The sequence below is a fragment of the Paenibacillus sp. FSL M7-0656 genome, from assembly GCF_038003225.1.
Taxonomy (GTDB): domain Bacteria; phylum Bacillota; class Bacilli; order Paenibacillales; family Paenibacillaceae; genus Paenibacillus; species Paenibacillus amylolyticus.
The window spans coordinates 1,787,815-1,845,485 of sequence record NZ_JBBOOT010000001.1; the positions used below are offsets into that span (position 1 = coordinate 1,787,815).

The 57,671-nt window shown below is 46.7% G+C and carries 43 protein-coding genes (2 of these 43 only partly in view); 11 read left to right on the forward strand and 32 right to left on the reverse strand.

Annotated features, from left to right (window positions below; translation table 11 throughout):
- The 6 genes from MHI01_RS07715 to MHI01_RS07740 form a co-directional block, all read right to left on the reverse strand.
- A protein-coding gene (locus tag MHI01_RS07715; RefSeq protein WP_127543821.1) for a response regulator transcription factor crosses the window boundary here: on the reverse strand, window positions 1-1,145 show its 5' portion. Its footprint begins 403 nt before the window's first position; 1,145 of the gene's 1,548 nt are visible here — the first part of the coding sequence; it begins with the start codon at window positions 1,143-1,145; its stop codon lies off the left edge, out of view.
- A gap of 271 nt (window positions 1,146-1,416) precedes the next feature.
- Entirely contained in the window at window positions 1,417-4,497 is a 3,081-nt protein-coding gene (locus MHI01_RS07720) for a X2-like carbohydrate binding domain-containing protein (RefSeq protein WP_445744898.1), read from the reverse strand.
- 404 nt (window positions 4,498-4,901) lie between these two features.
- Window positions 4,902-5,783 (reverse strand): SMP-30/gluconolactonase/LRE family protein, encoded by an 882-nt coding sequence (locus tag MHI01_RS07725; protein ID WP_340982859.1) that lies wholly within the window; start codon window positions 5,781-5,783, stop codon window positions 4,902-4,904.
- A 12-nt stretch (window positions 5,784-5,795) separates the two neighbouring features.
- Complete coding sequence (locus MHI01_RS07730) at window positions 5,796-6,461, reverse strand: SGNH/GDSL hydrolase family protein (protein ID WP_340982860.1); 666 nt, start codon at window positions 6,459-6,461, stop codon at window positions 5,796-5,798.
- Between the two features lie 81 nt (window positions 6,462-6,542).
- A complete protein-coding gene (locus MHI01_RS07735) occupies window positions 6,543-7,331 on the reverse strand; it encodes an alpha/beta hydrolase (RefSeq protein WP_340982861.1) in 789 nt (262 codons plus the stop codon).
- Between the two features lie 143 nt (window positions 7,332-7,474).
- Window positions 7,475-8,308, reverse strand: a complete 834-nt coding sequence (locus tag MHI01_RS07740; protein ID WP_340982862.1) for an AraC family transcriptional regulator — start codon at window positions 8,306-8,308, stop codon at window positions 7,475-7,477.
- A gap of 128 nt (window positions 8,309-8,436) precedes the next feature.
- Between MHI01_RS07740 and MHI01_RS07745 the strand changes: the two genes are divergently transcribed.
- The 3 genes from MHI01_RS07745 to MHI01_RS07755 all read left to right on the forward strand — a co-directional run bounded on the left by MHI01_RS07745 (window position 8,437) and on the right by MHI01_RS07755 (window position 12,580).
- Entirely contained in the window at window positions 8,437-10,464 is a 2,028-nt protein-coding gene (locus tag MHI01_RS07745) for a beta-galactosidase (RefSeq protein ID WP_340982863.1), read from the forward strand.
- 438 nt (window positions 10,465-10,902) lie between these two features.
- Complete coding sequence (locus MHI01_RS07750; RefSeq protein ID WP_340982864.1) at window positions 10,903-11,859, forward strand: helix-turn-helix transcriptional regulator; 957 nt, start codon at window positions 10,903-10,905, stop codon at window positions 11,857-11,859.
- A gap of 1 nt (window position 11,860) precedes the next feature.
- Complete coding sequence (locus tag MHI01_RS07755) at window positions 11,861-12,580, forward strand: AlkZ-related protein (protein WP_340982865.1); 720 nt, start codon at window positions 11,861-11,863, stop codon at window positions 12,578-12,580.
- Window positions 12,581-12,681: 101 nt separating this feature from the next.
- Here the strand turns inward: MHI01_RS07755 and MHI01_RS07760 are convergent, their stop codons facing one another.
- Window positions 12,682-14,196, reverse strand: a complete 1,515-nt coding sequence (locus MHI01_RS07760; protein ID WP_340982866.1) for a UxaA family hydrolase — start codon at window positions 14,194-14,196, stop codon at window positions 12,682-12,684.
- Window positions 14,193-15,710: a tagaturonate reductase gene (locus MHI01_RS07765; protein WP_340982867.1), complete on the reverse strand. Its 1,518-nt coding sequence runs from the start codon at window positions 15,708-15,710 to the stop codon at window positions 14,193-14,195. Before MHI01_RS07765 ends, MHI01_RS07760 begins: the two co-directional genes overlap by 4 nt.
- Before the next feature lie 141 nt (window positions 15,711-15,851).
- Here MHI01_RS07765 and MHI01_RS07770 point away from each other — a divergent pair, with 141 nt between their 5' ends.
- From MHI01_RS07770 to MHI01_RS07780, 3 genes are all read left to right on the forward strand, one after another.
- On the forward strand, window positions 15,852-16,778 hold the full coding sequence (locus MHI01_RS07770) for an AraC family transcriptional regulator (RefSeq protein ID WP_282321953.1): 927 nt from the start codon (window positions 15,852-15,854) through the stop codon (window positions 16,776-16,778).
- A gap of 142 nt (window positions 16,779-16,920) precedes the next feature.
- The gene (locus MHI01_RS07775) at window positions 16,921-18,909 is read left to right on the forward strand and encodes a translation factor GTPase family protein (RefSeq protein ID WP_339286416.1); all 1,989 of its coding nucleotides are present in this window, start codon (window positions 16,921-16,923) and stop codon (window positions 18,907-18,909) included.
- Window positions 18,910-18,923: 14 nt separating this feature from the next.
- Window positions 18,924-19,601 carry a tetratricopeptide repeat protein gene (locus tag MHI01_RS07780; protein WP_076326845.1) on the forward strand — a complete coding sequence of 226 codons (678 nt, stop codon included), beginning with the start codon at window positions 18,924-18,926 and terminating at the stop codon, window positions 19,599-19,601.
- Between the two features lie 113 nt (window positions 19,602-19,714).
- Here MHI01_RS07780 and MHI01_RS07785 read toward each other — a convergent pair whose 3' ends face one another.
- The 13 genes from MHI01_RS07785 to rpiA form a co-directional block, all read right to left on the reverse strand.
- Window positions 19,715-20,776 carry a phosphotransferase enzyme family protein gene (locus MHI01_RS07785; protein WP_340982868.1) on the reverse strand — a complete coding sequence of 354 codons (1,062 nt, stop codon included), beginning with the start codon at window positions 20,774-20,776 and terminating at the stop codon, window positions 19,715-19,717.
- A 92-nt stretch (window positions 20,777-20,868) separates the two neighbouring features.
- A complete protein-coding gene (locus MHI01_RS07790; protein ID WP_017689264.1) occupies window positions 20,869-21,495 on the reverse strand; it encodes a GDSL-type esterase/lipase family protein in 627 nt (208 codons plus the stop codon).
- Window positions 21,496-21,695: 200 nt separating this feature from the next.
- Window positions 21,696-24,863, reverse strand: coding sequence for an MMPL/RND family transporter (locus tag MHI01_RS07795; protein ID WP_340982869.1), 3,168 nt, complete (start codon window positions 24,861-24,863; stop codon window positions 21,696-21,698).
- Window positions 24,860-25,318 (reverse strand): MarR family winged helix-turn-helix transcriptional regulator, encoded by a 459-nt coding sequence (locus MHI01_RS07800; RefSeq protein ID WP_036609512.1) that lies wholly within the window; start codon window positions 25,316-25,318, stop codon window positions 24,860-24,862. The genes MHI01_RS07795 and MHI01_RS07800 overlap by 4 nt, the downstream gene beginning before the upstream one ends.
- Before the next feature lie 219 nt (window positions 25,319-25,537).
- Window positions 25,538-25,975: a GNAT family N-acetyltransferase gene (locus MHI01_RS07805; protein ID WP_036609514.1), complete on the reverse strand. Its 438-nt coding sequence runs from the start codon at window positions 25,973-25,975 to the stop codon at window positions 25,538-25,540.
- A gap of 55 nt (window positions 25,976-26,030) precedes the next feature.
- On the reverse strand, window positions 26,031-26,195 hold the full coding sequence (locus MHI01_RS07810) for a hypothetical protein (RefSeq protein WP_340982870.1): 165 nt from the start codon (window positions 26,193-26,195) through the stop codon (window positions 26,031-26,033).
- A gap of 89 nt (window positions 26,196-26,284) precedes the next feature.
- On the reverse strand, window positions 26,285-26,998 hold the full coding sequence (locus tag MHI01_RS07815; protein ID WP_339286412.1) for a class I SAM-dependent methyltransferase: 714 nt from the start codon (window positions 26,996-26,998) through the stop codon (window positions 26,285-26,287).
- 68 nt (window positions 26,999-27,066) lie between these two features.
- Window positions 27,067-28,020, reverse strand: a complete 954-nt coding sequence (locus MHI01_RS07820) for an alpha/beta hydrolase (protein ID WP_339286411.1) — start codon at window positions 28,018-28,020, stop codon at window positions 27,067-27,069.
- A 36-nt stretch (window positions 28,021-28,056) separates the two neighbouring features.
- Window positions 28,057-29,766: an ATP-binding protein gene (locus MHI01_RS07825; protein ID WP_340982871.1), complete on the reverse strand. Its 1,710-nt coding sequence runs from the start codon at window positions 29,764-29,766 to the stop codon at window positions 28,057-28,059.
- A 15-nt stretch (window positions 29,767-29,781) separates the two neighbouring features.
- Window positions 29,782-30,870, reverse strand: coding sequence for a cobalamin B12-binding domain-containing protein (locus MHI01_RS07830; RefSeq protein WP_340982872.1), 1,089 nt, complete (start codon window positions 30,868-30,870; stop codon window positions 29,782-29,784).
- Between the two features lie 286 nt (window positions 30,871-31,156).
- Window positions 31,157-31,618 carry a MarR family winged helix-turn-helix transcriptional regulator gene (locus MHI01_RS07835; protein WP_036670259.1) on the reverse strand — a complete coding sequence of 154 codons (462 nt, stop codon included), beginning with the start codon at window positions 31,616-31,618 and terminating at the stop codon, window positions 31,157-31,159.
- Between the two features lie 15 nt (window positions 31,619-31,633).
- Window positions 31,634-32,296: a GNAT family N-acetyltransferase gene (locus tag MHI01_RS07840; RefSeq protein WP_340982873.1), complete on the reverse strand. Its 663-nt coding sequence runs from the start codon at window positions 32,294-32,296 to the stop codon at window positions 31,634-31,636.
- A complete protein-coding gene (gene rpiA, locus MHI01_RS07845) occupies window positions 32,259-32,930 on the reverse strand; it encodes a ribose-5-phosphate isomerase RpiA (protein ID WP_047842431.1) in 672 nt (223 codons plus the stop codon). The genes MHI01_RS07840 and rpiA overlap by 38 nt, the downstream gene beginning before the upstream one ends.
- Window positions 32,931-33,440: 510 nt before the next feature.
- Between rpiA and MHI01_RS07850 the strand changes: the two genes are divergently transcribed.
- Both MHI01_RS07850 and MHI01_RS07855 read left to right on the forward strand, forming a co-directional pair.
- A complete protein-coding gene (locus MHI01_RS07850) occupies window positions 33,441-35,183 on the forward strand; it encodes a methyl-accepting chemotaxis protein (RefSeq protein ID WP_340984839.1) in 1,743 nt (580 codons plus the stop codon).
- Between the two features lie 79 nt (window positions 35,184-35,262).
- Complete coding sequence (locus MHI01_RS07855; protein ID WP_445744920.1) at window positions 35,263-38,937, forward strand: non-ribosomal peptide synthetase family protein; 3,675 nt, start codon at window positions 35,263-35,265, stop codon at window positions 38,935-38,937.
- Between the two features lie 134 nt (window positions 38,938-39,071).
- Here MHI01_RS07855 and MHI01_RS07860 read toward each other — a convergent pair whose 3' ends face one another.
- From MHI01_RS07860 to MHI01_RS07875, 4 genes are all read right to left on the reverse strand, one after another.
- Window positions 39,072-39,692 (reverse strand): TraX family protein, encoded by a 621-nt coding sequence (locus tag MHI01_RS07860; protein WP_340982875.1) that lies wholly within the window; start codon window positions 39,690-39,692, stop codon window positions 39,072-39,074.
- Between the two features lie 77 nt (window positions 39,693-39,769).
- Window positions 39,770-40,270, reverse strand: coding sequence for a GNAT family N-acetyltransferase (locus MHI01_RS07865; RefSeq protein WP_340982876.1), 501 nt, complete (start codon window positions 40,268-40,270; stop codon window positions 39,770-39,772).
- A gap of 5 nt (window positions 40,271-40,275) precedes the next feature.
- A complete protein-coding gene (locus MHI01_RS07870) occupies window positions 40,276-40,410 on the reverse strand; it encodes a hypothetical protein (RefSeq protein ID WP_340982877.1) in 135 nt (44 codons plus the stop codon).
- Between the two features lie 126 nt (window positions 40,411-40,536).
- Window positions 40,537-41,010, reverse strand: coding sequence for an RbsD/FucU family protein (locus MHI01_RS07875; RefSeq protein ID WP_036609525.1), 474 nt, complete (start codon window positions 41,008-41,010; stop codon window positions 40,537-40,539).
- 255 nt (window positions 41,011-41,265) lie between these two features.
- On the opposite strand from MHI01_RS07875, the gene MHI01_RS07880 reads away from it, so the two are divergent.
- On the forward strand, window positions 41,266-41,688 hold the full coding sequence (locus tag MHI01_RS07880; RefSeq protein ID WP_017689281.1) for a MarR family winged helix-turn-helix transcriptional regulator: 423 nt from the start codon (window positions 41,266-41,268) through the stop codon (window positions 41,686-41,688).
- A gap of 30 nt (window positions 41,689-41,718) precedes the next feature.
- The gene (locus MHI01_RS07885) at window positions 41,719-43,062 is read left to right on the forward strand and encodes an MFS transporter (RefSeq protein ID WP_340982878.1); all 1,344 of its coding nucleotides are present in this window, start codon (window positions 41,719-41,721) and stop codon (window positions 43,060-43,062) included.
- A gap of 160 nt (window positions 43,063-43,222) precedes the next feature.
- On the opposite strand, the gene MHI01_RS07890 is transcribed toward MHI01_RS07885, so the two are convergent.
- From MHI01_RS07890 to yicI, 4 genes are all read right to left on the reverse strand, one after another.
- Entirely contained in the window at window positions 43,223-44,524 is a 1,302-nt protein-coding gene (locus MHI01_RS07890) for an MFS transporter (protein ID WP_340982879.1), read from the reverse strand.
- 82 nt (window positions 44,525-44,606) lie between these two features.
- Window positions 44,607-47,558 carry a glycoside hydrolase family 3 C-terminal domain-containing protein gene (locus MHI01_RS07895; RefSeq protein ID WP_340982880.1) on the reverse strand — a complete coding sequence of 984 codons (2,952 nt, stop codon included), beginning with the start codon at window positions 47,556-47,558 and terminating at the stop codon, window positions 44,607-44,609.
- A gap of 19 nt (window positions 47,559-47,577) precedes the next feature.
- Window positions 47,578-48,588, reverse strand: coding sequence for a phosphotransferase family protein (locus MHI01_RS07900; protein WP_315371126.1), 1,011 nt, complete (start codon window positions 48,586-48,588; stop codon window positions 47,578-47,580).
- A gap of 75 nt (window positions 48,589-48,663) precedes the next feature.
- Window positions 48,664-50,982 (reverse strand): alpha-xylosidase, encoded by a 2,319-nt coding sequence (gene yicI, locus MHI01_RS07905; RefSeq protein ID WP_340982881.1) that lies wholly within the window; start codon window positions 50,980-50,982, stop codon window positions 48,664-48,666.
- Window positions 50,983-51,154: 172 nt separating this feature from the next.
- On the opposite strand from yicI, the gene MHI01_RS07910 reads away from it, so the two are divergent.
- On the forward strand, window positions 51,155-52,075 hold the full coding sequence (locus MHI01_RS07910; RefSeq protein WP_340982882.1) for an AraC family transcriptional regulator: 921 nt from the start codon (window positions 51,155-51,157) through the stop codon (window positions 52,073-52,075).
- Window positions 52,076-52,258: 183 nt separating this feature from the next.
- Here the strand turns inward: MHI01_RS07910 and MHI01_RS07915 are convergent, their stop codons facing one another.
- The 3 genes from MHI01_RS07915 to helD all read right to left on the reverse strand — a co-directional run.
- Window positions 52,259-53,179: a hypothetical protein gene (locus MHI01_RS07915; RefSeq protein ID WP_340982883.1), complete on the reverse strand. Its 921-nt coding sequence runs from the start codon at window positions 53,177-53,179 to the stop codon at window positions 52,259-52,261.
- Between the two features lie 385 nt (window positions 53,180-53,564).
- Window positions 53,565-55,424: an adenine deaminase gene (locus tag MHI01_RS07920; RefSeq protein WP_340982884.1), complete on the reverse strand. Its 1,860-nt coding sequence runs from the start codon at window positions 55,422-55,424 to the stop codon at window positions 53,565-53,567.
- Between the two features lie 310 nt (window positions 55,425-55,734).
- On the reverse strand, window positions 55,735-57,671 hold the 3' portion of the coding sequence (gene helD / locus MHI01_RS07925) for an RNA polymerase recycling motor HelD (protein ID WP_340982885.1). Its footprint extends 439 nt past the window's final position; 1,937 of the gene's 2,376 nt are visible here — the last part of the coding sequence; its start codon lies off the right edge, out of view; its stop codon occupies window positions 55,735-55,737.

A 57,671-nucleotide genomic window follows, 5' to 3' on the forward strand; every position in this document is an offset into this window, starting at 1 on the left:
CTCGAAGCGCCGTCCACATTTTTAAAATACGTATATTTGCTCTCTTCCAGCCCGGCAGACTGGACATCCATATCCGCGAGGGTAATGGTCACGTTAAATATCAAGTTACCGAGAAATGATTTGATTTCAAAAACATCGGCAATATAATCCCGTCCAAGTGTTTTTGCATGATCCTGTAAATACTCCCTTGCCGCTTCGACCCGGTTACGCTTCACATGCTGCAAAAACATATTCACATTAAACTGGTAACCTGCGGAATGCATTGGAGGCAGTTCACCATACACCAGAATTGGTCGATCCTTATAATAGAAACGATATTCAATCAGCTTAATCAGGCGTTCCCGGTAAACAACACCCATCTGTTCAAATGAAGTAAAGCTTTCACTAAGCACCCAACCAGGACTGTCTTCTCCTGTTGCATTTTCACTGGCCAACTGTCTGATCCGTTCAAGCATCCATTCATCTCTCGCAGGATCGACATTAAGAAGCATCACAGGTAATGTACCCTCTGCGGGAACCATTGCACATTCTACTTCAGGCAGATCACAGCGGAGCTTGGACTCAATCTGCTCCTGATCCATCTTCAGTGGATTCCCTCCAGCACCCACGGGTTTATACACAAGCAAGCGAAAGGATTCATACGGAAAGGTATCTCGAATGATCGGCATTTCGCTATCTTCATCCAGTGTAAATCCGGACAGCATCTTCTCCATCAGTTGCCCAAGTCTCCAGCCATCGTGCGACGGCTCGAACTGTAATTCCGGAATTTTACCCGCTGTGCGTTGAAGGACTTGCAATAATTCATTCGTATCCAGCTTGGGTTTCAGTATATAATCGGCTGCCCCGTGCTGAAGCGTTGAACGTACATACTCGAATTCACTGAAGCTGCTAAGTACAATAACTTCAATCTGCGGATTACTGGCTTTTAGTGTACGGACAAACGTTTCCCCATCCATGACAGGCATGACAATGTCGGTGATCACAATATCCGGTTTTAACAGGTTCACCTGCTGTAATCCTTCTTCACCGTTGGAAGCTTCACCCACAATGATAAATCCTTCCGCTTCCCAGTTCATATGGTGCTTTATGCCCTGTCTTACCAGAAACTCATCGTCAACAATCAGCACCTTGCACAACCGGTTCATGATCGCGACCCCCTTGTCTAATCTTTCCTCTATATCTGTACAGGCTATACCAACTATTATATATCGGTTATAAACACTTTCCAGTGTTAGCGGTTACATTAATTCTAAATTAATTGTACATCTTTTTATATCCTAAAACGATCCTTTAAGCAATGGTAACTATCTATAGTTTACACTATATTTCGACAAAATAAGAAGCCCCGACTCGCCATTTGATCATCTGGCGAATCAGGACCCTTATTTCAATCCTTTATTTCGTTAAATCACTCACTTATGGTTCAATTCCCCATTGGAGATTTCCCGCGATATAACCAGTGACTTTGGACCAGTCCGTATAGGAAGTCTGACTACCTGCAAAAGAATAATCATCCGTTTGCGTATAGTTGGTCCAATTGTTCTTGGAGATGCGCGTATGGATTTCTGTGCTTTGTCCTGCATTCAGAGTTCCAGCGGAAGCTGTGAATCCAATCTCAAGCACGTGGTCAGCACCTGTCCGAACCGGATTGAGTGCACTGAACGTGCCTGTTACATTCGCACTGCCAGCAGTCGCCCAGTCAGCGAAGAAGTTCTGAGGCTGTTCACCGTTTATCGTGTAATAGTATCTGATTTTCACATCAGACAGATTCAAGGCTGTAGTATCTGTGTTTGTCAGTTTGAATTTGGGACTAATCGAGCTGCCCGTCGCTGAAGTGTTACTGTTAAACATCTCAATGCGTATGGTTCCAACAGGTGCAGCTGTCGTGTCTTTAATGAGCAGATTCAAGGTCGCAGGAGCGCCTGCGCTGAATTGAAAGGTTAGCGTCGCTGCGCCATTTGGCAGTGAAGCCAGGTAGTTTTTACTTAATACGACCTCATTGCCTGTCAACGTGTAATCTGTACCTGAAACCAGCGTTGCATTCCCGTTGCGAATGGATGCTAGTGTATTCCCGTTAAGTGTTAACGTGACTGGAATATTAACCTGATTCCCTGCTTTGCGATCAAATTCGGCTGTAACCGGTGTAATCGCAGAGTTGGTCACTGGTGTACCCCCGCCGTCTCCTCCGCCATTGTTACCTCCAACACGGTCAGCATACAAAATTCCGCGGCCATTTGTTCCGAGATATACTCTTCCATACAGACGCGGATCACCCGTAATTGTGGTTACACGAGCATACTGATGCTGATCATCATTGATACGAACCCAATTGGCACCACCGTCATCGGAGCGGAAGAATCCACGTGTTCCATCGATCTGCGCAACCGTGTATAACGCAACAACGCTCTGCCCCGGGGCGGCTTTACCAAATCCGATACTGTCTGCTTCCTCTACATTGGCAAGCTTTGTGAATGTCGCTCCTGAATCCGTGGAATGCCATAATCCGTAAGGACCTTCTTCCTCACTACCACCTGCAAACCAGAGTTCGCCTTCAACACCTGGAACGGCATCCAGATCGGCATTTCCTTCCATTGGAAGTCCGGTCGCAGATGATGCCGTGAAAGTAGCACCACCATTCACACTCACATAGATTTTACCCGCTGCAAATCCATAAAATTTGTTTGGATTGACACGATCCGAAATCACTTTTGCCTGTGCAGGTATCCCCGTACTTGCCGTCCAGGAATTGCCGCCAGTCGAATACTGTACGCCTTTATCTGATGTGCTCCATACGAGTCGGTTACCATTCGCAGAGATGGCTACGGTCCCTCCTCCGGTTGTGCCGGCAGGTTCTGCATTGGCCTTATACCACGTAGTACCTCCGTCACTGGACAAACCAATGGATTTTGCATTGGGATCAGCAGCATAATCTGCTTTACCTACGCGAACCATCGTATTTGGACTTAACTCTGCAAAATCCAGACTTTCTGTGGAAGGATAGTTCGGGCTCGTAAAGATGGTAGCTGGAGCCTGGTCCAGATTGTTATGACGGAATCCGGAGACATCTCCCAATCCGCTTATCAAATGTGCACCACTTGGCGGGCTGACCAGATCCAGTACGGCAATCTCCTCAACCCCCTTCGCCATCACTGAAATATTGATTTTTTCATCATCATCCCAGTCTGTCAGGTTCTTCGTTCCATAGATCGTAGCACCTGTTCCATACATCATGCGATCGGAATCAAACGGATCAATCTCCAGATCACCGATCATCCAGCCCAGTTTTGGGGTTGTTTCGGGTGGGGCAGGATTGGTGCCAAATGTGAGCCATGGTGCTGCCGAAATATCCTGTGTATAACGTAACTTCCGATTCGGATATCCTTCAAATTCCCATATGCGTGTCCACGTCGCTCCGCCATCTGTACTGCGGAACAAGGTGGCATCCGGCCACCAGGAATTTAATGTCGCAACCATCAATGTACCGGGATTCTGTGCATCAACAGCCAATCCGCCATATCCAAAATAATTATCCGTGCTGCTGCTTGGAACAGGGCTGATGTTGGTCCAGACACCTGTCGACGTATTCAGTTTCCACACGTCACCTTTTGCCCCATCATAGGGTCCAACACCATCGCTGTACGTAATATAGAGGCTTCCGTCTGAATCAAACACACCATGATGCGGAATATAACCTGTAGGTTGACCAGCAACAGCTGACCAGGTCAGGCCGCCATTTGTGCTGCGATATACGCTTTGAGCTTTATCTGCAACACCCACATAGATTGTCTGGGTTGCTTGCCCTGCCGAACCTGTTGTTTTGTCAAATGTAATCCATGCCAGACCTACGATGTCACTGGTATATTCATTCGAAGGGTCTTGCACATAATTTCCCGGATTCGGGAAGCTTGTGACTTCGTTCCAGGTCACACCGTAATCGGTACTTTTCCATAGCCCATGACCACTTCGTGCACCGAAATACAGAATACTGTTATCATTTGGGTCCACGGTCAGGCGTTCTCCCATTGAACGTCCCGGCATGTTGCCGCCCACTTTGAACGGAAGTGTTGTGGTTTGCCATGTATCTCCCCGGTCCGTAGAGCGCAAGATGGAGCCATTATTTTGGTCCCACGAATTCGTATACGTCCCAACTGCCATATACACCCGATCGGGATCAACCGGGTCCGTAGCCAGTGCGTCCACACCATTCTTGTTCCAGTCATCCCAGCCGACAAAATCCGTTAAGGGTATCCACCTCTCGTCTGCCGCATTCCAGCGATAGGCTCCCCCGATATCTGTACGGGCATAGATCAGATCCTTTTCCGACTCGTTGAAAATAATGCCCGGTACAAACCCGCCTCCTGCACCCGTCACCACATTTTTCCACTCATAGGCTTCACTTGGTGCCGCCGCTGTTGTTCCAGCAAGTCCTCCCAGCGAGGCGGTTACTACAGCAACCGTCAGGCTCATCAATCGCAATTTCCCCATAAACGTTCTCATATCAACTTATCCTCCTCTTCTACTTCGTTACTGCATTTCGGTCTATCCCCGCTGTCTCATCGTGCTGATGATGGCGTGCCAGACGAATCAATGCATCCCTTGATACAAGAAGCCTCACCCCCTTCCAGTCATATTGTTAAGCGCTTACATAATTGTTCTTGATTCGCGGTTATCTGGATAATACTTTCAATAAATAACATTCGCTGGCAATCTCCAAACCCCTCTGTCGAAATTCCGATTTTTGTAAAATATTTTCAGTGTTCAAACTGGTTTATACAACAAAAAAAGATGCTGTTAGAACAGCACCTTTCGACATTTTATATAAGAGTAAAAAAATGGAATCGTTTCTTTCCTGGCAAACCAGGCAGAGGTTCACTAAGGTTCACAACATAATTGGCACCTGTTTATTGCTGGCTACCATAAGCGTGAGTCTCCTGCCCTTTAACGCCCGGTCTGATGACAAAAAGTGAGCCCGCATCCGGTGTCTCTTTCAGACGTTCTTCCTTAATCCCTATACGTGCTGTTGTAATGTATAACTCTTCGAGATCCGGTCCACCAAAACAGCATGATGTTACCTGATCTGCCGGCACCTCGATCTGTTGCAACAGTTCTGATGTATGCGGGTTCCAACGAGTGACTCTTCCTCCGCCCCAGTGCGCAACCCACAGCATGCCTTCACCATCAACCGTCATCCCATCCGGAAAACCGAATTCCTCCGGTATGTGAATGACACTTGTCCGATTTTGTATCGTACCTGCCGTCAAATCAAAATCAAATCGGTCAATAGAACGTGTCGGGGTATCAATGTAATACATGGTCTGCCGATCCAGACTCCAGCCTAGACCGTTGGATGTAGACACACCTTGCACCATTGTGCGAACGGGTTGCCCTTGCTCCAAACAATACAACGATCCGGCTTTGCTCTCATTATTCATGCTCATCGTGCCTGCCCAGAAGCGGCCCTTCGCATCACATTTTCCATCATTAAAACGATTGGTATCCTTATCTTGTTCAGGGTCTTCAATGGCCTGCAGCTCACCCGTAAGCAAGTGATACGTATGGAATCCACTGCGTAAAGCAACCACAACTTCGTCACCACGATAGGGAACAACAGCCCCGACATGTTCACCGACATCATAAGCCTGGTCCTGCCCTGTAGCCGGATCATACACATGCACCTTAAAGCTTTCAATATCTACCCACAATAATCGATTGTTCTCCGCATCCCAGCTTGGACCTTCCCCCAGTAATGCCGGGGTTTGTACTGCTACAGTTACGTCGCTCATGCCCTCACGTCCTTATTCAGATTTGACGCCGCCTGACCATTCGAATCCGATGGCATCCAAGAATGCTTTGGACAATACCATATGGCCCGTTGCATCCGGATGTACCCGGTCATAAGTCAGCACAGACGTATAGAAATGATCCCAAAATGGAGCAAATGCAGCCTGTGTATCCACATACACCGCATCATACTCATTCGCTACCCTGCGTACCGCTTCTCCGTAGATATCCATCGTTGCCCGCATCGGGTCTTCCGGATTAGCCTCAAGATAATAGGGTGTCATTAGTACCAGACCTTTCAGGTTGGGACGAACCGAAGCCACCAGTTCACGCAATGTGGATTCGTATTCTTCAAGAAACACATGTGATTCTGTTGACAATGGGTTGTCGAACTGACGCCATACATCATTAATGCCGATCATGATCGTCAGCCAGTCCGGTTTAAGGTCAAGCACATCACGATCCCAACGCTGTTTCAGATCACGAATCGTATTTCCACCATTACCCACATTCTGGACACGCAACATCAATTCCGGATAGATGGACCGCAAGAGGGCATAGACTTGCGCTACGTAACCATGGCCCAGACCTGAACTTCCTTCGCCTACAGGATGTTCCCGACCACAATCTGTAATTGAATCCCCGATAAACAGAAGCTTGTCATTTTTCTGCAATTTCATCGTCATTTTCTCCTTCGCTCCAAGGCGCTAATATAGGAATAATTGATTAATCAGACCGTTAAGTTGTTATCCAATCAGTGATTACCAGCCTTGATTCTTGAGCCATGTGAGACACAGATCTGACCATACCCGAACCGCGTGGTTGTCCTCAGCCAATCCAAGTCCATGTGACCCTTTCTCAAAAACGTGCAAGTCATAGGGGATACCATGCGCACCCAATGCAAGTGCGTAACGCAAGCTATTCTCTACAGGTACTGCCTGGTCATCGCTGGTATGCCAGATGAACGCTTCAGGAGCATCCGCTCTTACCTGCTGCTCCGCACTGAAAGCCTTGATCTGCTCGGCAGAGGCGTCCGACCCAAGCAAATTCTCACGGGAACCGGCATGTCCATAGGACTCCATCGTAATGACCGGATAACAGAGAATAACTCGGTCCGGGCGTGAACTCTGGCGTTCGATGAGGTCCTCATGATCCGGTTGTCCCTCGTCATACAGCGTTCCCAGTGTTGCTGTGAGATGTCCGCCTGCGGAGAAACCAAGTACTGCAATCTTGGCAGGGTTGATGCCATACTGCTCAGCATGAGCACGAACATAACGTATGGCACGCTGACCATCTGTTATCGGTGCAGGATGCTGGTGAGGCGCCACCCGATAATTCAGGACAAATGCACTTATACCTGCACGTTTCAACAATTCCGCTATTGGAGCACCTTCATGATCAGCCAAAAATCCATAGCCGCCCCCTGGACATACAATGACAGCGCTCTCGGAACCGGGCTGAATAAATGGAATCAAATGTGGCATCTCGTCTTCATGACCCTGGGCTGCATAAGGTGCAGCATGATCCCATAAGGGTATAGTTGTTGTCATCTTCAATCATCCTCTCCAAGTAGAACGGATACATGGGTCCGTTTAAACGTTTTCGAATCTCAGGAATCGATACCATCATAACGGTAATGACCCTAACGCATCAATACCTTCCTGGCATCACTTTTTGATCATTTGGGTACATGTTAGTACAAATTACGGAACTGTTCAGGAGTCACCCCCTCAATCCTGCGAAAAGTTGCTACAAAATGGCTAGCATCTCGAAACCCTACCCTAATCGCAGTCTCCCTAATCGTCAGGGCGGTATCCCCTGTCATGATTTCCTTGGCTTTGCGAATGCGCAGCAAAATGAAATAACTGTAGGCTGTCATGCCAAAGGACTGCTTGAACAAGGTGTTCAGATGTCTGGATGAGATCCCCGTGACGTCAGCCATATGTTCGAGACCAATCTCAGGATTCGCATAATGCTGTTCCATGAATGCAATGAGCGGAGCGAGTCTCTCCACGGCATGAGAGATCGAAGAGCGATTGCCGGTCATGCCATGTTTTTTGAGCAAAATCAGAAATCGATATATATCCGCTGACGCCTCGAGTCCCGACAAATCCTGATCACTTCTGATCGAATCCAGCACTTCCTGGCCGTAATCATTGAACGAACTGCTCTGCTCCCACTGATGCAATGCTGCTTCACCCAGACTAAGTGACTCCAAGATTGCCGGACACTGGGAACCGCCAAATGTAATATAGAATGTCTCCCACTCTCCTTGGGCGCGCACATATTCATGCGGTTCATTTGGCGGCAGCAAAATACCTGATGCTTCCCCCAGTACGACCGTGGACCCGGCAAACTTGAATTCTCCGGCTCCCTTTACTGTCTGAAGCCAATGGTAACAGGGATACCCCACAGGTCTGGACACCTTCTCCTGATTGCCGTTATAACCTAGGCTCTCAATATAAAGGGGCAACGGCTGATCACGTGACGTCATGAAATATCGTTGATGTCGGGGGGAGATAAACATGGGATGCCTCCTTGGGTATAAGTTGAAGTAAACTTCCGTATTCTTATATGAGTCATTACTTTTATTATATTTTAAAAGTCATATGTATCATATAGTATAGGATTATTCTTATACAAGAGGTGAACACATTGATTAGTAACAAACTGCCCAAAATGTTCTACGGGGGCGATTACAACCCGGAACAGTGGGATCACGAAACCCACCTTGAAGACCTGCGCATGTTCCAATTGGCAGGCATTGATATTGCCACAATCAACGTATTTTCATGGGCACTGATTCAGCCTGATGAAGTTACATACCGTTTTGAAGAACTCGACCAACTGATTAATCGTTTACATGAAAACGGTATCTATATATGCCTTGCAACAAGCACTGCTGCCCATCCGGCCTGGATGGCAAAGAAATATCCAGACGTGCTTCGTGTAGATGCCGATGGACGCAAACGCAAATTCGGTGGGCGCCATAATTCCTGTCCCAACAGCCCGACCTATCGCAAATACGCTGAGAAGATTGCGGATAAACTGGCCGAACGATACAAGGATCACCCCGCGGTTCTCGTATGGCACATCTCCAACGAATATGGCGGTGAGTGCTACTGTGACAACTGTGAGAAAGCGTTCCGCGTGTATCTGAAAGAACGCTATCAGACTCTGGAACAGGTCAACAAAGCATGGAACACGAATTTCTGGGGGCATACCTTCTACGATTGGGACGAGATTGTATTACCGAGCAACCTGAGCGAACATTGGGGTAACAACAATTCAACCTTCCAGGGAATCTCGCTGGACTACTCTCGCTTCAACTCCGACAGCATGCTGGATTGTTATCTATTGGAATATAATGCGATCAAACAACATATTCCGGACTCCGTCGTTACTACCAATCTGATGGGATTTTTCAAGCAATTGGACTATTTCAAATGGGCAAAATATTTGGATATCGTCTCCTGGGACAGTTATCCTGGTCTCGCAACACCCGTCAGCTTCACGGCAATGGCTCATGACCTTATGCGCGGACTGAAGGATGGTCAACCGTTCATGCTGATGGAGCAAACACCAAGTCAGCAGAACTGGCAGCCATATAACTCACTGAAACGTCCAGGTGTCATGCGTCTGTGGAGTTATCAATCTGTTGCGCACGGGGCCGATACCATCATGTTCTTCCAGCTTCGCCGCTCCATTGGTGCCTGTGAGAAGTATCACGGTGCAGTTATTGAGCATGCTGGGCATGAGAATACACGTGTATTCCGCGAAGTCGCTGAGCTGGGCAAGGAATTGCAGATCCTTGGAGATACCACGCTGGATGCATCTGTTGAATCCAAAGTAGCCATTGTGTTCGACTGGGATAACTGGTGGGCCATCGAAAAATCAAGCGGACCTACGGTTGCCCTGAACTATGTGGATCAGATCCATAAATACTACGCAGCCTTCTTCCGCCGCAACATACAAGTAGATATCATCAGTGTGGATACGGATATGAGCAAATACGACATTGTCCTTGCCCCTGTTCTTTACATGGTTAAACCAGGGTTTGCCGCCAAACTGGAGAAGTATGTTGAAGCAGGTGGAACATTCCTGACGACCTTCTTCAGTGGCATTGTCAACGAGAACGATCTCGTGACCACAGGTGGATATCCGGGAGAACTTCGTAAACTGCTCGGAATCTGGGTGGAAGAGATTGATGCCCTGCTGCCTGAGCAAAAGAACCGCATTGTCCTCAAAGAAACCTACGGTGATCTTCAAGGAGAGTATGGCTGCGGCATGCTGTGTGACCTGCTGCACAGTGAAGGAGCCGAAGTCATCGCGGAGTATGGAGACGACTTTTATAAAGGCATGCCTGTTGTGACACGTAATACCTTTGGCCAAGGTGAAGCCTGGTACGTTGCATCCGACCCGGATGAGCGCTTCCTGGATGGTTTGCTGGGACAGCTTGCAGCAACCAAGAACGTAGAATCCTTGCTTGAGACACCAGAAGGTGTTGAAGTAAGCGCACGAACCAAAGACGGCAAACCCTACCTGTTTGTCATGAACCATAACGCAACCACACAATCCTATGATCTGGGAACAGCTAAGGCACATGATCTGCTCACCAATCGTGGGCTTTCGGGAAGTGTTGAGATTGAAGCCCGTGGAGTGCAATTGCTCGAAATGAAATAAGCGATTTCGCTTAATTGAAATCATTCGGAATAATATAATGTGATAGAAATTCCCGCGATACAAAGTGTCACATATTCATTCCTTTTATACTTGTTATTGTCTTCAGCGAGGATATTGGTATAGATTTCAGACCTTTATCGTCTTCTGTAAGCCAAAAGCTGCTACTTCCCGTATCCGTCTACACCGGATACGGGTTTTTGGCATGATCTGTGGTCTTTTTGATAGAAGGAAATATCAGTATGCAAAGCGAATTGGACGAGAAACACATTTTAACAAAGCCTGCCGGAACATGCTTGTGAATCCTGATGCTGATCCATTATAAAATAATGAACAGTTGAAAGATTGGTGACACTCATGATGTCACTTATTCGTTGTTACAATAGAAATATAACTACGACATCACTTTCCGGCGGCGCAGATCGAAACGGAGTGGCTGACATGAACAGAACAAATCGGCTTGCTGCCATTGTAATGGCATTACAGCATGGTCACGAAACGGCACACTCATTAGGTGAGAAATTTGAGGTTTCCCGTCGCACGATTCTTCGGGATATTCAATCCCTCTCCGAGATGAATGTGCCCATTATTGCCATTTCCGGTCCGGGAGGCGGTTTCAGTCTTATGGAGGGTTACGTATTACCCCCATTACAGCTGGACCCGGTAGAAGCAGCGACGCTCTTATTCGCTCTTGAAGGTCTAAGTCGCTACGCCGACACACCCTTTCATGAGAAACGCTGGACCCTGATGAACAAAGTTAAGGCTATCATTCCGGATGATATTATGTCGCGAATTGATCCCATGCTCAAACAACTGCATCATCATATTCCAGACCGCAATTACATTCTTCCTCATCTGGACGCACTGCTGGCATGTATACCCGAACACGGGTGGCTTAGTGTGCTGTATCGCTCCGCATCACGTCAGCGTTGGTTGCATATCTGTCCCACACGGGTATATGCTTCCTCTGGCTTCTGGTACTGTGAAGCATATTCCCTCGAACATGTTGAACAACGTCTGTTCCGGGTTGACCGAATTATCGAAGTCAAAGCGATCGAACCACAGGATGCACAGATGCTTAATGAACAGGCAGAGCAACAGCAGAGTAAGCCGATCCCTCCAGAACAGCCGCCAATCCTGGTTAAGGTACAACTGAGTTATCGGGGAATGATTGAAGCTGAACAGGACGAGCATATTGGTGAAAAGATGACTGAAATTGCCCCGGATCTCTGGGAATTATCATTCCTTTGTCCACCAGGGGAATGGGACTGGGCCGTACGATTCTTTTACCGATTAGGACGTGAAGCTGAAGTGATTGAACCTCTCCAACTTCGCAGTGAGATTCGTCAGCATGCCGAGGAAGTGAGCCGGAGATACCTTGCTTCAACCAAGTCGTAGCTTGACTACACACAAAAAGGAGCCTACTGATATCATGACATATGAAGCCGTTATAACGTACGAAGAAGCAGTACAGCGTATCCAGTCTATAGGGCTGCTGCCTCTGGCACCACTATTTGCCGATTATCCTTCTCTGTCATCGCTAACCCCCAAAGAACATTGGCACAAGGATGATGAATTCGATCCTTGGTTATGGCGTTCACGCCTGGCTGAAGAGGGCATTGCTGCATATGGAAAATTTGTCAAAAAGAAAGCGCTTCTTGTCTCATCTGAATACTTCCCTTGGGTACACCGACTGCTTGCCGATTCCAGAACTATCAAGGAACAGTATGAAGCGGGTCTACTCTCCCGTGAAGCGTTCAAACTCCATGCGTTAGTTGCAGAACAAGAAGGCATCGATGGACGTGCCTTGCGATCACAAGCCGGTTTCGGGGCAAAAGAGGACAAAAAAACATTTGACCGTGGACTTCTGGACCTTCAGGGCTGTGCAGCCATTGTGATCAGTGGCACCAAAGAAAAAGAAGGGCTCGCAGAAGGCAAAGTCGCCTGGAACAGCTCCGCATACGAGACTGCTGGTCACTGGATGGAACGTCACGGCATTAAGCCGTTTGAAGGTAGCGTTGCAGAGGCGCGTGAACTGCTGGTTACTCAACTGCAACAACATGCTTCACCAGCCGCATTATCAAGCATCTCCAAAGCGCTTGGCATCCGTGGAATCTAAATAAAGCCAATCCCGGTTGTAGTGCAAATTTCAACCGGAATTGGCTGTGGTTCACCATATAATGTAACCCAGACGATCAACAGCCCCCATCGACAATGGATTTAGAGAATTACGCCATCCTTGAATATGGCAATCTCCCGGAATCCATGCTGCTCACTGAGTGTGTGTGACCGTCCTGAAGCAATGTCAATCAGCTGGCTGAACAGCTGCACTTTCACCTCATCCATCGTCTGCCCCTCCAACAGCTGGCCTGCGTTGAAGTCAATCCAGTGTTTTTTGCGATTCGCCAGATCGGATTGGGTCGCAATCTTGACGGTAGGTACCGGACCTCCGAAGGGAGTCCCCCGCCCTGTTGTGAAGAGCACAATATGTGCACCCGCCGCAGACAGTGCCGTTACAGATACCAGGTCATTACCCGGTGCTTCTACAATGTTCAGACCGGTTTGAGTTACACGTTTGCCATAACGTAGAACGTCGACTACGGAAGAACGTCCTCCCTTTTGCGTACATCCAAGTGACTTTTCCTCTAGCGTTGTGATGCCACCAGCCTTATTCCCAGGTGAAGGATTCTCATAGATGTTCTGTCCATGGTTCACAAAATATTGCTTGAAGCCGTTCACGAGGTCCACCAAATCGTGAAACACCTGCTCATTGGCAGCCCGGTTCATTAAGATCGTCTCCGCACCAAACATCTCCGGAACTTCCGTCAGAATAGCCGTACCCCCGGCAGCAACCAGCATATCAGCAACTGCACCGACCAGTGGATTGGCTGTAATGCCGGATAAACCATCGGAACCGCCACACTTCAACCCAATTTTGAGTTTACTGAGCGGAAGCGGCTGCCGTTGTTCATGTTCAACGATCTCCACAAGTTCTTCCATCAGTCGAAGCCCTTCCTCAAGCTCGTCATCCGTTTCCTGTGCTTTGAGAAACCGTACTTTACCGCGGTATTCCGGAGCAATACACTCACGGAATTCATCGACCTGATTGTTCTCACAGCCCAGACCGATGACGAGCACGCCTCCTGCATTCGGATGCTCCACCAAGGAGGCCAGCAACTGTTGTGTATACTTCAGATCATCACCAAGCTGTGAACACCCGAATGGATGCGGAAAGTGAAATACACCATCGACCCGGCTTCCAAACTGGGACTGCCCCATACGTGCCAAAGCTTCACACACTTTATTGATACATCCAACCGTATTCACAATCCAGATCTCATTACGAATACCTGCGTCACCATTGGGGCGCAAATATCCATCAAATGAGCTCAGATGTTCCGGAGGCATGTCCGTCTGAACCTGCGCGCCCGGCTGATACTCATATTCAAGCAATCCGTGCAGACCCGTCTTCAGGTTGTGACTATGAATCCAGCTTCCCTGCTCAATCTGCTCTTGGGCAATCCCGATGGAGAAACCATACTTCATCACATCATCACCCGGTGCCAGGGTATGCACAGCAATCTTATGCCCTTTGGGCACGTCATCCAGCAAGGTAAAAGAAACACCGTCTGGCAGGGTAATGCATTCTCCTTTCGCATAATCCCGAAGCGCTATAATGACATCATCCTGTGGTTGAATGGCAATCCAGTCATTGATTGTACTTGTTGTGTTCATTTCCCTTCACCTTCCAACAATCCGATTTCACGAACAAGTGCTGCACGCAGCCCTTCTCTTGCATCCAGATTTTCGCCCCAGATCAGGGTATCTGACAACACAGCCGCTACCCGGTTATCCAGTTGGTTCTGATCCCTGTTAAGCGTGTCATAACCGTCCCAGTGTGCAGCCAAAGTAGCCAGGACATCCGGGTCATCCCGCAGCAAAATGTCCTCTCCATTCAGTCGTTGTGCCTTGTAACCTTCTGGCGTATTTACCGGACGATAGAGACACAATAATCCAGCAAACCCTTGAATTAAACGTTCTGGCCAACTTCCCTGATTTTGCTCGTAAGACAAAAGTGTTGGCAGCACACGCACCTTGAATTTTCCGATCGTATTCAAAGCAATATCTTGCAATTTGTGATCAATATATGGGTTAAGGAACCGTTCGAACACTTCTTCTGCATACTGGTCCAGCTGATGATCGGGCATATCCAGAGCAGGTACGATCTCCTGATGCACAGCTTCCCTGATCCATGTGCCAAAATGTGGATCTTCCATCGTTTCTCTCACATGTTGCTTGCCTTGCAGAATGCCTAGAGATGACATTAAGGTATGCGCCCCATTCAAAATACGAACTTTGCGTACCTGAAAAGGCTTCAGATCTTTCACCCAATGTACATTGAGACCTGCCTGCTTGAGAGGAAGTTTTTTGTCCAATGATTCATCACCCTGAATGGCCCAAAAATGATATGGCTCTGCCGTATTAATCAACTGGTCCTCATACCCCCAGCGATTCGTCAGGGAATCGGCTTCCTCCTGGGTCGGCGCACCTGTTACGATTCGATCTACCAGATTGTTCAGGAAGTGATTATGGTTCTCGATCCATGAACGGAAGCCATCCGAATACCCATAATCCTTACTATGACGGAGGACACAACTGCGCAGCACATCACCATTGCCTTCAAGCAGCTCGCATGGCAGATGAATCAAACCTCTGGATGGATCACCATCAAATTTCAAATATCGCTGATGCAGGAAAACCGTTAATTTCCCCGGAAATGATTGGACGGGTTCACCCTCGATATAGTCCGCATACGTATATTTCAATCCTGATTCGGTTGTATTGGAAATAACGAACTCAAGTGAAGGCAGTTCCGCCAAGTTCAGAAAGGCATCCCATTCCTCATACGGATTGATACACTGTGAGAAAATGGAGATCAACTCTGTCTGCTCAACCGGCTTCCCTTGAGACAGCCCTCGTGTAATCATCGTATATAATCCATCCTGATCACGAATCTGCTCCAGCTTGGCTTTGCCTCCCGGTCGTGGTTGGGTAACAGCTACACTTCCATGGAATTTGCCTTGTCTGGCACTCTCATGAAGCATCCAGTCTGCAAATCCCCGCAAGAAATTACCTTCTCCAATCTGCAAAACCTTCACGGGACGCTCCATAATCTCCTTGCACTTGCGCTGACCATCGCTCCCCAGTAAATTCAGCTTCAACCTTGGCCGTTTCGTGCTTGCCGACATGGACACTCACCTCATCGATTATTTGTACTGTGGGAATGCAGCTCAAAGGCTCTGCACCCTTTTATTGTAAACGCTTTAAATTCATTGTATCATCAATAAAAGGAAATTAAATTGCTTATATTGCGGTAAATATACTCTCTCATGACCAGGTATAACATCTCGTTGAAGACGATCGTCTGGAAAGGAGTCTTTATGGAACGTTCACCTGTTCGTACGACTATTCAAGCAGAATCCGGTATTCCGTTCCGCCTGGTGTACAGCGATACCAAATCCCCTCAGAACGAATTGCCAGATCACCTTCACGACTGGCATGAAATTATCTATGTATATCGGGGGCAGGGAAGCATCTTTATTGATACGGGACTTGAGAATATGCAGGAAGGAGATCTGTTCATTATACCGGGCAGCACGGTTCATCGAGCCTTGCCGGATGCAGGCAATCCTGTCACATCTTCCGCATTGTTCTTCAGCCCGGGCTTACTGGCATCGACCGCCGGAGGCGCTGCTTCTTCCTTGCTAAGCCTGTTTGAACGTTGTCGTAAACAACGCGTGTATAAGAGGCATTTGAACACAGAGGAGCAATTACAGGTGGCCGCCCTCATTGATGATATTCAGACCGAATTCCAGCTCGGTCATCATCTAAGCGCACATGCGGCCCTGTTAAGGCTGCAACTGTTGCTCATTTTTCTGGAACGTCTGGAAGCTGCTGGACCTGCAAATCCGGGTAAATCCGCTCCGGGTCCCTCATGGCTCTCTTCTACGATCTCTCATATTGACGATAACCTTCGGAATGGCCTGTCCCTCCCTGAACTGGCGCAGCACGCCTCTGTATCCCCTGCCCATTTCAGTCGTGCCTTCAAACGATACACGGGAATGACTCTAACGGATTACGCATTAGCACGAAGGGTCATTATGGCGAAAGAGCATCTGGTGCAAGGTGATGAGACGATGGCAGCCGTTGCCGATGCTTGCGGGTTCGACAGCCTGCCCCACTTTTACCGTCAATTCAAAAAATTAACCGGTACAACACCCGCAGCATACCGCAGAACCATGAACAGTTCTCGTTAAAATAGAACCAGACTGGAACATAGGTGCCTGGGCCTAATCATATATATCCACATATTCTTCCATATGGAAGATGTGGTATGATAATCTGGATTATTACTTGTCGGAAACATTGCATTCCGTTGTCAGAGGAGCTTAGCATTCCATGTTAAACGAATTGAATCGCAGGAATATTGGTATCTTCGCCCATGTGGATGCGGGGAAAACAACCACCACCGAGCATATGTTATTTGAGAGTGGTGTCGTCCGCAGTCCGGGACGTGTAGATGACGGAACAACAGCCACAGACTCCCTGGACATTGAGAAAGAACGTGGCATATCCGTTCAGGCAGCCATGACCTCTCTGATCTGGAAGAACACCATCATTGACCTCATTGATACGCCTGGTCACATTGATTTTAGCTCCGAAGTAGAGCGAACGCTACGGGTAATGGATGGAGCTATTCTCATTCTGTCGGCAGTAGAAGGCATTCAGTCCCAGAGTGAAGCCATCTGGCATGCCCTTCGTTCACTTCGCATCCCAACCATCATTTATATTAATAAAATGGATCGGATTGGTGCGTCTGCCCCAGCGGTAATGGAGCAGATTTGTTCCACCCTGTCCCCTTTCGCATGCGAAATCCAAACGTATCAGTTCCACGAAGATTCATTTCATGGCATCGACTCGCTATGGAACCCGAATCAAGATTCTCTGTCAGATGGCACACCTTCCATTCCAGGTCTGGTCGAGATACTTGCCGAGCTGGACGAAAAGGTCATGGAAGCCTACATCCAGGAGACTCCGTTATCACAAAGGGATCTGAATGAAGCATTCCTGCGGTATGTGCATCAGGGTGAGATGTTCCCTGTGTGTTATGGGGCTTCCGGCAAAGGAATTGGCGTCACGGCATTGCTGGACACGGTCCTTGCATTTCTGCCTCCACCTGCACAACCAGTGGACTCTCCCGTATCCGGCGTTGTGTTCAAAATTGAACGTGACCGTACGATGGGCCGCACGGCATACGTCCGTATGTATGGTGGCAGCTTACACAATCGGGATACCATCCATAATTCGACGCGGGAGCTTGAAGAGAAAGTGACGCAGATTCGCCGTATGGATGGACGGAAATGGGCGGATACCGGTGCCGTTCACGCGGGGCAGATTGCTGCGCTGTATGGACTGAGTGACACACATGTGGGTGACATTATCGGCAATCCTGAAGGTGTACCTCCTCTGCCACAGATGGCTGTGCCTTTGCTGACCGTACAAGTACATGGCAAGGACCCGGCACGTTACCCCGATCTTGTCGCAGCATTGCAAGAGTTGACGGATGAAGACCCCTTACTCGACCTGCAATGGTTGCCGGAGGAACGAGAACTGCATCTCAAGGTCATGGGAACCATTCAGCTTGAGATTTTATCCAGCCTGTTGCTGAGTCGTTTCGGATTGGATGTCGTGTTTGATCCGCCATCCGTCATCTATAAGGAGACACCACGTACAGCCGGAGAAGGTTACATCGCTTATACGATGCCTAAGCCCTGCTGGGCCATCCTTCGCTTCAAGATTGAACCTTTGCCTCGCGGAAGCGGTCTGATCTATGCCTCAACCGTAAGGACAGAAGATCTGCTGTTACGTTATCAGAATGAAGTTGAACGACGAATTCCGGAAGCCTTGTCTCAAGGTATGCTCGGTTGGGAAGTAACCGATCTGCGCATCACGCTGGTGGAAGGGGAACATCATGTCTGGCATACACATCCGCTGGATTTTGTTGTAGCCACGCCTATGGGAATCATGGATGGATTGGCGAGAACAGGTACCACGTTGCTGGAACCCCTTCTTCAGTTCCGGCTGACGGTCCCGGAGGAATACGGCGGTAAGGCCCTTAGTGATCTGGTACATATGCGGGCAACCTTCGAAGCCCCCGTCATTGGTAGCGGACGTTGTATTATTGAAGGAGTTATGCCTCTTGCCACCTCAATGGATTATCCGGTGAAACTGCGTTCCGAGACAAGCGGCCGCGGAGTGCTTACGACTTCGTTTGCCGGATACCAAGATTGTTCTGCGGATGTGAATCATACTTGCAAACGCAGAGGAGTTAACCCGCTGGATCAGTCGAAATATATTTTAAGTGTACGAAACGCGATTACATCATAAATGGAGTTGAATCTGTGCTTATTAAATTTCTTATCTTTGGCCTTCTATGGCGGATTGTAGGTAATCCGTTCATTGCCATCCTCATTTTACTCGTTATACTGTATTTCCTGGATCGTCGTTACGTTGGGGTGTTCCCAAGCTTCACGAAACCTCTCAAACGTATGCGTAACATCTCCCGGCTTCGGCAACAGCTTGCCATGAGTCCCAATGAAGTTTCCTCCAAGCTGGAACTGGCTCGCCTGTTAATTGAGCGCAAGCGTTACAGCGAGGCACATGCGTTATTGCTTGAACTGGAACGCCCATACGAGCAATCGGCTGAGTACTGGGAGGCATTAGGGACGACTGAGCTTCATCTGGGTAACATCGAAAAAGGCGAACGTCATATTTTGCAAGCCCTCGAGATCAACCCCAGAGTCAAGTACGGACGCCCGTACCTAACCCTTGCTGGAGCTTTCAAAGATACGCATGAGGACAAAGCGCTGGATTATGTGCATCAGTTTCAGGAGATTCATTCCTCTTCCAGTGAAGCTTATTATCTGCTCGGCTCGGTTCACCGTTCCCTCGGACGCAATTCAGACGCGAAGCAGGCTTACGAGCAATCGTTAAACGTTTATCGTTCGTTGCCCAAATACAAAAAACGTCAGGAGCGCCGCTGGGCTGTCCGCAGTTGGTTCCGCAAACGTGGATTGTAATGTCATTCGCTATACGCTGTAATCTTCATATATCACTTTTCTAACCAATAAAAGTGCACTGATCTCTGCCCTCGTATGAGCAGTACCAGTGCACTTTATTCTTAATAACGATATTAATACACCAATATCTCACGCAGTCGTTCTTCATGAAGACGCATCCAGTCGATCCGCTGTTTGAGCTTCACAATCTGCTCCACAGCCACTTCCGGCTCATCTGTACCCTCGAACATCCGACTGATGAAATGCATGACCACATCCAGACTACGCAGTAAAATCAATCGAGGTATAGCCAGCAACTCTTCCGGTTTCAGGCTGACCTGTTCCCGAAATCCCCTGATCAGTCCCTCCTGTGCCTGCCACATCCAATCTTCACTCTTGTCCATGGTAAGGAGGTCAGACATCGGAACAGCCAGCTCCATTACCCGCAAATCCCATGTCGCAAATTCAAAATCCAAAATGGCACAGATTTCACCATCCTGCTGATCTACCAATACATTCGAGGCATTCACGTCCCCATGAACCAATTGATGCGGCAGATATTCCATACCCCGCAGGGCTTCAAACAGATCTGGCAGCGCCTCTCTCAGTTGCTTCAACTCATTTGCACATGCGGCCAATTGCTCCGGCGGCGATGTGCATAGCTGTAATAATCGTTCTGGTGAACAGAGCGGATACGCATCCTGAATTCGATAGTATGGTGGATACACAGGTTCAAGTGGTATATCCAGCGTAGCCATAACAGAAGACAGGGCCCCCGCCGCTTTACCGAGCCCTATCAAATGATCTGGTGTGTGCCAGATGGGATTGACGCCTTCCCTATAATGAAACAGAGTCACTATTTTGGTATGACCAGTGAGGGTATCTTTTACAGGAAGGAATGTACCTCCCTCACCAGATAACCGCCTTACAGGTGAAGGTGTATCAAGCTTAAAGTTCGAACGTTGAAGGGCTGCCAGCACCTCGTGTTCAAAGGTGATTTTCATCGGATCATTATGTGTTTCATATTGTCTCATGACGTAATTAGTCCCGTCTACATGGAGCATGTAAGTAGAATTATTCATCCCACCCTTTCCACGCTCGCCTTTCCAGTCCGATGTGAAACCATATAAGGCCAACACTTCGGATATACGCTGCTGCTCTGAAGGATGGAGGGAACCGGAATCGATGTTTTGCACCAAAAATTAACCCCTTTATCTCACAAAATGGAACTGTCTTTTATTTATCTTAAAGGAAGTCCATCGCTTGGTCTAGTTCTGTTCCAAAGTGATCAAGAGAACGGGTAATATCCCGTCCGATTAAGCTGCTCCGCAATGACACGATACCCTCTTGCATTAGGATGTACTCTATCCCAGAACAACAGTTCACGTTCACGACCTTCGAACCTGTCATAGACCTGAGCACACGCATAGTTGCCTGATCCGGCTCCATTCAAAAACGAATTATATTGGCGCACCCAGTATGCAGCTTCCGTCGCTTGTGGATATGGGTTGTACAATCCGATGGATCGGACCATATACTCATGGTTGCCCTTTAACTGCCGAATGTGCCGCATGATCTGAGATACATTACTGCGGGTTTCTCCGAGCACCTGTGTCATTTTGCTGGCATTTGGAATGCCATTACTTGCTTTAAACGTACGAATCAGATCATTCCCGCCAATGGATATGGTAATGATATCCGCTTCACGGAGCGATTGCCGCACTCGGGGATGCGAAGAGATCATCTGCAACATTTCCCCCGACGTCAGTCCATTCACGCCCATATTTTCCATGGATACAAACGTACGAACATTCATTTCTGCCATTCGCCGATATAAAGGAACAAAGCCGGTGCCCAGCAACGCTCCTGTACCTACCGTTAATGAATCTCCTATAGCCACATATCGATATACCATCCCGTCGCCCCTCTCTGCTGTGATTTCTCTGAACAATAATGAACTGCTCTATATCTTATGATGAGTGGCAAGACAAGGCGCGGGATGGTGTCCTTAGGCATGCACCTTTCTTTTGCACAAGATTGTAGTTTTCTTTTAGAAGTAAAAAAAGAAAAAAGCCCTGCCGCATAACGCGGCAGAGCCTGATTCATTGCAATGCATTACATGCCTATGGTCCGATCCGAATCAACGGAATCTGATTGTTCCTTGTTCGGGAACGGCCACCAGTTGGCCCGGCCAAACATCTTCACCATCACTGGGACGAAGAATGGCAGGAACAGCAGTGAGTACAAGATCAGTCCGCTAAGGACTACTGTAGCAATCTGCATCATCGAGAGAACACCAGATGGATACATGGCAGCAAATGTACCGCTCAGAATGACTGCTGCAGAGAGGATAACGGTTCCCATGTTCTTCATCGCGTACAACATGGCATCCTGTACTTTCATACCTTTGTTCTCATTGAAACGGTCCATCAGGAAGATGCTATAATCCACACCAAGTGCAATCAGCATAACAAATCCGAAGAACGGAGTAACCCAGCTAATGCCTGCGAATCCGAGGATATTAACAAAGATCACTTCGGTTAACGCCATCGATGTGAAATAAGCCAGTAATAAGGAAACAATCAGATACAATGGCATAATGACCGAGCGAAGCAGTACAACCAGAATAATAAATGTGCCTGCCAGCATCAGCATTACAGTACGTGTATAGTCGTTATTCGAGATCTCCTGCAAATCTGCAAACGTGCTGGTAACGCCACCTATGGCGATATCTGCTTTTTCAAGTGTACTGCCTTGTACCGCGCGATGTACTGCCGCCTCAATGTCAGGAACACGATCAATGGCTTCTGTTCCGTATGGATTTTCGGCGAAAATAACATCAATCGTCATCGTTTTCCGATCTTCAGACAGATACGTATCAAATACCTGTGTGAAGTCTTTGCTGTTCAGTGCTTCATCAGGAACGTACCAACCTGCCAGATCGGAATCTGGTGAATTTTGCAATTGCGTCAGGTAGTCCTGCGCTGAATCCAGTCCACCGGATACCTGTTTAATACCATCGACACTTTGATTCAGTCCATCTGTCAGTTGTGTCAGCTGACCACTCAGATCCGAGAAGCCTTGTTGGATTTTCTCCTGACCACCCTGAAGCTGGCCAAGTCCATCCTGAATGGAAGGAATTTCACTAATCACTTTACCCTGACCATCCGCAGCCTGTTTGAGACCGGATTGCAACTGACCGATTCCCGTTACAATCTGGCCCAGGCCATCGGCAAGCGCCTTTTGTCCGGCTGTTGCGGAGGCAAACCCTTCATTGGCCTGATTAATTCCAGCAGCGGCTTCCCCAAGTTTGGTCTTAATCTGACCCAAACCTTGAGCAAGCTGCGCTGTGCCAGAACCTGTTTCTCCAATCGTACCTTTGATACGCTGGTAATCAGCATCTTGCTGCAATTCAGGATAACGCTCTTCAAGTGCTGTGAAGGATTCGGACAGACTGGTTAGAGCTGTTGAAACCCCGTTCAGCTGTTGTTCCAGTTCGCGGGTCCCATCCCCCAGTGCAGCGACCCCTGCTCCCGCCTGACGATAGGCTTCAAGCAACTGATTGTTCGCCTGCGCAAGTTGATCTGCACTCGTTTTGGCTTGCTGAAGTCCGGCTTTCAGATCACCCGCACCTGCGGAACCATCACGAATACCTTTTTCAATCTGCCCTAGTCCCTCACTGAGTTGCGTGATACCCGATTGCAACTGGGAGGTTCCTTTGGTAAGTTCACCTGCTCCATCAGCAGCTTCTTTTAACTGTGGTTCATTTTTACTTAGCTGACTGCTGGCTTCACTCAGGCCATCACGGATTTTGTCCAGACCCGTCTTGCCTTCACCCAGTCCATCCGATAATGTTCCCACTTGCTGTGTAACTTCAAAATCTTTAATCTCATCACCCGTAGGTCTTGTCATACTACGGACACCAGAGACTCCGGCTACTTTCTCTACTTCCCGGCTAATTTTCTCGGCAACGGCCATATACTTTGCATTATCCATCTCTTCATCGTTCTGGATGACGATCTGACCCGGCAGTGATTCACCCGGACCGAAGCTGTCAGAGATAATGTTAAATGCTTTTACGGAATCATATTTCTCGCCAATCTCATCGAGACTGTTGAACGACAGTTTGCCATCGTAGGTTGCCAGAAGAGGCACACAGACAGCTGCAACGATGAGCAGCGCAGCCCATGGACGTTTAAGTGAAAAGCGACCAGCTGCACCATAGATCTTGCTCTCGGCATGTTCAAGTGAACCCTTCGACGGCCAGAATAACTTCTTGCCTAACACCGCCATGAAGAATGGTACGATGGTCACTAAGGCAAGCATCATCACTGCAATACCTACAGCTACGGCAACCGCAGAACGGTACAACATAAACTGGGCAAAGCCAATCGCAATGAATCCAACCAGCACAGCTAGTGCTGAGAAGAGTACCGTTTTACCGGCAGTACGATAGGTAGCAATGATGGCATCCCACGTATTCTCATGATGAGCCAGTTCTTCCTTGAACCGACTTATCAACAGGATGCAGTAATCCGTACCAATCCCAAACATGACGGCGACCATAAAGATCTGTGTAAATGTGGATATCGGGAAGTCCATCCCATCCACCAGGAACGCAACAATCTGTTGCGATACAATGTAACTGATCCCCACCGTCAGTAGCGGGACAAACGGAGCTACAAACGAACGGAAGACCAGGAACAGAATGAGTAAAATAAAGACAACTGTAATATATTCCGATTTCTTAAGCCCCTCTTGGGAACTTTCAATGGTGTCCTCATCAATCAGACCTTTACCGGTTATGTAGTGCTCCACATTGACGGACTTCAATGCTTCATTCAGGTCTTCCCGCATTTCCTTGACCGTACGATCTCCCTGATCAATGGATAGCGATGTTAGAATCGTTTTTCCGTCAGCTGAGATCATCTTCTCGGACAGTTCAGGCTGAGAGAAAGGTTCCAGAATGGACAGAATACCGAGCTTCTCCTTGTCGGCCTCCAATTGCTTAACGGCCTTCTCTGCCTCTTGTTTCCCCGTGGTGCCCAGCCCATCGGGATTATAGAATACAAGGGCGATCTGGCTCCCCTGTTGTTCTCCTTTTTGTGCTGCAGCTTCATTCAGAATCGCTGCTGCCTGGGTGGAAGAGTACCCTTCCGGAACCGAAAACTGTCCCTTTTCCCGAATCAGTTCACTCATGTTAGGGGCGGTAAACATCAACACGGCAGCTACAACAACCCATAGCCCCATTAACCACCATCTTGCTTTTAGTATCGTTCTCATTCGTTCTCCCGTCCTCCTTCATGCGATAGCAAAGCTGCAAGCTTCTCAAAAGATTCAATGAAAATTCGGACTTCTTCCGGTTTAAAATGAACCAGATACGGCTCCAGAATCTGCTGTATTTCCTGTTCTGTTTCCCTGTATACCTGTCGTCCGGTATCCGTCAGTGTCAGATATACAACGCGGCGGTCACGTTCATCCCCGGCCCGATGGACCAGATCGCGATCCACCAGCTTGTTGACCAAAGCGGTAATGCTGCTCTTACCTATACACAGAAGCTCTGCAAGATCAGAGGGCGTGCAGAAAGGTTTCTCTTCAATCAGACGAAGTGCGCAGAACTGATCGGTCGTTATGGTCTGCCCCACTTGTTCGCGTATCCGCGTATCAAACCGCTTATTGACCATAAAGGAAGCATCCAAATAGCGGTTCACCAAACTTTTTGCATCCGGTGTACTCATTCTTCATTCTCCTTTCCCAAATCTATATAGTTCACTTAACGAACTATTCTTCTGTGAAACTATTCTATAATGAAACAATCTTACAAAGCAATACTTTTTTCCTGCTTTTTAGATGAAAACGACAAAAAAACAGGACGTCCGACTCAGCTCATTGCCAAATCCAACATCCTGTACTGATGATAATCCATATATTTCTTAAAGTAATAAAAGGTCTCTGTGCTACTCTTCGTCCGTATCTTCCTCTTTTTCAAGCACACAACGGAATCGCTCCACACCTGGGTATAATTCACCCAGACTATATACCACAAACCCCGTATTCCGATAAAACTCGACGGCTTCCAACTCGGTCTCAGCGATCAGTCTATCGGGATTGTATGTTGCCAACAGTTGTGAGATCATACCACGTCCATAATTTTTAAAGCGGTTTTCAGGCAAAACCGAGATATGATGAATGGTAACCTCACTTGTTCCTGTCTTCTCATATCCAATCAGACCGATCAATTGTCCCTCATCTTCGTAACCGCCCATTTGCAATTCGTCTTTCTCTACATATTGTTGCAACGCACGGTTCAAGTGATCCGGATCAGGAAAAACCGAGTAGGACAATAGCTCCTGTACTTCCGGCTCCTGTATGCGTGATTTCAGATTAATTAACACCTTGATTCCTCCTATACCTTGCTTGTTTCCGTTATCGTATTGTAGTCGTTAGCCTCTAAAAGTTCAAGTCGTGTGCCGATTCAACTCCGATACCCTCCAGCACATTTTGCTCAGCATAGGTATCGTGATAGCGGTCGCAACCATTCTTTTGCACATAGGATAAAATCTTCCCGTTCTGATCTGCGACAGCCACACGCGTGTGGCTCCCTCCTCCATCCATCCCTATTACATATGTATTCATCCTTAACCATCTCCCTTCCGACCACACATTAAGAGTGCCGGGTCCATTGTCAGGTCCCGGCAGAGAATTTATTGCTTTTGTACAGCAAAACGAAGCAGTTCACAACGGAATTGTGTCGGTTCATCATACTTTTCCTCTTCAATCGTCTGTGTAACATGCTCCTGAAGCAGAATATTCCAGCCTTTGTAGGCATCCTCCAGTATAGCAATCGCCTCGGCTGTGGGCAGGTTCAGCTCAATTAATGGTTCAATCTCCTTGCCTGTATTGATTTCTTTTTCCTCCACATTGGTGCTCATCGTAATACAATGAATGCCCCCTGTACGAGTTCCGGCCTGTAACCGGTCTATCGCTTCCATGAAGGCTTGCTTATTTGAGACATGTTCCAGACAAGAACATGCAGCAATAAAATCAAAATAGTTTGGCTCCACAGCATAATGTTCAACATCTGCTCTCACTGCCTGTACGATATGATCAACCTGATATTCTTTCGCATACTTGCGAAGTCCGTCTATGGCCTCATCCAGCAAATCCACACCGATGACTTCACTTTTCGTTTTTGCAAGGCGCTGTGCAATCGGTATCGTATGCCTTCCCACTCCGCATCCCAGATCGAGGACACGCAATTCCTCCTTGTGAGCAAGTAGACGTTCCAGCATATCCATCACCATAGGCATGGGCCTCGACATCCAGGTACCAGAGGCGAATAATTCATTATTCTGATAGAAATTGGAATGATAACCTGCCTCTGCTTTTCGCGCAGCCTCAAATTGTTCGTTTCCCATCAAGATACCCCCATCGTTTAGAAAATGATTTGCATCTTCTACTTAATACCCAGATTGTCACAAAAAAATCAATTAACAGCAGGTGACAGATTTTTCTTCATAAAGGATTCCAGCGCCGCCTCATATCCGGTGCGATCGACTTGAAACGCTGTGCCATGACCGGCACGGGGGACGGTCAGCAATTCCTTTTCGGTTGGGCAGGCTTCATACAACCTGTACACCATTTCCGTTGGTACAAACGTATCCGCCTCTCCGTGGATGAATAACACGGGAATGTTAACTTTGGCAAGCTGCTTGAGAGCCGAAGCCTCTCTAAAGGAATACCCTGCTTTCCACCGGGAGATCAGACTTGTGACAGGTATAAACGGAAATGCAGGAAGCTTGTATAATTGCTTTAACTGGAACGTCAGTTCTTCTTCCACGGATGTATACGCACAATCAGATACAATCGCTTTAACCTGAATCGGCAGAACTTCACCACCTGTCATCAGTACGGTTGCTCCTCCCATGGATATGCCGTGCAATATGATTTCCCCTTGTGTACCCACTTTTTCAAGCACCCAGTTGGTCCACTGGACATAATCCTTCCGATCTAACCAACCAAAACCAATGATATCACCTTCACTCTGTCCATGACCTCGATCATCTGGCATGAGTACGTTATAACCGTGCTTTTCCGCATAAAACCGGGCAAATCCAGCCATTTCTCTGCCTCTACCCGAATAACCATGTGCCAGAATAACCGTCTGATCCGACCCTTTATTGGAACCGAGCCATGTACCATACAGTTTTAATCCATCATGTGATTGAAGAGATATCTCTTCTGTAGGCTGAGCATCCAGCCACTTCAGGTCAGAAGCACTGCTAATGATTTCATTGTCCGGTTCAGGCATCAGATTTGGATTATCTACCAAAAACGTTTTTGCTGTACGGCGAATGGCCGTTTTGAAAAAATAAAGCCCTCCTGCCCACAGAAGAGCAAGAACGATCAGTACCAGTGCTGCAAGTACGTAGAATAACATGAACGAGCCCTACCCTCTTTCCTTATTAAGATATATTCAATCTTTACTTACTCGTTGCAGTGCTACACATGCTGCTTGATAGGCGGGTAACAAAGCATCTAGCAAAGGTTCTGCTTTCCGTGATTGACCTTCCTTCGCCAACTGCTCTATCCGGGCAAACAAAGTTGATAAATAACGAATCCCCAGGCTCAAACTCCCTGATTTAAGATCATGGGCTACCTCGGTTGCAGCAACATGGTCACCGGACACAATATGTCTGCGCAGCGCCTCAATTTTGCCAGGTGTATCGGTACGATACATGTCCAACAACATACCAAGGAGTGTACGATCGCCATCGGTGTTTAATTCCGCAATCTCATGTACGATGCTCATATTTAGTACCTCGGTCGGTTCGGAGGATTGCTGCCACTTCTCGATCATCTTGCTCAGAATTTCCAGCGTGAAGGGTTTGCCAATAAAGTCATTCATCCCGGCTTCCTTACACTTGTCTTTCTCTCCCTGCATGACATTACCTGTCATTGCAATGATTGGTGTGGTATGGCGCATTTCATCCATTTCTATCGAGCGGATTTTGCGTGTTGCCTCCAAACCGTCCATCAATGGCATCATATAGTCCATGAGAATCAAACTGTATTTTTTGCTGAGAAAAGCAGCTATTGCCTCTTCCCCATTCACTACAGCGTCCACTTGGGTTATTCCCAGTTTCTTGAGCTGCAACATAACAAGCTGTCGGTTGATGACATTATCATCGGCCAGCAATACAGATACAGAAGGAGCTTCATCATCCATATCCTGCCCCTGTTGCTCTTGAGCGGAAGCAACAGACTGGTTAGCGGACTGGTTACCGTCTTTCTTACCAAGTGTAAGTTCGAACCAGAATGTTGATCCTTCACCCTCCTGACTGTCTACTCCAATCCGACCTTCCATCAGTGTAACGAGCGACCTGCAGATCGATAATCCAAGGCCCGTTCCTCCATACTCACTTGAGCGTCCTCGTTCAGTCTGCATGTAGGGTTGAAATAACTGGTTCTGATCTTCTTCCGAGATACCAATCCCCGTGTCTTCGACTTCAAATCGGATCATTTGTGTAACTTCATCATTTTCCACAAGGGTGACTCGTATCCGCACCGTACCTTCTGATGTGAATTTGTTCGCATTCTGAATTAGATTGATCAGTATCTGTGTAATCCTCGTTGGATCCCCTTCAAGAAGAGTAGAGATTCTGGGGTCACAGTCTATCGATAACTGATTTCCGTTCTTTCTGACTTGGGGTTCGAGCAAACGAACAATATAGTTTATCGTCTCTTGCAGATCCACTTCTCCCAGTTCAAGTCGCATCTGACCCGCCTCAAGTTTGGACAGATCCAGAAGATCCTGAATCAGCTTAAGCAGCAGTTTGGCAGCATCCTGTATAACGGAAACGGAATTCTCCTGTTCTTCAGACAATGGAGACAGCTTCAGCATCTCAGCCATCCCCAATATGCCATTTAATGGCGTACGAAAATCATGACTGATGCCTGCAATAAATGCGATTTTTGAATCACCTGCATCTACTGCTTGCTGACGTGCAGCTTCAAGACTGTTATTGTTCTTAGCAAGCAAACGCTGGAGTGTCACCAGTTCATTATTCATATCCGAGAATTCCGAGAGTGTCCGTTCCTCTTGCTCTTTACTCCGGATCATCTGATCCGATAACTGCTCAATCGTTCTGCGTAGCCTCTGTATCTCTCCGCTCTCATTAGACATCACATCATCCCTCTCTTAATCCCTAACCATATCAAGCTGATTACATGTAGCTGGCTGAGCCAGTAATTGTTCTGCAACCGCTACCGCTTCATCGGCTCCTGGAGCATAACCGTCAGCTCCTATCGTTTTCCACAACTCCTGATCAATATTGAAGGGATATCCCCCAACCATAATCTTCACATGTGCCGTTGCCGGATGATGACGGATCAGATGAATCAACTCTTTGGCCAGATGAAGGTGATACGTCATCGTAACCGATATCGCAACAACATCGCCCTGATGCCGCTCTATAGCCTCTATTACACTTCCATTGGGAACATTGGCTCCCAGATAGTGCGTATCCCAACCTTCCATCTCGAACACATCTGTGAGCATACGCAGCCCGATCTCATGTTGTTCACTGCCTACACAGGTAGCCACTAGTTTTTTATCCTGACCCGTATGATTCAACCAGAGGGAATAAAGACGTGACATAAATGACTGGGTCGCTGCCGTACAAAAGTGTTCTTGCCCCACACTAATACGATGGCATTGCCACAATCGTCCAATTTCATATTGGGTGGGCTGAAAGATATATCGATAAATATCACGAATCGTCACCCCGGCTTCTAACTGGGCTTCAATGATCTCAAAGGCTTCTTTCCGTTTATTCTCAAGCAAACACTGTAAGTACGATTGCGCGGCATCTCCATATGGCATGGATTCGTTGATGTAACCCGCCTGTGACTCCATATGTGTTGTTCTATATATTCCCATCTCCAGATACTCGAGCAGAAGTGCCTTTGACGGATGGTCAAATTCTTCTTCCAATGTCTCTTTGATCAGATTGAGATTAATCGCCAGGTCTTCTGGTGATACCTTATAACCCTCAAGTAGAACTTTCAGCCAGGCAATATACTGAGTAAACAAACCTGGACTCTGTACGAGCGCACTTTCTGCCAAATAGTTCAAGCTATACTCCGAATCCTGTTTGGTTCGCATTTTTCCATTCTCGCCAAATCGCTCAAGTAAATCGGGCTGTCTGAGATACTGTTTCTCCGTTATTTTATCAGCTAAGTTCGCAGATTCTTGGAGCAAACGTTCCCCTGCTTCTTGATGACTCATAGATGCACCCCTCCTCATACCCGCATCACACTCAATCTTCATTCGTGACTAATCCAGAATGAGATTGATGTTAGCTAACTTGCAATCGGGATAGGTTCTTCTACTTGATCCAATCCATCCATTCCGCTCTTAATCGTTATGTTCCATTATACATGAACTTTCGATAATCATGTTTTACACACGATGAATGTATAGAACAATCTTCCTATATTATGGAGGGCCTTGCAAGTCAGTCAGCCAGTATATACCTGTACTTTTCGAGATCCACAAAAAAAACTGACCTGCGTTATGAACGCAAGTCAGTTTTCCCTTCTGCCGCCAGTCCCAGCTTCTTCAACATCTTAATCGCAGCTACTTTCTCGGAAGGGTCAAGTCCTTCCAAAGCATCAATGATGACCTGATGGTGTTGAGGAAATATCTGTGTGAACAATTCTCTTCCTTCCTCGGTTAACTCAGCGTAAATGACACGCCGATCTTCCTTGGAAGGTCGACGAAACAGCAGATTTTTATTTTGCAACTTATCTACAACATACGTAATATTACCACTGGACATTAACACCTTTTCACCAATCTTTTGCAATGCCTGTGGTCCCTTATGATATAACAAATCAAGCACACCAAATTCTGTCGTATTCAGTCCGTGACTCTGGATGTCCCGATTGGAACGTGAGGTCACAGAATTGTAGGCCCGAACAAGAACCACGAATAATTGTAAAGACAGTTCCCGGTTGTCCTCCGTGTTCAGCATTTCAATAATCCTCCATCAGTTGTTTACATTTCGGCTCGTATGAGGGGCAAGCTTCTGCTTCCACTCCTCACGGAGCATCCCCATACGAATTGAATCATAGTACTGCCCGCGAACGATACGACACTTCCGCATTCGCCCCTCTACCTGTAATCCGGCTTTCACAGCCGCACGCATCATACGTTCATTACCAGACCAAGTAGTCAATCCAACCCGAACCAAAGGCATCTGTTCGAACAAATGACTTGACCACATGACAAGTGAGCGTGTGCCAACCCCGCGTCCCCACTGGACAGATCTGTATATTACAATCCCCATTTCCAGCCACATGGATAACTCATCTTCTATGTAATAGCTGATTGTACCCACAATTTGTCTGTCGGATTCAATAATACGGATTGATACGGGTCTGGAATCGCCTGGATCTACGTCCATACGTTTGAGCATACCTTGTTCAAAAATTTCATAACTTTCGTGTTTAAGTGGGTAATAGGGTGCATCCCATTGCTTCCATTCAGGTACGTCATCACTGTAGATCAATTCATAGAGTTCTTTCAGATCCTGTTTCTCCACACACCTGAGTACAAGTTCACCATCAACGATTGGCAGTTCTTTCATACGATGAAAAGCACCCTCTTCCATATTAAGAACGATGAAGTTCTTCGATACTTCCGTCCGCATTGGCAAGAATGACTGTACTAGCCATATCCACAAATAGTCCGTTATCAACAACACCTGGTAACATGTTCAATTGAACATTAAGGTCCGCAGCGTGATCAATCGCCTCCAAGTGGCAATCTGCTATCAGGTTTCCGTTGTCTGTCAGATAACGTTGCTGTCCATCCATCCGCCACTGTGGTTGACACCCCAATTTTTCGAGCGCCTGGAAGGTCCACTCAGAAGCAAATGGAACCACCTCAACTGGAAGCGGGAATTTCCCCAACTTTTGCACGGCTTTGCTGCCATCCGCTACAATAATCAATTTGTCACTATTGGCCGCCACGATTTTCTCACGCAAAAGAGCCCCGCCCCCCCCTTTAATCAGGTTAAATTCGGGATCAACTTCATCAGCACCATCAATGGTCAGATCCAGACGTCCAATCTGGTCAAATGGGACGATGGGAATCCCCCATTCACGGGCAAGCTTGTCTGAAGCCTCTGAAGTGGCAACCGCTTGAATGTTCAATCCATCACGTACCCGCTCACCGATCCGGCAGATGGCATAATAAGCTGTTGAACCTGTTCCCAATCCAACCTTCATTCCATCTTCAACATATTCTGCCGCACGCTCTGCTGCTATCTGTTTAAGATTCATCTATAAACCCCCGCTGCTCATAATTTGAGAAATGCATATGTAGTTATTATAGATAAAACCGCTTCCGATGTATATCCGTGCCTTCTGTTGCATCTTTGCCATCATATTTTTGTTTTGTTGAAGGATGTATTTTTACCCACCATGTTATAGAATACAGAATGAAGCTAAAAAATGGGAAATTTTAAAATAAACAGTTCTAAATACCTATAATACATCTGATATGTCCATAAATACGTAAAATATTAAAAAAAATTTAACGATACTATTCAATTTAACGACATTTTATACGACATATTAATTATAGATGTGTTTTAATAATTAGACACCTATGGTTCATACGGTACATAAGTCTCTACGAAAGCGACTGATAAACCAAGACCATGGTCGCATAAATTTCCTTTGGAGGGGATCACGGAATGATCTAGTTCACTGTACCAATGCAACCCTAAAGTTTCTTAATTTAAAGAAGATCAGGAGTGGAATTTAGTGAAATCATTAAGTTGGAAAAGCATGTCGTTTTTCTCCAAAAATTTGTTACTCTCATTTACTAATATCGTTATCATCGGGGTAGCACTTATCGCAAGCAGTTACTATTTTCAAAAAACAGTTCTTGTTGAACAGCTGCATGGACAGGTGGAACAAATCACCAAAAAGTGGGCTGAAGATATCAATCCTGCCGAGGTACAAGCTGCTATTGCGGAAGGTAGCTATGATGGAGCAACACAAACGAAATTACGAGCGTATTTCGATGAGATGCAACAATATTATCCTAACATTGCACAAGCCTACATCTTCGGTGTTGAGCTCGGTGGCGATAACAAGAGATTAACTTCCCTTGTAGCGATGCCAACCAACCTAAGAGAGGCTTTTCAAAGTGAGAACGTAAATATTGGTGACATGTATGAGCAGCCGGTCGTTGTAGCCAATGCACTGAAAGAAATGCTTAATACGGATCGCCCAACATTCACAACATTTTATTCCGATGATTTCGGAACATGGACAACCATTGCATATCCAATCAAAGACAGCAACGGAAAGATTTTCTCATATTTTGCCGTTGATGCAGATGCATCAGCCGTACCCGCGGGACTAAACTCCTTGCTCAAAAACGGAATTATCATCCTTGTGGCCTTCTTGCTATTATTCCTGATTATCCAATACCTTGTAGTTAAAAACACTCTTTCCCCTATCCGTCACTTGATCAAAGGAATTGATGACGTAAGTCGGGGTAATTTGAATGTCAACATTCCGACAGGCAAAGACGATCTGGGACTCGTTAACGAGAAGTTCAACACCATGGTTCGCAAAATCAACGATACTATCGTTAAAGTGCAAATCACATCACAAGAAGTAAATCAGTCTGCCAAAGAGCTATATGAAGTTTCCGAGCGCAACAGTGAGAATGCAGATTCTATCAATAATAATGTGACTCAAATCACTTCCAACATTCGTTCACAGGAACAGGCAACCCGGGATAGTGCACGTGCCATGTCCGAGATGGCTACCGTAATCCAGACGATTGCCAGCAGCTCGGCAAGTGTAGCGGATGAAGCCTATGAGATGGAACGTCGTTCGCAACAAGGTAACAGCGTTGTACGTCAGGTATCTGAACAGATGAATCTGATTACGGAATCGGTTAAGAATACCGCTTCTGCCATTGAGGTTCTGGAGAGTCGTTCACAGGAAATCGGCGATATTCTCAATATCATCTCGGGTATCTCCAGCCAGACCAACTTGCTTGCTCTTAATGCTTCCATTGAAGCAGCTCGTGTTGGTGAAGAAGGAAGAGGATTTGCAGTTGTTGCAGGTGAAGTACGCAAACTTGCCGAGCAGTCTGAACAAGCAACCAGCCAGGTTGGCGTATTGATCCAAGAGATTCAAGCTGGAATTAAACAAGCTGTACGTGCAATGGAACAAGGTACGTCAGAAGTAGATACAGGACTCAGCGTAGCCGATCAAACAGGACAATTGTTCGAAGATATTTTAGAAGCAGCGAAAAAAGTATCTAATCAGATTCAGGAAGTATCAAGCGCGACGGAAGAAATCTCTGCGAGTACGGAGGAAATGACCGCTACAGCAGACGACTTGTCTTCAAGCGTAAGTAAGACAGCAAACAGCAGTGAACAAATTTCCTCATCTGTTGATGAGCAAAAAGCATCTTTGATTACACTGGTAGACTCCTCCACACGCCTTAACAGCATGTCTGAGGAACTCCAAGAATTGATCTCTCATTTCAATGTAAGCAAACAATAATTCAAATCCACAAACATTCGGTTTGAACCAAGGAGGAATAACTGAAGTGATTGAAAACCAACCATCTTCTTCCCATTCCATGGAATCTAGTTTGCCAGTTCTGCAGATTCCACTGGATTTTGGGCGACGTCAACAATCATTCTCTTATCAGTCTGCTCAAATCACATTACATGCTTCTCTGAGCCGTGAACTTAAACAGAAGTATGGAGAACAGATGGTGTACCCGGTACTCCTCTCAGCTTATGCAGCCTTGTTATTCCGATTGTCAGCTGAACAGGAACTTGCCATAGGTATACTTTCCCCGGATCAGGCAGCTTCTTATCTTTCATTACAGATTCAGGGGAAATTGACCTTCAGCCAACTATGTCATCAGGTTTCAGAGCAGCTCAAGATTGAATACACGTTGCAAAACGGTGGATACCCTGAATCGTTTTTTATGCTGAATAGTGTACAGTTGCCTCAAGCTCCTCAAATATTAAACTGGAACGTTCGAGATGATCAGAACATGCTCATCCTCGATCTGTTCTATGATAGTTCACTGTTAAAAGAGTCTACGGTGCTGAGATATGCAGAATATTATCAGACTCTTCTACTCGCCTTTGTGCGTGACGGTGAGAAAGCAATCGGTACGGTAGATATTCTTTCCGCCTCAGATCGATTGCTTTACCGTGAAATGAATGATACTTCTGTTCTCGAACCAGAGAATCAAACGGTTCATGGCTGGTTCGAAGCAACGGCAGCGGCATATCCGGATTCACCGGCGATAACATCGCCATCCAAAAGTTATACGTACAGGGAATTGAATGAACGAGCTAATCAGGTTGCACGTGTTCTGTTATCCAATGGATTGCAGAAAGGTGAATTCGTCAGTATCTTTATGGATCGAAGTCTGGAGACGATCATCTCCCTGCTTGGTATTCTGAAGGCAGGTGGTGCGTATGTTCCGATCGACCCTGAGCATCCACAAGAACGTAACAGTTATATCGTGGAAGATACGGCATCCTCCTTCGTGCTGACAACGGAGGCTTCTTATGCCCAAGCTTCCAGCTTGTTCTCCAGTATAGCTACGGTCCGTCAGATTCTCGCTGTGGATGGTCGTTTAGCCGGATTTGCAGCAAGTAACCCCAATCTGGATATTCAGCCGGATGATCTTGCGTATATTATCTACACGTCAGGGTCGACCGGTAAACCCAAAGGTGCACTGATTGCCCACCGGGGTGTAATCAATCTTGGCAGTGTGGTTCAGCGTGATTGTGACATTCAACCAGGTGATGTATTAACTCAGTTTGCTACATACAGCTTTGATGCATCCGTGTGGGATACCATTGGCGCCTTGTTCTATGGAGCAGAATTATATCTGTTGTCTGCGGAAGAACGTGTATCCGTTGAAGAATTCGCAAGTGCAATTGAACGGACAGGAACAACCATCATTACGATACTGCCTACGATTTTCTTCAATCAGCTTGCTTCCTACTTATCCGATGAAGGTTTCCACAAGCTGGCCAAAGTCAGAATCATTACTGTAGCCGGAGAAGCGTTATATGGTGAACAGGTTCGTGCCTTCCAGCGCAAATTTGGAAACCAGATTGATATTGTTAATGTGTACGGACCTACCGAATGTACAGTAGCCACAACTACTCACCGCATCAGTGAGCAGGTTCCTGAACATGTGGTGAACATCCCTATCGGTAAACCGATTCATAACTACAAAGTATACATTGTAAATGAAGAACAACAGCTCTGTCCGGCAGGTGTACCTGGTGAGGTATATATTGCTACCCCTGCATTGGCCAAAGGTTATCTGAATCAGCCAGAACGTACAGCGCAAGCATTCATTGAGAACCCGTTTGCGATAGGTGAGAAAATCTACAAGTCTGGCGATATTGCCAAATTGCTGGATACTGGGTTGCTCGAATATGTTGGTCGCAGTGACTCACAGCTAAAAATTCGCGGTCACCGGATTGAGATCGGGGAGATTGAAGATCACTTTGCACGGCTTGATCAGATCCAGAACGTTGCCGTCATTCCGAAGAAAGAATCCGATGGACAAAATATGCTGGTTGGTTACTTTACATCGAAAGATGGCAGTACCCTCTCTGTTTCGGACATCAAGGCAGAACTGACGGAGAAACTTCCTTCTTATTTTGTACCAAAGTGGATCTGTCAGCTGGATGAAATGCCGATTGCACCAACTGGAAAAATCAATCGCAAAGCGATGGTATCCCTGCCTCATGTGGAACGACATGAAGATCGCCCTGACCGGGTCATGCCTGAGACGGAGACGGAATCCATTATCCTGGACGCATGGAAAGAAATCCTTCAGCACGATGACTTCGGTGTCGAAGACAGCTTCTTCAATATCGGTGGGGATTCACTCCGGGTTATTCATGTACTGGTTATTCTGAAACCACATTATCCGCAACTGAACATTGCCGACTTCTTTGCCGAGAAAACAGTCCGTGCTCTCGCTCGTCGTGTGGAAGTATTGTCTCTCAGTGCAGCAGTAGTTACGGATTCAGTGGTGACCGATGGTATGATTACACAATTATCCGAACACCCTGTGGAGCTAACGCCCCAGTTGGGGTACCCGCTCATTCGTGAACCTGAGCATGTGTTGCTGACTGGAGCAACAGGTTATCTAGGCTCTCATGTGCTGCAACAGTTAATTCTGAATTCCAGTACACGGATCTACACCCTTGTTCGTCGACCATCCAATGGAATAACTGCAATGGAACGTTTGACTAACGTGTTGGAAGGTTATTTCGGCAAACAACTGACTGACCAACTCTCCAGTCGCGTGGAGATTATTGAAGGGGATCTCGAACAACCTCATCTCGGCCTGTCAGCTGAACAAAGGGCTTATGTTCAGGATCGAATTGACCGTGTCATCCACTGCGCTGCAGACGTACGTCATTTCGGCGATGCCGATCAGTTCGCCAAAACAAACGTGGAAGGAACGGTCGCATTGCTAGACTTGATTCGCAGCAAACCAGGTGCTTCCTTCCACCATGTATCCACAATGGGTATTCCGGAAGATCTGGCACTCAGCGGACAATGGGAATCTTCCCTGCAATATGATCGGTTCCCGGCTGACTTGCATGTGGACAACCTGTATTCGGACAGCAAGCTTGAAGCCGAGAAAGTGCTCATGATTGCCGCCGAGCAAGGTGTGCCTGTCAGCATCTATCGTGCAGGTAATCTCACTTGTCACTCCGAAACTGGACGCTTCCAGTCCAATATTGATAGCAACGCCTTTTATCGTATGATCAAAGCAATGTTATTGCTTGGCAAGGCTCCTGCGGCTGACTGGATGGTTGATTTTACACCGATAAACTATGCAAGTGAAGCTATCGTTCATCTGGCCTTACGTCAGGATACCGCCGGTCGTGTATTCCACATCTGTAATCCGGAGCCCATCCGTTATGATGAGCTGATCCGTTCTGTGAATCGGGCTGGTTACGAAGTCGAAACGCTACCTTTCGCCGATTACACACGTTGGTTGTTCGATGCGAGCATCAGCAAAGAGCCGGAAGCTCTTCAGTTGGCTATTGCACAGCTTGAAGGCGACGGTGCGAAGGATTCAGCATATGTCTATGCTTGCCCTGTGACAACGGCTTATGTGGAACCTGCTGGCATCTCATGTGCAAAAACAGATGATCGCTTCATCTCCGTCATGTTAGACTACGCCGTTCAGATTGGATATTTCCCGTCTGCAATCCGGCGCCATAACGGCACTTCTACAGCAATGGAGTAAGTTCTTTATTTTCAACACTTCGTACATTAGCAATAATCATAAATAACAAAAATGAAAACAAAGAAGCCACCTTCTCGTCAGTAAATGACGATGAAAGTGGCTTCTTTGTTTTTGGCTTCATTCCGGATCATTTTTTAGACCCATCGGATAATTGCAATGATGGCAAGATGAGCTGGATAGAAATAACGCCAGACCCAACGTGGCCCCTTCATACGGAATCCCGCTTGATAATACTGAGCAATAGCAATGCCGGCGGTTGCGAGCACACTATACATTTGAACTGAGCTGTTATGCAGCAGAAGATACAGTGCATTTAACAAGACATGTGCCACGACAAGTACAGGACCCTGGAAATAACGGAATAACAGAACCAATAACAACCCGTACATCCCGTAATCCATTTGGCTAATTTCCATGAACCACCCTGCTCCAATTACAATCGGAATCCCTAGTAGTTTGGATGGCAATTTATCGATAACGAATAATACCAACAGGGCTGACCACAATGTCCACACCACGTTCAGAGAATAATGATTAAACGCAGCCATGAACGGCACCTGTGATATGATCGCAATCCAGAACAGACGCCATATGTATTTTTGTACGTCTCGTGTATGTTTATAACCGACATACACTGCAAAAGCATAGATTGGAAAAGCGATACGACCTATGATCCTCAACTCTATAATATGTGGAAAAAAGACAGCCCCTATATGATCAATTAACATCGTGATCATGGCAATCCACTGCATCATGTTGCGACTCCCCTCCCTTGTTGCCGACGACACGAGTGTGCCATTCATTCATATAGTCCATCTTTTGGAGCAAACTCTTATACATTAAGTTCATAATACATGAATTTGGTATCCTGTGCATATCCTTCGGATTCATATAAAGCTTGCGCTTGTTTGTTACTTAACTCAGTTGAGAGTGATATACGAAGAACTCCTCGCTCAGATGCCAATTGCTTGGCTGCTTGCAAGAGCTTCCTGGCAATGCCTTGCTGACGATAATCCGGATGCACATATAGATCATTAAGCACCCAGACAGGCCCCATCGATACCGAACTGAAACTGGGATATAGCTGAACGAATCCAGTACAAATAAAGCTATTCGAGAGTGATCTACCGTTACTTTCATCTGTCCCATGATCACTTTCCGCATCTGTTTCTGCTACCAAAACCACCGATTCATGGCCTTCCATTCGTTCTCTAATATACTGACGTGCTGCCTCAATGTCAGCATTTTGGTTGTAGAACATCCTGTACTCATTGAACAAACGTCCCACTTCGTTACTATCAAGAAGACCCGCTTGTCTGATTCGGTGCTGCATTTCACTCACTCCTCTGGGATGGAGAGCATCGTCTCCTCCTTTGTATTTCTTTCAATTGTAAAACAGTCCTTTCCTTTTCCCCATTCATCATCTGCATCAAAGTTTGTAGTATCTTGAGCAGTGAGATGACGTTCGTTCATGCGCGCTTCCAGATTGCATCCTGCTTATCTAGTCCATGCCCATTCTGCACGTTTTGTTATATTTACTTCGTATTGGTAAAAATAAAAAGGCGACCAAAGCATCCACTGCTCCGTCGCCGTAATTATTCAGTTCGATTCAGCATTCTGCTGTTCCTGACCAGGATCAGCATCGGGGAAAATGACACCTTTCTTCAAAATAAGATTGGCATATTGCGCTCGCTCACCAGTTGCAACAATCACATAGGCATTCGAAGCGCGTTTATAAAAATCAAATCGCTCTTCATGATCAAAAGCATCCGTGATGCCTTCATATTCTTCAATCAACCGGCGGTAGTCTTCCCATATGATCGGGATCACCTGATCCCCTTTCACAACCTGCATGACAGCAGCGGGACGCTCAGCATAGGTATCCAGTGGATATAATTGCAGGATGGCATCCAACAGTTCAACAACTCCCAGTGCATCACAACGTACTAGTCGCTTGGCATGACTGGCTGCGGGGAAATTGCCATCCGCCAGAACCAACTCGTCTCCATGACCCATTTCGGACATGATTTTGAGTAACTCTGGAGGTATTATTGCGGGTATATTCTTTAGCATACACAGCTCTCCTTGTTCATCTCCAACATCAGTTAGAGCAAATTGGTTTTCTCCATTCTTCAAGCACGCTAGACATCGATTCTATAAAAGCGGTTTCATCCCTATTCTAACAGTATTTTCGGATCATTGCACAGCGCACACGTAAGTTCGATATGAGAATATTTCATTTTGACAAAAATACTTGTTTGACATATAGTTGTTGTAACAACTAATTAATTGGGACATTTTATTATGGAAGCGAGGTCTAGCAATCACATGGACTATACACTGGAACAATCTGTTGGATTCATGCTGGGTTTCACACATCGTAAAGCTGTAGCTTTACTTGCGACACGATTCAAACCTTATGATATTACGACAGAGCAATTTTCTGTTCTCTTTAATGTTGACCGCGGCGAAGGTGTGAATCAGAAGGAGCTCGCTGCACGTGTCTTCAAAGACCAACCCACCACTGCGCGGATTATTGATCTGCTTGAGAAAAAAGGCTGGGTAGAACGCCGGACCAGCGAACAGGATCGCAGAGCCTATCTGTTATATCTCACCACGGAAGGCAAAGCGTTAATTGATATCCTCGTTCCGATTGAAAGAGAAATGAATAAAGAACTTGCTGAAGGTATATCCGAAGACCAGATGGAAGCATTTAAACATACTCTTTCCCTCATTAACCGCAACTTGTAATGAATCACAACTCAGGGGGAATACATCATCATGAAAGAACAATCTACACAACAAGTTAGACTATGGACTACCGATTTTATACTGCTGATGCTGTGCAACTTCTTGTTGTTCTTGCAACTGCACATGATTGTCTCTCCGCTTCCGTCCTACGTTCAGGAGCGATTTCACGCCAATGCATTTGAAGTAAGTTTATTCACCTGTCTGTTTGCACTAAGTGCCATTGCAGCCCGTCTCTATTCCGCGAAAGCACTGGAGAAGGGCCTTCGTAACGCCATGATCTATATAGGCCTGTCCGTAGCCCTGCTGGCAACGCTCGGCTATTATTTTGCTGCCGGTATAGCTGTGCTCTTGTTGCTGAGAATGTTGTTTGGTATCGGGTTTGGTATGAGCAGTACCGCTTTTCCAACGATGGCCTCGGACATTGTGCCCGTCAAACGAATGGGTGAAGGTATGGGTTACTTTGGTCTATCGACTAGCCTGGCTATGTCTATGGGTCCAATCATTGGGGTCACTCTGCTCCAGGGTGCAGGTTTTGTAACCCTGATGTTATGCACTGCGGGTGTGCTCGCTGTGATCTATCCACTGAGTTATTCGCTGACACGCAAAAAAGCAGTCAGAACCGATAACAGTACAACCATCATGCCACAAGCCACTACAAGTGCTTCAGGATCCGATCCAAAACAGAAGACACCTTTCAACCGCAAGCTGATTCTGCCCAGTGTGCTGAATTGCCTATTATCCATCACCTATGGTGGGCTTGTCGGCTTCATCGTTTTGTATGGTAAGGAAGCCAATCTGGCCAATCCTGCGCTGTTCTTTTTGTTCAATGCACTCGCCGTGTTATTGGTTAGACCATTTGCAGGACGGATCTATGACAATAAAGGTCCAAAAGCACTGCTCATTCCAGGGGCAATATTCGTTGCTGTCGGCCTCATTCTGCTCTCGTATGCAACCTCCATGTCCCTCCTGTTCATTGCTGCCTTTATCTACGGAATCGGTTATGGTTCCATGCAGTCGTCTCTGCAGACCTGGATGATTCAAGTTGTATCTCCTACTCAACGGGGTATGGCTAATGGTATGTTTTTGAACTCGCTGGATCTGGGTATTGCGACCGGTGCCCTTCTTCTTGGCGCCATTGCGGCCATAACCAGTTATACCGATATGTATCGATATTCCGTGATGTTTATGATTCTGTTCTTGCTTATATATCTGATTCAGGGAAAACGAAGCGGCAGCTTCTCCATTGAACCTCATGCTCTGCTCGCTCATACTCATATTACTGCAACGGAATCACCTCAAGATCAATCCAAGAATTCAGAATCTGGAGCCGGCAACACCAAAACTAGCCAGTCAAATAAAAGCAAACACGAATGATTGGTTAAAGTCATTCTGCTCATAGAAACGAGAAACGCGTTTACACCGAGAAAGCAAATTCATCCGCTTTCTTAGGCGTAAACGCGTTTTTTATTGGAACAGATCTGAATGTTAAACTTAAGACAGCATGGAAATGGACGCAGCATTCAGCACCGTCTATCTAAAATGGACTTTTCTTGCGACCTATGGGAGCATACCTCCTACTCGTCTCGATCACATCCATAGATGTTTCATCCTGTTTCTGCTTGCTTCCCGATGTAGGTTGATCTCCCTTATCCGGCTTAACTGCAAATAAGGTGAGTAATCCGCCCACTGCTCCAGACGCAGCGAGCACACCAAAAAGCAGGAAATGATGAGAACCGATCAGCAAAGAAACGACAGGCGGACCGAGAGATACCCCAATGAATCGCATGCTGCTGAACAGAGCCGTGATTGTGCCCCGCTGTTTTTTATCCACGCCTTCTGTAATCAATGCATCCAGACATGGTAACGTTGCACCTATTCCGGCACTTCCCAATGTGAAAAGACCTACTACAACATAGATATTATCGAATAAACCTATAACGCCAAGGGATACCGTCAGAAGCGCAAGTCCTGTGAAGCCAAGCCATTTCATTCGCGTTTTGTTCTTTCCAATCCACTTCCCTGCCAGGAAAGAAGAAAGACATAACGCTGCCAGCGGAATCGCAAGGACAAGTCCTTTAAGTACACCTTTCAGGGCAAATTCGCTCTCCAGCGTCTCGGATAGATAATATAACACACCAAAGATGACAAACATGCAAATACCGCCGATTGCAAACAACGCATACAACCAGCGTCCCTTTTCTTTTAATACGTCACGAATGGAAGCCACAAATTCCGTAAAGGTGGGAGGCTTTTCTTTTTTCCTAGGAGTCTTCACCAGGAAAATAACAAGAACCAGCGAAAGCACACAAAGGATGGGAATAGCCATGAATGGCGCATACCAGAACCAGACTGCCAGCGCTGCACCCAGAATCGGACTTATGACTTTACCAAACGTATTCGAGGTCTCAATGATACCCAGACTTTTGCTTACTTCATTCTCATCATTAAACATGTCCCCAACTAACGGGATAACAATAGGAAATGCGCCCGCAGCACCTATTCCCTGCAATAACCTGCCACCCAGAATGGTCCAGTAGGCTATGTTTCCGTTCAGCATCCATGCTGCCACACCAGCGACAGCACCTCCGACGGCTGCAATAACGAGGCTGGGAATGATAACTGCTTTTCTGCCAAAACGATCCGACAAGTACCCTGCAAGAGGAATAAGCAGGATGGCAACTACAGCGTAGACTGTAATGAGCATACTGACCTTAAATGCAGATACCTTCAACTCACGTTCAATCTGTGGCAGGATTGGTATAAGCATGGAATTACCCAAGGTCATAATTAAAGGGATGGAAGCAAGTGCGACGAGGTCCCACTTTTTATCGTTCATACCACAACCACCTTTACAGATTCTACACACAACAGCATTATTGTGCTTGTTTCGGAGGTTGATTATTCAGGACATGCTACAACTACAACAATCTAAAGTGCCGTAACGCTGCTCCACCTTTGAAGACAATATATAGCGCATTCACCTTATGTGGCGCCTCAAGCAAACACTGAACTGTTGTCCACTTGATATCTTTCCCATTCACACTGCCTCCAGGTCCAGAAACTTCACACACACCGAGCAGTTCGCCCTCCAGTCCTTCGGAACGAATCTCCAGTCTGCCCTCTTCCCCAAAAGCTGCCACTCTGGCTTCAAATCCTTGTACTTCTTGAACAGCATTATGGTTGAAAGCGATCCAAGACGACTGCTCCTCTCGATATAAAGGTTCCTCCGGAGTGATTGCCCGAATTGCCGAACGTCCTTCCAGACATTCATCCAGTAGAACACCTGCACAAGCATCGTAATTCTCGGCAAAGGTAAGCAAGTGCAGCGGGCGATCAGGAATCGTCTCACCTTCAATTTTAATATCAGCCGACTGACGTATATCTGTGGAAGAACGCCCTGCCAGAATGGCCCAGGTCGCTGTCTCCAGGCAGTATCGATCTCGGGTAACATCCCATAGCGCAAGCTTCTGAACAGGAACCTCGAAACTTATCGTAACACGCGTCCCTGCTTTGACATGAACACGACGGAAAGCAAGCAGTTGCTTCTGAGCACGTTTCACTCGGGAGGTATATGAAGATCCATAGATCTGTACGACTTCATCACTGTCACGTTCACCTGTATTGTGTACCTCCACTTCAATCTTCAATTGATCTGTGGTGGTGGATTCCTCCGGAGCACTTCGACTTACACGAATCGCTTCGTATTCGAATTCGGAATACGTCAGGCCATGACCAAATGCATATTGAACCGGTCCTTCATGATACATATAGGTCATGCCATTCTGAATGATGTCATAATCCATCATGTCAGGAAGCTGTGATTCGTCTTCATACCAAGTCATATTCAATCTGCCTGCTGGGGCATAATAACCTAACAGCACATCTGCAAGCGCGTTCCCCAATTCCTGACCTGCATGTGTCATATAAACGATTGCGCGGGCCATACCTTTCAACTCCTGCAAGGCAAATGGATAACTGCCCATAATGACAACCACTGTATTGGGATTTGCTTCACACACAGCTTTGACAAGCTCGACCTGACTCGGCGGAAGCAGCAAACTTGGGCGGTCAATTTCTTCTTTGCCGTTGATATATGGGCTGTTGCCAACAACAACGACAGATGCCTGACTGCTACGTGCAGCTTCTACGGCTTGTTGTATTCCGCTGGTCACAATATCAATAATGAATGCAGAAGGTCTCTGTGTATTGCCTGGTGATTGACTTGCGTGTCCAGAGTCACCAATATCATTCGGGTTTGTATCTGTAGCTGTAGTCTGTTCTCCTTGTGGCCGGAGTGGTGATACAGCAGACTGTCCCTGATATTCGTTCAGTCCAACAGGAATGCCGTTCCACGTCCGCAAGGTGTTACTTCCATCCGTTAGAGGATCTATGCGAACAACTTCCTTCACAAACCAGCCACCAATCTCCGGTGCATTTGCCTGATAGATACCTTGCTCGGTTAAGCTAACGTATCGATTATTGTTCACACTTCTCAGCGTATGACTTTCCCAACCCCAATCCTGATGTACAAATTCGGCTGCTGTAGGTACACTGGCTTCCGGTACAGCGACGAGTGTACCTTGCGCACCAAGAGTTACAACTTGTCCGTCTGTTGTCTTCAGCTGAATACGGTCATTCCCATCTGCATAGGTCACGTCTGCTTCAGGTAGGCGATTGCGCAATCCATCTAGGACGGATACTCGATAAGGCAATGTGCCACTGTACCAATCGGTATAGACAACATCCGCAAGTGGCCCAATCACACTGATTTTCTGCAACGCTTCTGGCTGCAACGGAAGTAATCCATCATTTTGGAGCAAAACAATCGATTCGGCAGCGGCACGATAACTAAGTTTGGCATGTTCCGGTGCACATAATACCGACTCGGGAATAGACGCATATGGATTGAGCCCGGACTGATCGAGTTGTCCAAGTCGCATTCGCACACCAAAGATGTTGCGGATCGCTCTGTCCAAATCAGCTATTTTCAACAGATTCTGGTCAAGAGCCTCCTCCAGAGCAGATACAACAAGATCAACTTCATCTGTAAGACAATCCACTCCTGCCTTCAACGCACCTGCTGCTGATTCGGCATGACTGGTATGATAACCATGATAATTCACAGTCTGTGACAGGTCTCCACCATCACATACAATGAAACCTGGCATCGCCCACTCACCCTTAACCACATCATTCACATATGGACTTTCAATGGCAGGTGTACCATTGATGGAATTGTAAGCTGTCATCATGGACAAGGCTCCACCTTCCACAAATGGTGTCTCAAATGCTTTCAAATAATATTCCCGCAGATTGCGCGGATCAATGCTGGATGAACAATTCAGCCGATCTTTCTCATTATTATTGGCAAAAAAATGTTTCAAGGTCGCGACCATTTTCAGATAAAAAGGATCATTTCCCTGCATACCTTTGACGAGAGCCGCCGACATTTCTCCCGTGAGGACCGGATCCTCGCCATATCCCTCTTCTGTTCTACCCCAGCGTGGGTCACGTTCCAGATCAACCGTTGGTGCCCACAAAGTTAGCCCGTGAACTTCAGGATCACGGTGATGATATGCCCTAGCTTCATCGCCAATGACTGAACCAATCTCCCGCATAAGCCTTGTATTCCAGGTACTCGATAGACCGAGAGGTTGCGGAAATACCGTCGCCTCCCCTTTCCATGCAACCCCGTGGGCAGCTTCGCCCCCAACGTTGTAGGCTGGAATGCCCAGTCTTGGTACAGCTGCTTCGCGTGTAGGAATTAGTCTGATCTTCTCCTCCGTTGTCAACCGTGCAATCAGGTCATCCAACCTTTCCTCAAGTGAAAGTGACGCATCCCACATCGGGTATTGATGATACTCCTTCATCCTTCATTCCCCCTGCGAATTAGTTAAGTCCAAGTTGCTTCCATTGCTCCAGTAAATCCAGCGTGCGCTGGTGATACTTCTGACCATCTTCAGGTTGATTGACCTGATGTTCATGAACGTAGGCATTAAAATACGAAGACAGTATTCGATAGGCAAGCCTGCGTGCCTGTCCTTCAGCGGATGAGTCCAGTGGACGATCATATCCTTCATGAAAAGCCGCTGATTCTGACGACAATATGGCTTCAAACTCCCTGTCTGCAAACATGGAACGATCTCCGTCAATGATGGCCGCAATGTTCAGCTCACCGTTTTCCTGATGAACAAGTACATTTGCTTCCCACAGGTCATTATGAACGAGTACCGGACGGGTCACTTGATCAAATAAGTCTTTATTTTTGATGAAAATAGCAGCGATATCTTCTCCCACACCTGACATATAATCGACTTGTGCCGCTTTAAGTGCCGTTTCTTCTGCAAAAGAGTGCAACACCTCGGACCATTGATCCGAGCCTCTAATCGTCCCATCACCCTGCGGCCACCCAAACGATGCCCCCTCGATCTGATGCATGATGGCGGTATAGACGCCAAGCTGATGATACAATCGCTCTTTGTCTATGTCTGAAATTGATGCGTGATCCAGCTGCTTACTCGGGATAAACTCCATAAACATGTACGTTCTTGGGATGATTGATCCGCTGTCATCACAAGCGATAATGTTGGGAGCAGGAATGCCTGCCTTACGGTAATATTCATATACAATCGGTTCAGCCGCCATCATCGTACGTTCAAACGAAAATAGGGGATCACTCGCAGAACCAGCCGCCATCTCACCCCGCTCTGGAGCCAATCGTAAAATCACATCCGTATAGGATGTATGTTCAAGGTGAATCCGATAGGTTGTATTAAAAAGTCCACCTTGCAGGAGACCAAACTGCTTCACTTTGGTATCGCTTCCAAAATTAATTTCTACCAGATGATGCAGCATCTCTGCTGATATCGTGCAGTGCAAACCAGAATTCATTGTACTCATTTCATTCAATCTCCTATCATCGTAGACAAACAGACGGCACCTTTCGGCACCGTCCTTTTCTTTTACTATATCATTTTACAGTTGGATTGTAAGCGCGCTTGCGCCTGTTGCTGCTGTAACGACAACACCATTTGCACCAGACACTTGGGAACCACCTTCAACGCTGGATACACTTTCAATACCGCGAAGTACGATGTTCCAAGGTTTGCCCGCACCTTCAGCACGAACATCCAGCACTGATCCATTACGTGTAACGTTAACTGTCAGCTCCTGTTCAGCTGCTTGGTTCACAACAACAGCTTGAGCCGTTTGACCATCAGCCAGTTCGAACAAGTGCAGGGACACATCATTTGCAAAGTCATAATCCGGTTTGCTATCCACCGCACCCACAGCGATCAGACTGTTTGGCTTAATCATCATTGGCAGTGTTTTGAAGTCATGGTTTTCACTGATCCAGCGTCCACCTTGTACTTTCGCTCCTGTCAGATAGTTCGTCCAAGTTCCTTCAGGCAGGTAATAACGCACATCACCTTCCTTGTTGAAGATTGGAGCCACCAGAATCGAGTCACCAAACATATATTGCGTATCCAGGCTGTATGTTGTTGGGTCCTCTGGGAAATCCAGCAGCATAGCGCGCATCATCGGAATACCTTTTACCGTTGACTCCACCGCAGAATTGTACAGGTACGGCATCAGGCTGATTTTGAGTTTGGTAAAGTCACGAACAACGTCCACGGATTCCTCATCAAACAACCAAGGCACACGATACGAAGTGCTTCCGTGCAGGCGACTGTGTGAAGATAACAGTCCGAATTGTACCCAACGTTTGTAGACATCAGGGCTCGCTGTGCTTTCAAAACCACTGATATCATGGCTCCAGAATCCGAAACCGGAAAGCCCCAGTGAGAGGCCACCGCGAAGCGATTCAGCCATAGATTCATACGTGGAAGAGCAGTCACCACCCCAGTGAACCGGGAACTGTTGCCCACCTGCTGTTGCAGAGCGTGCAAACAGGGCAGCTTCGTTTTTGCCAATCTTCTCTTCGAGCAATTCAAATACAGCTTTGTTATAGAGCTGTGTATAATAGTTGTGCATTTTAACCGGATCAGAACCATCGAAGTACACAACATCTGTCGGAATTCTTTCACCAAAGTCAGTCTTGAAGGAATCTACACCTTGATCCAGCAGGACTTCCAGCTTGCTCTTATACCAGTTCACAGCATCCGGATTTGTGAAATCAACCAGAGCCATACCTGCTTGCCACATATCCCATTGCCATACGCTACCATCGGCTGTTTTGACCAGGTAACCGTTCTCCATACCTTCATCGAACAAGTAGGATTTTTCTGCAATATATGGATTGATCCAAGCACAGATTTTAAGGCCCTTTTCTTTCAGTCGTGCAAGCATGCCTTCCGGATCCGGGAACATCGCTTCATCCCATACAAAATCAGACCATTGGTATTCCTTCATCCAGAAGCAGTCAAAATGGAATACAGACAGCGGAAGATCACGTTCAGCCATGCCATCTACGAAATGGTTAACCGTTTCTTCATCATAATCCGTTGTGAATGATGTTGTCAGCCACAGACCAAAAGTCCATGCCGGTGGAAGCGCTGGTTTACCTGTTAATTTCGTATAATTATCAAGTACATCCTTTGGATTGTCACCGCCGATAATGAAGTACTCCAACGTCTCGCCTTCTACGCTGAACTGAACTTTAGATACATTCTCGGATGCAATCTCATACGATACGCGTTCCGGATGGTTTACAAATACGCCATATCCTTTATTGGACAGGTAGAACGGAATATTTTTATAGGACTGCTCACTGCTTGTACCGCCGTCCTCATTCCAGGTATCGACGATTTGGCCATTCTTAACAAACGGTGTGAAGCGCTCACCGAGTCCGTAAACGTATTCACCAATACCGAGATCAAGCTGCTCGCGGAAGTACGCTTCCTTGCTTGGACCTGTAATATAACCAGCCGCTCTTTGACCACTACCTGTAATGCGTTTTCCTCCATATAGGAAGCTAACGTCCCAACCGTTTGTTTTGTCGATTTGAACTTCCAGGTTGCCGCTTTTCAAAACAGCACCTTGTTCATTTTTTGAGATCTCAACGTTGGCTTCTTGTGTGTTAAGCTCAAATACAGGCCCTTTTTTCACGCCGCCTTTATGATGATTCAAGGTTACACGAATAACGTTTGGCATAGGTGAGCTGTATGTTGCTTTCAGCAATGTACCATTCAACGTGTCGCCTTTGGAACGAATATATTTAGTTGCCGCATATACGGTCACAGAATTATCTTTTTGCACAATATCACGAATGTCAGTCGGGTTTTGAATCTGGTACCCTTCACGAGTCATCCAGAATCCATCAGTAAATTTCATGTTTTCTTTCCCCCTTTGGTTATATTATAATAATATTGATATTAATAATTAATTTCTTCTCTTATTTTGACCGAATATATCACGATTTTGATAATAAACATCCGATTCTTGAACATCATCACCAATCTATGGAAACGATTACATTAATAATGATACAAAAGGAGAATCTGATATGGAACGTGAACGATTACGGGAAGACCGGATTCACGGCAATGCCATGTATCCCGTCAGTGTGTACCCGGATATTCAACAACTGAACGGGGATAGCATTCTCGATTGCCACTGGCATGATGAGATGGAGTTCACTATGGTGACCCAGGGCTGCGCCGTCTTTCAGATCGATATGAACACTGTTGAGGTCCAAGCTGGAGAAGCCATTTTCATCAATCGAGGTGAGATTCATGCGGGGTATCTGAAGGGCGATGTGCCCTGCATATTCTCTTCCATTGTATTTAATCCCGAACTGCTTGGCAGCCGTGCCTTCGATACGGTCCAAGAGAAATTCATCGGTCCACTGGTACGCAAAACGGTGATTCCCCCCAGTCATATCAAGGCAGATGAGAACTGGGGACAAGAAATTCTGGATCTCCTGAAACGTATATTTGCAGACCATGCTGGCCGAACCGAAACATGTGAAATGTCAACGAAAGCCTACCTGTACCTCATATTTGCCCGAATGTTCGAACATATGAGACCTGCTCCGCTCAAAGGCACTGTAGCTACAGGCAGTCATGACAAGGTAGAGCGCCTGAAATCCGTGCTCAGTTATATTCACAAACGGTATCCTGAACCATTAAAGCTGAAAGAACTGGCCGATGAGGCCAATATGAGTGAAGGGCACTTCTGTCGTTTCTTCAAACAAATGGTGCAGAAAACACCTGTTGATTACATTAACTATTACCGTGTTCAGCAGGCCTGCGTTCAGCTTGAGAATACAGATCACAAAATTGTTGATATCGCCATGGATGTGGGTTTCGAGCATCTAAGCTACTTCATCACTACATTTAAAAAGCATAAAGCCACAACACCTTCACAGTATCGCAAAATGTTCTATGAGAACGTAGGAATGGAGTCTGCCCTGGTTCAGGTGTAAAAGAAGAAGGTGCTCACAGCTATTCAGCTGCAAACACCTTCTTTATCTTCTTTATCAACTTTCCAGCCAATGAATAAGATAACGCTCTGATCTGAGCCACACTGGCTCAGTTAGAACTCATCTCACTCGCTGCTATCAGCCTTACGCTTTGAAGCTTAACATTGGCCTCACTTTTTCAGTTTCTCACTTTTTCAGTGTCTTCCATGAAGTGTACTCATGTACGGAGAAACCGTTAAAGGACGCATGTACTGAAGCCATTTTTTCGACCAATTTTAATTGTGCTTCCATATAAGCAGATCCCTCTTCATAAAAAGTAATGAAGTCACCTTCCTTGCTTTGCTTTGTTTCCACGGCGATTGAGATCGTCTTGCCAAGCAGAGCTGCTTCTGCAAGTTCATCCTTCGCTACACTATAGATTGTAGCAGCTGTATCGCGGTAAGCCATAATGGTGATGGAATCAAACTTGCGAATCATCCAACTGCTTACGGCCATCGTGGAACCCGGAATTTTGTAGTTATCGAGCCAGAAAGGCAGATCAGCCGCTACCGGCATTTTCATCCGTGATGCTCGCTCAACAATGTACTCCACATTGCCTTGCCACTGAGTAATTACACTGGCCTGATTGATTTTCCATTGCGGATGCACATGTGGCTCAATATCCAGATGAATACCAGCAAACTTCTCATTAGGCAACGCCTGCGCCTGATATGCCTCGATCCAGTCCAGGAAAGATGCAATCTGTTCCCGACTTTCCGTCAATCCCCACGCTGATCTTCCATCCATAACGTCAACCGCAATGTTCTTGGCTCTCGCCTGGCGGATAAAACTTTTATACTCAGGAATCTTTATATCCCGGTTCATCTGCAGATAGATCGTATTGATCTTGTTCGCTGTAGCGTAATTTAACACCTCTTGAGGATTACTTCGGATCTGGGTGGTATCCCACACCCAAGTCGCTCTCACTGGCACATCAAGTTCTCCATGAATCGTTGCATAACTGTCGACTGAACCATCCGCTATGGCTTTGGAAGAACAGGCTGTACTCGCACACAAGATCAAACAACTCAGTAATAAGATAAAACGGTAACCCCTTTTGCTTTTCATATTTGTACACTCCCTCTGAAGTTATCAGCTCTGACGTGCAAATCTGGATGAAATTGTGTCGTTTCATATTCATTTAATGGATACTTATTAGGTACGACGAATTTGGATTGCTTTTATATGCAATATCATCTTTAAGACTTACGACGAAAGAATCATATAACTATATTTCGGGAATTCGTAGTTCTGTATGTATAGTTCAAAAGTCACAATTATTTATTATTTTCAAATTCAATTCTTATTCCAGCATGACTTCAGTCATTATTGCCATATGTACACCAAGCTCCAGAAGACCTAGAAAGCGTTTTCTCTCAAAATACACCAAAAAACCGCCCTAAGGCGGCTTTATATGAAACCCTATTTAATGATGTCTAGTCGACATTTCCGTTCATTCATTTCCCGATGGAGCTACCGGTGTATTGTCAACCACTTCATCGAAAAGAGACACCAGTTCAATACCTTCTGCCGAGATCCGCACAAGACCCTTGTCAGACAAACGTAATTCTGGAATCACAACCAGTGCGAGCAACGAAAGCGTCATGAACGCATTATTCAACGTACATCCTGCGGACTGTAAAGCTTCGCTGACTGCTGCCGATTGGGCTGCAACGACTTCGAAAGATTCAGTTGACATCAAACCTGCAATCCGCAGCGGGAATTCGGTTACCCCTGCTGCCGTTACCACGGCCACCCCGCCCTGCATACGAATGACGCGATTACCGGCTTCAGCCATTAGCGCATCATCATTACCGATAATCAACAGGTTGTGACTATCATGAGCAACTGTCATCGCAATCGCTGCAGGTGATGTGAAGCCGACGCCTCCAACAAGCGCTACCGCTCGATTCCCGGTTTGTTTGTGACGCTCCAATACCGCAATTTTGCATACTTCCCCTGAAGTTGAAACCACAACCTTGCCGTTCTCTACGGTAACAGGCAGGTGTTTCTCCTTTGTATCCACATGGTTCTCTGTCACATGAATGATTTTGGCACCAATGATCCCCTCTTGAATCGGTGCAGCCAACTCCAGATCTTCTGGCTGAATATTAGCTTCTAACTTCACCGTGTTCAGCGCTTCCTCCGGGTACGTGAAGCTGTCCCAGACCGCCGTCATTTTCCCATTCTCCGCTACAACTTGCCCGGCAGCAATCGTCATGCCTACACGTACATCCGCCAACCGGCCGTCCAGCAGAATAATATCGGCTATATTGCCCGGAATAATCGCACCAATGTCGCGCGCAACACCAAAGCGCTCAGCCGTGTTAATGGTTGCCATCTGGAAAGCCGTAACCGGCTTCACCCCTTGGGAGATTGCGAGACGAACAACAAAATCCATATGTCCTTCTTTGAGCAGCGATTCAGAGCTTCGGTCATCGGTCACCAGCATCATCCGGCGTGTATCCAGACCAAGCTCAGTGCAGGCTTTGATCGTCTCAGCCACATCATGCCATGCCGAACCTTGACGCATCTTCGCGTACATTCCGAGTCGCAGACGTTCAACCACATCTTCCTTGGTCACACATTCATGATCCCCTGTAACACCACTCGCTGCGTAGGCTGGCAGACGCCAGTCATCTGCAGCCCAGGTGAAATGACCGTCTGCCACTTTACCTGTCCGGAGCGTTGCCTGTATCTCACCAATCATCGTCTCATCCCCATAGACCACTCCAGGGAAGTTCATCACTTCACCAAGACCAATCATGTCCGGACCCCAGGAAAGAGCCTCAGCTACCTCTTCAGGCCCGATATAAGCACCTGTTGTCTCCAATCCTGGATGCGTTGAAGGCACACAGGAAGCCACCTGCATATAAGCTGCCATCGGTGTGGTCCGTGCTTCATCTAGCATTAGTCTCAGACCTTTCAGACCAAGCACGTTGGAGATCTCATGTGGGTCAAAGAAACCTCCGGTCGTGCCTGAAGGCAATACCGCTCTCGCAAACTCGGTTACTTTCATCTGTGTACTTTCGATATGGCAGTGTCCATCCAACAGACCAGGAGCGATATACTTACCGTTTGCTTCAATGATCCGGGTATGTTCTCCGATGGTGTGGCTTACATCTTTACCGACATAAGCGATTCGAGCTCCCTGTACAGCTATGGACATCTCAGGCAAAATCTCACCCGATATCACGTTTACCAGCGTACCTCCCCGAATGACCAAAGTCGCTGGCAAATCTCCCCGTGCTGTAGCGACCAGATCCGGTACACAATCGGCCATAAGTGGCCGTTCAAAAGATGATTTGTTCATTTTGTTGCCTCCTTTAATAAACGATCCAAAAAAAATATATTGTTACGATTATATGAGTCCGGACTTCATGTGTAAAGAAAAATCACATCGATTGTGCTTAAATACAAATTATGCAGACGTATTTATCCACGGGACCCAATCCTTACGAATTCACGTTAGGTATTTTTATCAATACGATCACCTATATGGCTGTAACCTCATCACGTATAATTCCCTCGCTAAGCTAGCTTCTTCCCGATATATGTATCATATACAGAAAAACTCCCGTTCCATTGAACGGAAGCCTTCTTCATGCATATGAAGTGTTATGTCAGTCCACTTGCGCAGCAGACACCTTGCCAAGATCATACTGTTCTTCCGACTGGGCGGTAATGAACGGACTCGGTGTGCCCACGCAGTAAACGTGCAGCAGATGCATCGCTCGTGTGCAAGCCGTATAGAACAACTTGCGTTCATGCTCTTGAGCATACTGCTCCGCAGAGCCGTCATAGATCAGGACAGCATCGAATTCCACACCTTTGGCCAGATACGCTGGGATGACATGAACACCCTGCTCAAAAGCCAGCGTCGTTTTTTTGATTAACTTCGGTGCTGTGGGCAGCGCCTTACTCAATGCAGCATGTACGTCTCTGCTCTCTTCGGCGGTTTTGCAGATAACTGCAACCGATTCGTACCCTTCCTTAATCAAATGCTTCAAGTCTGTCGTGATGACATTCATATGACGCTCTGAATCAGAAGAAACGATCACTTTAGGTTTCTCACCGCTACGGTTAAATGGAATAATCTCTTCCCCACCAGGCACCATGCCACGTGTAAACTCCACGATCTCACGGGTAGATCGATAACTTCTGGTCAGCTCAATGACCTCTGTATTGTCTGGACCGTACAGGTTAGTCAAAGGTCCTGTTCCGCTAAGTACTGAAGAGTGGGCATAGATTGCCTGATTAAAGTCACCAAGTGCTGTTATTTTCGCCCGTGGGAACAATCTCTTCATGAATGCCAACTGAAACGCAGAATAATCCTGGGCTTCATCAATAATGACATGACGAATATTCGAGTTAATATGGAATCCAAGCATAAGCTCACGCAAGTACAAGTATGGCGTAATATCTTCATATGCCAACTCCTGAAGCTTCAATCTGCGTAAAGTCATCTTACAGATTTCATCCCATTGAGCAGGCAGCGCTTCGTCACCCAGCAATCGCTCCATCTGAGCCTGATCGTTGAATAGATGTGCATATAATTGTCTTATATCAACGAATCGTAATGACTTGATCCATTTTCGCAACGGTTTGAGTCGGTCACTGACCACCATACGTGCCAGAATCCCTCTTTCCTGCTCAAAGTCATTAAACGTATGGGTCTTTCCTTTTTGCTTGCGCTTCAACCGTTGATACGCACGTTGCAGATCCTCCGGCTCCATCAGATCAAGCTGCTGATCAACCCAAGGCGCATCCAGTTCACCTTTACCAAAGGCAGACAGTTCTTTCAGCATCCAGTCCCGTAACATCTCCAGTCGACTCACCAGCTTAACGGATGACTCGAAACTGTAGAATTTCTCAGCCATAGCCTCTGACGTGACAATCGCTCGGCCCTGGAAGCGAACCGGCTTGAATTTCATGCCACCTGACAACATACTTTCCTTATAACGTGTAATAACCTTGAGGAACGTTTCGGACGACTTGAAGCGAATGCTGGACATGCGAACATCGTAATCGGGATCTTCCGTCCCCGTAAGTACATATTCAAGCTGAATAAACGGATCTTCCAGTTGATATTCACGACCCAAACGGCGCTCCAGATACTCCTGGAAGGTCGTTTGCAACATGTTTTCCTCCCCAAGCTCAGGCAGTACCGTGGAGACATAACTGTTGAACATTGGATTTGGTGAAAAAAGAACCATCTGATCCGCTTGCAGATGCTCGCGGTATTTATAGAGAAGATATGCCACACGCTGGAGCGCCGCGGATGTTTTGCCACTGCCGGCTGCGCCTTGCACAATGAGCATACGTGTCCGGTCATTACGGATAATCCGGTTCTGCTCCTTCTGAATGGTCGCTACAATACTCTTCATCTGTGCATCCGAAGTTCGACTGAGCACAGCCTGCAACAACTCATCACCAATCGTAACCCCCGTGTCAAACATAAAACGAATACGACCGTCCCGAATGACAAACTGTCGCTTCATCTCTATATCACCGCTGATCTCTCCACTGGGTGTATGATACGTGATTGGACCCGGTGCTC

Bases quoted from the DNA above. Each gene is read 5' to 3' on its own strand.
- MHI01_RS07765 (WP_340982867.1), bottom strand. From the start codon at position 15,710: ATGTCGGCAAGCACGAAACGGCCAAGGTTGAAGCTGAATTTACTGGGG.
- MHI01_RS07750 (WP_340982864.1), top strand. From the start codon at position 10,903: ATGAACAGAACAAATCGGCTTGCTGCCATTGTAATGGCATTACAGCAT.
- MHI01_RS07855 (WP_445744920.1), top strand. From the start codon at position 35,263: ATGGAATCTAGTTTGCCAGTTCTGCAGATTCCACTGGATTTTGGGCGA.
- MHI01_RS07900 (WP_315371126.1), bottom strand. From the start codon at position 48,588: ATGAGTACAATGAATTCTGGTTTGCACTGCACGATATCAGCAGAGATG.
- MHI01_RS07815 (WP_339286412.1), bottom strand. From the start codon at position 26,998: ATGGGAAACGAACAATTTGAGGCTGCGCGAAAAGCAGAGGCAGGTTAT.
- MHI01_RS07725 (WP_340982859.1), bottom strand. From the start codon at position 5,783: ATGAGCGACGTAACTGTAGCAGTACAAACCCCGGCATTACTGGGGGAA.
- MHI01_RS07800 (WP_036609512.1), bottom strand. From the start codon at position 25,318: ATGAGTACACCGGATGCAAAAAGTTTGGTGAACCGCTATTTGGATGCT.
- MHI01_RS07895 (WP_340982880.1), bottom strand. From the start codon at position 47,558: ATGAAGGAGTATCATCAATACCCGATGTGGGATGCGTCACTTTCACTT.
- MHI01_RS07795 (WP_340982869.1), bottom strand. From the start codon at position 24,863: ATGAGAACGATACTAAAAGCAAGATGGTGGTTAATGGGGCTATGGGTT.
- yicI (WP_340982881.1), bottom strand. From the start codon at position 50,982: ATGAAATTTACTGATGGATTCTGGATGACTCGTGAAGGGTACCAGATT.
- MHI01_RS07770 (WP_282321953.1), top strand. From the start codon at position 15,852: ATGACCAGGTATAACATCTCGTTGAAGACGATCGTCTGGAAAGGAGTC.
- MHI01_RS07790 (WP_017689264.1), bottom strand. From the start codon at position 21,495: ATGGTATATCGATATGTGGCTATAGGAGATTCATTAACGGTAGGTACA.
- MHI01_RS07835 (WP_036670259.1), bottom strand. From the start codon at position 31,618: ATGCTGAACACGGAGGACAACCGGGAACTGTCTTTACAATTATTCGTG.
- MHI01_RS07860 (WP_340982875.1), bottom strand. From the start codon at position 39,692: ATGATGCAGTGGATTGCCATGATCACGATGTTAATTGATCATATAGGG.
- MHI01_RS07865 (WP_340982876.1), bottom strand. From the start codon at position 40,270: ATGCAGCACCGAATCAGACAAGCGGGTCTTCTTGATAGTAACGAAGTG.
- MHI01_RS07760 (WP_340982866.1), bottom strand. From the start codon at position 14,196: ATGAACACAACAAGTACAATCAATGACTGGATTGCCATTCAACCACAG.
- MHI01_RS07920 (WP_340982884.1), bottom strand. From the start codon at position 55,424: ATGAACAAATCATCTTTTGAACGGCCACTTATGGCCGATTGTGTACCG.
- MHI01_RS07915 (WP_340982883.1), bottom strand. From the start codon at position 53,179: ATGAAAAGCAAAAGGGGTTACCGTTTTATCTTATTACTGAGTTGTTTG.
- MHI01_RS07890 (WP_340982879.1), bottom strand. From the start codon at position 44,524: ATGAACGATAAAAAGTGGGACCTCGTCGCACTTGCTTCCATCCCTTTA.
- MHI01_RS07820 (WP_339286411.1), bottom strand. From the start codon at position 28,020: ATGTTATTCTACGTACTTGCAGCACTGGTACTGATCGTTCTTGCTCTT.
- MHI01_RS07875 (WP_036609525.1), bottom strand. From the start codon at position 41,010: ATGCTAAAGAATATACCCGCAATAATACCTCCAGAGTTACTCAAAATC.
- MHI01_RS07840 (WP_340982873.1), bottom strand. From the start codon at position 32,296: ATGCGGACGGAAGTATCGAAGAACTTCATCGTTCTTAATATGGAAGAG.
- MHI01_RS07740 (WP_340982862.1), bottom strand. From the start codon at position 8,308: ATGTTTATCTCCCCCCGACATCAACGATATTTCATGACGTCACGTGAT.
- MHI01_RS07730 (WP_340982860.1), bottom strand. From the start codon at position 6,461: ATGAAATTGCAGAAAAATGACAAGCTTCTGTTTATCGGGGATTCAATT.
- MHI01_RS07880 (WP_017689281.1), top strand. From the start codon at position 41,266: ATGGACTATACACTGGAACAATCTGTTGGATTCATGCTGGGTTTCACA.
- MHI01_RS07720 (WP_445744898.1), bottom strand. From the start codon at position 4,497: ATGAGAACGTTTATGGGGAAATTGCGATTGATGAGCCTGACGGTTGCT.
- MHI01_RS07885 (WP_340982878.1), top strand. From the start codon at position 41,719: ATGAAAGAACAATCTACACAACAAGTTAGACTATGGACTACCGATTTT.
- MHI01_RS07850 (WP_340984839.1), top strand. From the start codon at position 33,441: ATGTCGTTTTTCTCCAAAAATTTGTTACTCTCATTTACTAATATCGTT.
- MHI01_RS07810 (WP_340982870.1), bottom strand. From the start codon at position 26,195: ATGGATGGAGGAGGGAGCCACACGCGTGTGGCTGTCGCAGATCAGAAC.
- MHI01_RS07870 (WP_340982877.1), bottom strand. From the start codon at position 40,410: ATGAACGAACGTCATCTCACTGCTCAAGATACTACAAACTTTGATGCA.
- MHI01_RS07735 (WP_340982861.1), bottom strand. From the start codon at position 7,331: ATGACAACAACTATACCCTTATGGGATCATGCTGCACCTTATGCAGCC.
- rpiA (WP_047842431.1), bottom strand. From the start codon at position 32,930: ATGAATCTTAAACAGATAGCAGCAGAGCGTGCGGCAGAATATGTTGAA.
- MHI01_RS07910 (WP_340982882.1), top strand. From the start codon at position 51,155: ATGGAACGTGAACGATTACGGGAAGACCGGATTCACGGCAATGCCATG.
- MHI01_RS07825 (WP_340982871.1), bottom strand. From the start codon at position 29,766: ATGTCTAATGAGAGCGGAGAGATACAGAGGCTACGCAGAACGATTGAG.
- MHI01_RS07775 (WP_339286416.1), top strand. From the start codon at position 16,921: ATGTTAAACGAATTGAATCGCAGGAATATTGGTATCTTCGCCCATGTG.
- MHI01_RS07830 (WP_340982872.1), bottom strand. From the start codon at position 30,870: ATGAGTCATCAAGAAGCAGGGGAACGTTTGCTCCAAGAATCTGCGAAC.